A 53,883-nucleotide genomic window follows, 5' to 3' on the forward strand; every position below is an offset into this window, starting at 1 on the left:
GTGCGACATGTTCGTCTCCTGGGCGGCGGACCGTGCCGGGGTGCAGGACCACGTCGGCGAGTTCGCGCTGACCACGCGGCACGCCAAGTGGTTCAAGAAGCACCAGGCCTGGAGCGACAGGCCCGAGCCGGGCGCCGTGGTCTTCTTCGCCTGGTCGGGGTCCAAGAAAATCCGCGACATCGACCACGTCGGCGTGGTCGAGAAGGTCGTCGGCGGGAAGGTCCACACGATCGAGGGCAACGTCGACGGCGTGTGGCTGAAGCGGAAGGTACGCGACAAGAGCAAGATCGTCGGGTACGGCCTGCCGCGCAAGGTCAAGGTGACGCCGAAGGCGCCGGTGACGATCCAGCCCGTGGCGGCCGTGCACGCGAGCGTCCAGGGCGCGGCGGGGCCGGCCACCAGGAACATGGCGGCCACGCAGGGGCAGTCCCTCGACGTCGTGTGGTCGCCCGGCGACGCCGTCCTGCCGGCCGGTCTGCTGTTCGCGGTGGTCTCCACCGCCGTGACCGGGCTCCGGGTCAAGACCACGGCGGCGACGTCCCGCGGACGCCATCGCAGGCGCGGGTGACCTCCCTTATCGGTGCGGCGACGGCCCGCCGTACGGGGTCGCGGCGGCCTGACCCAGCAGGCCCTTCATCTCCCTGATCTCGGCCGACTGGCTGGAGACGATGGACGCCGCCATCCGCCGCGCCGGCTCGTAGACTCCGGCGCGCAGCTCGTCGCGCGCCATGGCGACGGCGCCCTCGTGGTGCCGGATCATCATCGTGAGGAAGGCCCGGTCGAAGGCCCGGCCGGACAGCCCTTCGAGTCGCCGCATGTCCTCGGCGGACATCATGCCGGGCATGGCGTGGTGCGCCGGTGCGGGGCTCTCGCCGGGCACCCGCTCACCCCAGGCCGTGAGCCAGCCGCTCATCGTCTGGATCTCGGGAGCCTGGGCGGCCTCGATCCGCCGGGCGAGCCGCGCGACCCGGGGGTCCGCCGCGCGGTTCTCGGCCAACCTCCCCATCTCCACCGCCTGACGATGATGCGGGATCATCATCCGGGCGAACATGACGTCCTGGTCGTTGTGGTCGGCCGCCGGCGCGGTGATGGCGGACACGGCGAGCGCGGCGGGCGGGGCCGGCGTCCCGGCCCGGGCGGCGGAGCCGTACGCGCCGGTCACGCCGACCAGCAGACCGGCCGCCAGCAGGGCCGCCGGCAGAACACGTCTCTTCATCGGACACCTCCGAGGAGACCCCTGCTGTCGGGACGTTCCCGGCCGGATGCCGGTCATTCCTCCGGCGGTTCTCGCCTGCTCCGCGCCCGGTGAGGCGGCCAGCGGGAGACGTTGACATGCAGCCAAAGGGCTGCATATATTTCGTGCAGCCAAATGGCTGCGTGTTCGGGATGGGGAAGATGGACGAGGTGTTCAAGGCGCTGGCCGACGCCAGTCGCCGCCGGTTGCTGGACAGCCTGAACGCCCGCAACGGCCAGACGCTGCGTGAGCTGTGCGCGGGGCTGGACATGGCGCGGCAGTCGGTCAGCAAGCACCTGGCGGTGCTCGAGGCGGCGAACCTCGTGACCACGGTGTGGCGTGGCCGGGAGAAGCTGCACTACCTCAACGCCGTGCCCGTCAACGCCATCGCGGACCGCTGGATGAGCAGGTTCGACCGCGAGCGGGCCCGTGCTCTTGCCGATCTCAAGAACGCATTGGAGCAGGAACCGATGGGCAACCCCGAGTTCGTCTACACCACCTACATCAGGACCACGCCCGAGCGGTTGTGGCAGGCCCTGACCGACCCCGCCTTCACCCGGCGCTACTGGGGCTTGTCCTTCGACACCGACTGGCGAGCGGGGGCGCCGATGACGTGGCATCAGGGCGGCGTAGCGATCGCCGATCCCGAGCAGGTCGTCATCGAATCCGAGCCCGGCCGCCGTCTCTCGTACACCTGGCACTCCTTCACGCCCGAGTGGGCCGAGGCGGTCGGTCTGGGGGAGGACGTGCTCGCCAGGCTGAAGACGGAGCGCAGGTCACGGGTGACGTTCGAGATCGAGCCGGTGGGGGAGACGGTCAAGCTGACCGTCGTCCACGACGGCTTCGATCCCGGCAGCACCGTGCGGGAGATGGTCGGCGAGGGCTGGCCTCAGGTGCTGTCCGCACTCAAGACCCTGCTGGAGACGGGCGAGCCCCTCCCAGCCGGGAGCGCATGACGCGTGGGCCGCGCCCCGCGCGGCCGGGCAGGGCGCGGGGCGCGGCCGGCAGGAATGCGGTGGATCAGCACTGGCCGTCGGCGAGCACCCAGTAGTCCGGGCCGGTCTGGCGCAGCGCGTGCGTGGTGAAGGTGTTCCACAGGCCCATCGCGTCGTTCGACCCCTTCGCGTAGGTGTAGCCGCCGGACTGGTACGCCCGACCGGCGGTGGTGTGGGCGTAGTTGCTGGCCCGTACGCACACGCCCGGCGGCGTGGCACTGGGTGTGACGCTGGGCGAGGGGCTGGGCGTGATGGTGGGCGTGGGGCTGGGGCTGGGCTGGGCCCCGCCGTCGAGGCCGAAGAAGCGGGCGTCGTGGTAGGCCGAGCAGATCGTGTCGAGGAAGTACGCTGCGGTGGCGCCGCACTGGTCGGCGGCGTTGCCCGGATCGACCGGCAGGCCGTGGCCCATGCCGCTGATCTCGTAGAGGCGTACGTCGTCGTCGCCGTACACCTTGAGCGTGGTGCCGCCGGTGAGCGACCGGGTGGAGGCGGGAGTCTGGGAGACGCCCCGCACGTTCGTCCACTGGTCGCGCAACTGGGCGCCGTTGGCGGGGACGACCGTGTAGTCGGACTGGCCCTGCCAGACGGCCACCCGCGGGTACCGCCCCGTGTAGCCGGGGTAGGCGTTCCGCACCAGGTCACCCCACTGCTGCGGGGTTCTGCTCGTCGGGCCGTACTGGCAGCCGGACGCCTCGGTCAGGCTGCTCGCGCAGCGGTAGGCCAGGCCGGCCGCGATCGATCCGGCGGCGAAGACGTCCGGGTATGTCGCCAGCATGACGGCGGACATCGCCCCGCCCGCCGACAATCCCGACACGTAGACCCGTGAGGGGTCGGTCCCGTACTCGGCGACCGCGTACGCCACCATGGCGCGGATGGACGCGGCCTCGCCCTGCCCCCTCGTGGTGTCGCCGGTCTGGAACCAGTTGAAGCAGCTCGACGAGTTGTTGGCGCTGGAGGTCTGCGGCAGCACCAGGGCGAAGCCCCACTGGTCGGCGTACGTGCGCCACCCGGAATTGGCGAAGTAGCCGCTCGCGTTCTGCGTGCAGCCGTGCAGGAGCACCACGAGCGGCCGGCCGCCGGGCAGGCCGTCCGGGCGGTAGGCGTACATCGCCAGGTTGCCGGGGTTGGACCCGAACGAGCCGACCTGCACCAGCGAGGCGGCCCGCGCGGGCGGGGCGGTCAGGGCCGTGCCGAGCAGGCCGGCCAGGACGAGCAGGAGGGTCGTGAGGGAGAGGGCCGCTCGCGGCGGCCGGGCGGGAAAGGACGTGACCATGGGGGGGCTCCTCGGGTGACCTGGCGCATCGATCCTTTCCGCGCACGCTAGAACTCCGGCGATCCTCCGGACATGTCCGCCGGACACATTTTTCGCGGCTCTGTCATGGCGCCGCCGCATGAGCGGACACAGGTCCGTTCAGCGGTCATGTCAGGGACGTGGCGCCGCCGACCGCCGCGTTACGACGATGTGAAGTTGGCATCTCGGACCACGCAGACCGCCGTCAGGCGGACAGCGAACCGTAAGCTGGGTCTAAAGTTGACTCGGCGAGTTCGAGCGGAAGAGGCGTTCATGGCACGAGGCGACACCGGACCTGACTTCATCGAGGCGCTCGCGCGCGGCCTCGATGTCATCAGGGCGTTCCAGCCGGCGCGCCCGGTGATGTCCCTGACCGAGGTGGCGGCGGCGACCGGCCTGGCCCGGCCCACCGCGCGGCGCATTCTGCTCACGCTGCAGGAGCTGGGGTACGCCCGCTCGGCGCAGGGCGGCTTCGCCCTTACCCCGCGGGTGCTCGAACTCGGCGTCTCCTACGTCCGTTCTATGGGCCTGTGGGAGGTGGCCCGGCCGCACCTGGAACAGCTGGTCGCCCAGACGCACGAGTCGTCGTCGATCGCGCAGCTCGACGGGTCCGACATCGTGTACGTCGCCCGGGTGGCCGTGCCGAAGATCGTCGCCCTGTCGGTGCAGATCGGGACGAGATTCCCCGCGATGCAGACGTCCCTGGGCAAGGTGCTGCTGGCCGCGCTGCCGCCGGACGAGCTGGAGCGGGTGCTGGCCGAGCCGAGCCGGTCGGGCATCGAGCCGCGATGGCGGCCCGGAGCGCAGGAGCGCGACGCCCTGCTGCGCGAGGTGCGGGCGAAGGGCTGGGCGCTGACCGACGAGCAGCTCGCCCTCGGGATCCGGTCGGTGGCCGCGCCGCTGCGCGACGGCTCCGGCAACGTCATCGCGGCCGTGAACGTCAACAGCCACGCCGCAGAGACCTCGCTGGAGAAGCTGACCGAGGAGCACCTGCCGCTGCTGCTGAAGACCGCCGGCGCGATCAGCGCCGACTGGGCGCTCTACGAGTCGGTCCCGCAGGTCACCGCCTCCTAGATAGCGGTCCCTGGGATCAGGACGATCCTGCCGGAGGCGGTGCCGGCCGCCTGACGTCGCCAGGCGTCCCCGGCCTCCTCCAGAGGGACCGCCTCGTGGGCGACGGCCAGCCGCCCGAGCGCCGCCTGCTCGGCGACGAAGACGATCGACGCGGCCCGCTGCTCGGGGGTCAGCTCGTTGTTGGTGTATCCCAGCAGCCGCAGCGACCTGCTGCGCAGCGTGGAGGAGTCGATCGGGCAGTTCTCGTCCGCCGAGGAGCCGAGGTTGACCCAGCGGCCTCCCTGACCCAGGGCACGGGCCGCGGCGGCCGCCGCCGGGCCGAAGAGCGGGTCGAGCACCAGATCGGCGGGCCCGTCGCAGGCCTCGGCGAAGCGCGCGGCCAGCGTGGCGACGTCGCCGGTGTCGAGCGTCACCACGGCGTCCGCGCCCGCCTGCCGGGCGCGTTCCCCGGCGGCGGGGGAGCGGGCCCCCGCGACGACCCTGCGGGCGCCTGCGATGCGCGCGAGCCGTACGGCGGCCTGCCCGACGACGCCGCCCGCGCCGAGCACCACCACCTGCTCGCCGGGGGCGAGCTCGCCGCGCCAGGTCAGCGCCATGTGCGCGGCGACGGCCGAGAGCCCGAGCGCGGCCACCGCGACCGGGTCGGCCTCCGCGGGCAGTTCGACGAGGTCGCGCGCGGGCACCGCCGCCACCTGCGCCATGCTGCCGTCGCCCGGGGCCATTCCGGCCGAGGTCGCGAACCACACCGGCCGCCCGTCCGCGACGCCGGCCCCCTGCACCCCCGGCACGTACGGCGTGCGCGGCCTGCCGAAGTAGGACGTGCCGGTCGCGCAGAGCAGGTCGAGCGGCGTGACGGGCGCGGCGACGACCTCGACCAGCGTCTCGTCTGGCCCGGCGACGGGCACGGGCAGGTCGGCCACCAGCGGCGGCCTGCCGGGTTCCACGATCTGTGCCGCCCGCATGTTCCACCTTTCGCCGAAGTACATCTCGCTGAAGCACATCGTCATCGGCGAGAGCCGCCGGGGTACGCCCCGCACGGCGTGCCCGGCGCCTCGCCGCCCGGCCCGCCTTCGGCGGCGGGCAGGTCCTGTCACGTCGCGATGTCGGGGTACGGCATCGTCATGTGGGCCAGCCGCCGGGCGTACTCGGTCTGGAAGCCCATCGGCTCGTGGTCGCGCTCGAACATCGCGATGAACAGCGTGAGCGTGAGGAACGGGTGCGCGCCCAGCTCGAACAACTTGGGGTAGTCGTGGCCCGTCAGGGCCTCGCGCTCGGCGTCCTCGAAGCGCAGCCAGGTCGACGCCTCCCCGCCGTGACAGTTCAGCAGCCGGTTGGCGTACTCGGCCTCCCACCACTCCACGGTGGCGCGGGGGTCCTCACGGTAGCGCTCGACCAGTTCCGGATCGCGGTCGACGGTGAACAGGAACTTGTTCAGCAGGTACTTGCTCACGCCACGCCTCCGTTGGGGTACCAGGTGAAGTAGGCCTCCATGGTGTGGAACAGGTCGTAGGTGTCGACGTAGTCGGCCTTGGCGCCCTCGCCGGCCACGCCCATCATCAGCATGAAGTCCATGAAGCCGTGGGTGGCGTTGCCGGGCAGGTGGAGGCTGTCGAGGGTGACCTCCGACAGACAGCCCTCGATGTCGCCGGAGGAGATCCACTCGACCGCCTTGCGGTCGAACTCGGGATCGGGCCCGTGCGGGCCGAACTGGCGCGGTCCGCCGAGCTCCAGCGACAGGTGCCCGGTGCCGATCACCGCCACCCGCTTGTCCGCCGGCCACGACTCCACCAGCTCGCGGATCGTACGGCCGAGCTGCACGAACCGATTCGGCCGCGGCAGCGGCGGGGCGAAGATGTTGGTGTAGATCGGCACGATCGGCAGGTCGTTCTGCGGCCGGAGCGTGATGATCGGGCAGGTGATCGAGTGGTCGATCCGCAGCTCGTTGGAGAAGGCCAGGTCGAAGCCCGCGTCCAGGCCCTCCCGCAGGATGTACGCCGACAGGTCCTCCTGGCCGGTGAAGAACATCCGGGGCAGGCCGAACTCGCGTTCCTCGTTGTACCAGTTCGCGTCGTAGAAGGGCGCCTTGCCGACGAGGAACTGCGGCATGTTGTCGAGCCAGAGCTGGTGGAAGTGGTCGGAACCGACCATGACCAGCACGTCGGGCCGCGCCTTCGTCAGGGTCTCGCGGAACGCCTCGACCTTGCGCACCCACTCGTCGGCGAACGGCGGGCGGTCCTCGCCGGTGGCCGTGCTGGCGCGGTAGTAGAACGGATGATGGGTGGACGCGATCACCGCGACCAGTTCAGCCATGCGAACCTCCAGTGGCGTCAGGGGCGTAGGGCTCGGGGTCGACGGACCGGTTGTTGAGGTCCACCGACAGGAAGATCTCGTTGGCCACCGGGCGGCGCAGCTCCTCGGCGAGCTGTCCGATCAGGCCGGCCGTACGGGCGAGCAGGGCGAAGCCGCGCAGCAGTTCGAGCGGCAGGCCGAGGTCGGCGAGCGCCGCGCCGCAGACGCCCGCGCCGTTGAGCGGCAGCTTCCTGCCCAGCACCTCGGGATGCACGCGGCCGATCGCGGCGAACAGCGACAGGTGCGGTCCGAACAGGTTCTCCTCGGCGGCGATCTCCAGCAGCCGGGGCGTGCGGGGGTCGCCCTCCTTGTGCACGTGGTGGCCGAGGCCGGGGATGAACCGCCTCGCCTGCCGCCGCGCCCGTACGGTCTCCAGGGCCAGCGCGTCCCAGCCGGCGTCGTCGGACGGCAGCGGCCCGTCGTGCGCCGCCAGCACCTCGTGCAGGAACCGGCCGCAGTCCTCGGTCACGCCGAGGAACCGCGACCCGCCGCCGAGCAGCCCGGCCGCGAGCGCGCCCTGGATCGAGTCGGGCGCGGACAGGTATGTCAGCCGGGTGACGATCGCGGTCGGGGTGAACCCGTGGTCGGCCAGCGCGGCGAGCACGGCCTCGAACACCCGGGTCTCGCCCGGCGTGGGCCGCCGCTGGGTGGCGAGCCAGAACGCGAGCTCACCGAACCCGACCTTCCCCATCACGTCCTCGGCGAGGTCGCAGCCGAGCAGGGTGATCGACTTCAGCGAGGACGCCCCCAAGGCTGTCGGATACTGCGCCGTGGGGTACGACGGCCGCTCGATCATCTCCGGACCGTCAGACATCGTCGTCCTCCTCCTGAGTCAGCCATTTGCGCAGATCGTCCCCGTGCTCGTCCAGCTCCGGCGGCGGCAGCCGGTAGGCGGCGGGGGTCGCGGAGAACCGGATCGGGTGGCGGGTGGTCGGGACCGCGCGGTCGCCCTCGCCCACCTCCACGATCGGGTCGAGCCCGAAGCGCTCGGCCATGGCGAACCCGCCGTCGATGGTGTTGATCGGCCCGCACGGCACCCCCGCCGCGACCAGCAGCTCGAACCACTCCAGTGCGCCGCGCATGGCGAGCCGTCCGACCAGGATGGGCCGCAGCTCCTCGCGGCGCGCGGTCCTGTCGGCCATCCGCGCGAAGCGCGGGTCGTCGGCGATCTCCGGGATGCCGAGCACCTCGCACAGCTTGCGGAACTGGCCGTCGTTGCCGGCCGCGACGATGATGTCGTTGTCGGCCGTGGGCAGCGGCTCGTAGGGGAACACGCTCGGGTGGGCGTTGCCCATGCGGTAGGGGACGACGCCGCCGGCGACGTACGCGGAGCTGTGGTTGACCAGGCCGGTCAGCGCCGAGGACAGCAGATTGACCTCGACGTGCTGGCCCTGCCCGGTCGCGTCGCGGTGGCGCAGGGCGGCGATGACGCCGATGGCGGCGTGGTTGCCCGCCATCACGTCGAAGACCGAGATCCCCGCGCGGTAGGGCGGCCCGTCGGGATCGCCGGTGAGGCTCATCAGGCCCGACATGGCCTGCACCATGAGGTCGTAGCCGGGCACGTCGCGGCCCGCGCCGGAGCCGAACCCGCTGATCGAGGCGTACACCACGCCGGGGTTGGCCGCGCTCACCGACGCGTAGTCAAGGCCGTACTTGGCGAGCCCGCCCGGCTTGAAGTTCTCCACCAGCACGTCGGCGCGGCGGGCCAGCTCCCGGGCCACCCGGGCGTCCTCCGCGTCCCGCAGGTCGAGTGCTATCGACCGCTTGCCCCGGTTGACTCCCAGGTAGTACGTCGACACGTCGCCGCGCACGGGCGGCATCCAGGTGCGGGTGTCGTCTCCCTTGGGCCCTTCGACCTTGACGACCTCGGCGCCCATGTCGGCCAGCAGCATCGTGGCGTACGGCCCGGCCAGGACCCGCGAGAAGTCGGCCACCAGCACGCCGGACAGCGGCCCGCCTCCCCGCTCGGGCGCGGTGTCGTCTGTCATCCGGCTCCCCTTCCTCGCTGTAACAGCAGTGTCCGCTGAACGGACATGAGTCCGTGACGCCGATTCTGGCACAGGCGGTCCGCTCGTCAAATGCACGACCGGCACTTCGTCGCAGGACGATGCGGGAAATCCATGGTTGACAGCAGGGGCGGTGCTCGGGAAAGTAACAGCGGAAGCAGCGCTGACCGTATAGCGGACAACTGTTCGCAGATCGCTGAGGCGCTCAGCCAGTGGGAGGGAGAGGAGTTCGACGATGAGCGAGCCGACCGATTTCGGGCCGGACCGGCCCGTGCTGCTGCGCGGCGGCACGGTGCTGCCGATGGACGACGGACACAGCGTGCTGCCCCGCACCGACGTCCTCGTCGTCGGCGACCGGATCGCGGAGGTGGGGCCTGACCTGCCCGTGCCGGACGGCGCCGTCGTCGTCGACGCCACCGACGGCATCGTCATGCCCGGCATGATCGACACTCACCGGCACATGTGGCAGACGGCGATGCGCGGCTACGGCGCCGACTGGACGCTGACGCAGTACTTCGTCTGGTACTACCTGGAGTACGGCAAGCTGTTCCGGCCGGAGGACGTGCACGCGGGCAACCTGCTGGCCGCGATCGAGGCGATCGACGCCGGCGTCACCACGGTCGTGGACTGGTCGCACGGGCTGCGGACCGTGGACCACGCCGACGCGGCGGTGGACGCGCTGCAGGCGGTGCCCGGCCGGTTCGTGCTGGCCTACGGCAACATCCAGGCGCCGCCGGCCGAGTGGACCGGCGCGCCGGAGTTCCGCGACTTCGTCCGGCGCCGCATCACGGGCGACGACCTGCTGGGCTTCCAGATCGCCTTCGACGTCACCGGCGATCCGGCCTTCCCCGAGAAGCCGGCCTTCGAGGTGGCCCGCGATCTCGGCGTCCCGGTCACGACCCACGCGGGTGTGTGGGGCGCGACCAGCGACGACGGCATCCGGCTCATGTACGAGCACGGCTTCATGACGCCCGAGACGGTCTACGTCCACGCCGCCTCGCTGTCGGCGGACTCCTACCACCGCATCGCCGCCACCGGCGGCTCGATCTCGGTCTCCACCGAGAGCGAGCAGAGCGCGGGCCAGGGCTACCCGCCCACCTGGGCCATCCGCGCGCACGACATCCCGGTCTCGCTGTCGATGGACACCAGCGTCTGGTGGAGCGGCGACCTGTTCTCGGCGATGCGCACGACGCTCGGCGCCGACCGCTCCCGGGAGCACATGGAGGCGCACGCCAAGGGGGAGACGGTCACCCACTGCAGCCTGCGCGCCGACCAGGTGGTGGACTGGGCGACGCGCGGCGGGGCCCGGGCCATCGGCCGCGAGCACGATCTCGGCGGCATCGAGGCCGGCAGGAAGGCCGACCTGGTCCTCATCAAGAACGACGCGTCGCCCGTGTCGTTCCCGCTGCTCAACCCGTACGGGCACGTCGCGTTCCAGGCGCAGCGCGGCGACGTGCACACGGTCCTCGTCAACGGCCGCGTGGTGAAGCACGAGCACCGCCTGGTCGGCGTGGACCTCGCCGCGGCCCGCCGCGAGGTGGAGCGGACCGTCGAGTACCTGCGCTCGACGCTGGGCGAGGAGGCATGGCAGAAGGGGATGAACCCCGACATCCCCGAGACGAAGATCCTCGACAACCCCTACACGTACACCGACTACCACAGCGCCGCGACGCACAGCCGCTGACGTGGCGCGACCGACGGAAACCCTGGGAGATTCATGATTGTTTGCAGGTATTTGTGAGATTTGGTCACCAGTGGGGTTAGTGTGGGCAACCACCCGCGGAAGCCGTGGAGCTTTCCCCTGAAACGACCGCTGGGAGTTGTCTCACATGCAAGGGCGCGTCCCGTCACAGGCGAGCCAGGATGATCGGTTCCGGCAGGAGATCCTCTCCAGCCAGGAGGAGCCGAGCACCACGACCAAGAACAGGAAGCCCGTCGTCATCGCCGCCGTGGCCCTGGTCGCCGTGCTGGCCGCCGGGGGAGCGGGCTTCGCGCTCCGCGGCGGCTCAGGCCCCGCGGACTCGCCCGCCGCGGGCGGCGCGGGGCAGTCGGCGGCTCCCGCCCAGGACGGCGGTTCCGCCGGTGACGACGCCGGTGCCGCCGCGGAGGGCGGACAGGACTCGGCGGGCTCGGCCGATCAGGGCGCGATCGGGTCCGGCGGGGACGGCTCCGGCGGAGCGCAGGCACCCGGCGGGAGCGGGGCGGACACCGCCTCTGGCTCCTCGGGCGGCGGCTCCTCCTCCGGCCGGAAGAGCGCCGGCGCGGACCGGGCCGGGACCGGCTCGTCGGGCAAGACGGGCGGCGCCTCGAAGGGCGGTAGTAAGGGCGGCGGCAGCCAGAACCAGGGTGAGGTGCCCTCGGGCGCCGACGGAGCCCCCGGGCTCATCCCCGGGGCCTGCGCCGCCTCCGGCTGCTGAATCCGCTGAGAGGGAGCCGCGTGACGCGGTAGGTCAGGAGGACGGGCCGGGCCAGCCGAGCGGGAAGGCGATGCGGGCGGGCGGTTCGCCCGCCGCGTCGTTGAACTCCCGCATGGCGACGATGAGGGCCTGCCGCTGGGACGCCGGCATCCGCGTGAGTATCGAGGCGATCTCCTCCTTGCGCCGCGCCGTGACCTCGTCCACGATCCGCCGTCCGTTGTCGGTCAGCCGCAGCAGCGTCTCGCGCCGGTTCTGCGGATTCACCTCGCGCTTCAGCAGGCCGGCGACGGCGAGGCGGCCCGCCATGCGCATGGCGGTCGACGGATTCACGCCCAGCTTCTCCGCCAGGGTCACCAGCTTGGTCTCGCCCTGTCCGACCACCATCAACATGCGGAACTGCGGCAGGGTGACCCTGTCCTCCGCGGCGGCGAGGGACCGCGCCGATATCGCGACGAGCACGCGCGAGGCGGTGAGCACGGCGGCGGTGACGGCGTCCAGGTCGTCGCCGGTCGGCTCCTCGTCCGCTTCCTTTGCCATAGGCACCGTTTTTACACGGTTCCTCTCGCGGCCATGTCATCGCACCGGCAAACGGCGTGCGGCGGGGCGGGCGTAGCCGTGCCGTGGGGGCGCCGCGGGGGCGGCCGCGCTCAGCCGAGTGCGGCCAGCAACTCGTTGCAGGCCTGGGCGCAGCGCCGGCACGCCTCGGCGCAGACCCGGCAGTGCTCGTGCACGTGGGCGTGCAGACCGCACTCGTCGCCGCAACTGCGGCACGCCTGCGCGCACGACTCAAGCTGGGCGCGGGTCAGGTTCGCGTCGTAGCCCGTGTGCCGCGACAGCACCCGGCCCGTCGTCGCGCAGATGTCGGCGCAGTCGAGGTTGGTGCGGATGCAGCGGACGAGTTCCGCCACCGCGTGCTCGCTCAGGCAGGCGTCCGCGCAGGCCGTACAGGTCTGCGCGCAGTCAAAGCAGGCCTCGATGCAGTTCGCGAGCACCTGTCTGTCCACACCGCCGAGGTCGGCGGGATAGGTCTCCAGCATCACTCCGGCGTGTCCCATGGGATCGCTCCTTCCGGTCTCGGGCGGGCGTCTCGGGCCATACCCCACGGCACGCTCGTAAACGGAGGTGATCCGGCCGGCCGGTGTGCTGATCGTCTTCCCGGGTAGTCGCAAGGGCACGGAAAATCATGGAGGGACCATGGGCTGGAGCTACCGAAAATCGATCAAGATGGGACCGTTCAGGCTCAACCTCTCGCGCGGCGGTGTCGGGCACAGCTTCGGCGGGCGCGCCTTCCGCGTCACGAGGACGGCGGACGGGCGCCGTACCCTCACCGTGAACCTGCCCGGCGGCTTCCACTGGAAGAAGACGCTCAACTAGGGCCGGTACGGCGGGCGCGACCCCCGGCGCGCGCCCGCCCGTGAGCGGCAACCAATCGGCCAGTGGCGATAGCGAGCGGTCGTGATGCGGCAGCAAGGCCGGTGAACTCAAGCGACAGGGACCACCTCCGCCGGAAAACCGTTTGAGCCTTCCTTTCGGTTCTCGTAGGGTGCCTGCGGCCCGTCGTAGTGAGGACAGAGGACACAAGCGCGTGACCCCGCCTGCTCTTTAGACCTGACACCTTCTTCCGCTCACCTTCAAGCCGACCCTCCCGTCGGCTCTGCCGGGCTGCCCTTGTGCGGCGCCCGGTCATACAGCGTTTGAGGCCGCGCGCAATCGGCCTTGTGTCAGGTCTAGAGAGATCATGTCTTCACAACCTCATACTGTGCTGCCCTGGGTCGTTCGTCGAACCAGGCTGCCTCTGCTGTCGTTGCGGTGCGTGGACTGTCGGTCGGAGTCGGCCACCACCGGCGAGGGCAGGTTCCGCGTCAACGCCAACGGCAGGCTGCTGGACGTGTGGCTGCTGGTCCGCTGCGTGTCCTGCGGTCGGACGAGCAAGCTCACCGTGTACGAGCGAGCGCCGGTCAGATCCTTCGATCTGGCCGAGCTCGACGGCTACCACGCCAACGATCCGGAGCTGGTGGCGTCCACGCTGTTGGATCCGCTGCTCGCCCGGCGTAACCGCTTCACTCTGGACTGGAGGGGGGCCTGGCGGCTGGACACCCCGTCGGCATGGCTCGACGAGGCGTGGCCGGTCCAGGTGGAGGTCGTCTTCGAGGATCCGGTGCCGGTGCGCCCGGAGCGGCTCATCGCGCAGGGGCTCGGTCTCAGCAGGAACGAGGTGCTGCGCCGGATCAAGTGCGACATTCCGCTGCGCCGTCCGACGAGTGCCGGGTTCACCTTCACCGTGATGGCCGGGGACTAGGGCCTGTCTCAAAGCCTGGTGAGCCAGTCGTCTATCGCGGTTATGAGAATGGCGGCTTGGTAGCGGACGGCGAGTTTGTCGTACCTGGTCGCGATGGCGCGGTGGCGTTTGAGCCGGTTGATGCCACATTCCACAGCATGACGGGCGCGGTAGTCGCGGGCGTCGAAGGTGAAGGGACGACCGCCGCGGCTGCCGCGCCGCAGGCGAGCGGCGATGCGATCGGCTGGTTCGGGGATGGTGCATCTGATCCCGCGCTGGCGCAGGTAGGCGCGGATCGCCCGGGAGGAGTAGGCCTTGTCGGCGCGGACGACCTCAGGCCGGGTACGGGGCCGGCCGGGCCCGAGCCGGGGGACGCGGATGCCGGCCATGACCGCCTGGAACTGTGGTGCATCGCCCCGCTGGCCGGCGGTCAGCACCAGCGACAGCAGCCGTTGGCCCTGCTCACAGGCCAGGTGCAGCTTGGTCGACAAGCCGCCGCGTGAGCGTCCCAGCGCGTGGTCGACCGGCTCGGTGCTCACCCCACCCGGCGGTTCGGCCTGCAGACGCGGATCGCGCCGCGCGCCTGCCGCGTGCTGATGGGCCCGCACGATGGTGGAGTCCACCCCGACCTGCCAGCCGATCAGTTCGGCGGCATCAGCCAGGGCCTGCAGCCGGGTGAGGATCTTCTGCCAGACACCGGCCCGCTGCCAGCGTCGAAACAGGGCGTACACCGCCTGCCAGGAGCCGTAGCACTCCGGCACGTCCCGCCAGGGAGCCCCGACCCGTACCCGCCACCGGATCCCGTCGATGAGCTGCCGCTTGGTCCACTTCGACGGCCGCCCTGGTCTGCTCGGCGCAGGCAGCAGCGGCTCCAGCCGGGCCCACTGCGCATCGGTCAGGTCGAACCGCCTCGTCACCGCTAAGGTGGCCAACGAGGTCTCCGGTGTTCAGGTTCTTCTTGGTCGATGAACCCTCTACCGGAGACCTCACTGCTTGTCCGGGCACGACACGCCGTCAGTCAGCGGACTTCGAAACAGGTCCTAATGGCGGGGGACTAGCGGGGATGTAGCCGCGGCGCGCGATCCCCTCAAGCATCCGTGCGAAACGCGCCTCGTCCAGGGGCGGCTCCAGCGGTCTGGAGTCGCCCACTGCGGCCACGGTGTGCAATGTCCGGCATGGTCACCAAGGTGCGCTCACCCTCTGCGATCCGGGCATAATGCAACGAATCTTCACATGGGAGACGCCAACGCATGAATATGCCATCGTCGCCACATGGAGCGGAGCGGACTGACGGATCAGCCGTCCAGATCGGCGCTCTCGTTCCGCTGACTCGGCCTGGCTGGGTCGAGGCAGGCCGGCACTTGCTCGCTGGACTCGAGCTGGCCGTTCGCGAAGTCAATGACGCCGGCGGGATCGTCGGAAGACCACTCGAGCTGGTGGTCCGAGACACCGCGGCTGATGCACAGAGGGCCGCGGCGGCCGTCGATGAATTGGCTCGCCTGGGCGTGGCCGCCTTGGCGGGGGAGTATCACAGCGTCGTCGCTCGTGCCGCCGCCGCCAGGGCCGACGCCCTCGGCCTGCCGTTCCTCTGCTCGTCAGCGGTTCTCGACGCGCTCACCGAACAGCCGACGGAATGGGTCGCGCGCCTCGCCCCGGCGCAGTCCCACGGCTGGCGGATCTACGCGGACTTCCTCCTCGGCGCGGGCCACAGGCGCATCGCCGTAGCAGCCGAGCCGAGTGTCTACTGGGCGTCTGGGGCCCGCATTCTGCGGGACTACCTCGCTCCGCGCGGCGGCACCGTCATCGAACTCGACATGCCCGCGCTCGCCCCCGCCGCCGTGTGCGACGAACTCGTCGGCAATCGCGCGACAGCCCTCCTTCTTCTGGTCGGCCACCCGGAGCCGGCAGTGTCGATCGTCAAGGCTGTCCGCCGCGACCGGCGCCTCTCCGAGATCATGCTTGGTGCTCCGGCCGGGCAACCGGAGTTCGCCGAATGGGCGACGTCGCTGGGCGACGACAGCGCCGCGATCCCGTTCTTGCGCTACCTGCCCGAGCGTCTCAGCCCCCTCGGTGCCCGAGTCGAGACGGCCCTGCGCGAGCGGCTGGCCGAAGCGCCCTCCTTCGTCGCCTTTGAGGGCTACGACACGGTCGCTGTCCTCGCCGATGTGCTGCGTTCTCACGGCGCGGACCGGGCGCGCACTGCCGAATCCTGGGCGCGCGTCGCAGTCGAAGGCACCCGCGGGCAGATCCGGTTCTCTCGCACGCCAGGCATCAGCGTTTGGCAATGGGCTTGGCCGCCAATCCACGTCGTTGATCGAGATCCGGTGGAACCCGATCGCCTACGGATCCTTCACGCCGGCTGAGAGAGCACGGAGGTCCGACTGAGCGGGGCCGAGGTCGGGCCGGGTGAAGGAACAGGTGCCGATCACGTCGATGTGCTGACGGACGAACGGCGACAGGCACGCCACATCCGCCTCGGCCGGCGGGTACCCCTCGGACTTCAGCTGATCGAGGGCCTTGTCCGCGTAGAGGGTGTTCCACGAGGTGACGCAGGTGAGCACCGGCCCAAGCGCGTCGAGCCGGTCCTGAGTAGGGGGGCGGCCGGAATCTGTCTCCTGCCGGCGGCCGCGTCACTCCTTCGGGTGCAGGGCCGACGGCTTGTGCACCGCCGTCCCGCCGCTCTTCTCGCTGCGCACGAGGAACTGCGGGTCCTCGGGTGAGGCGGCCACGGTGCGGCCCGCCTCCTCCGTGCGCTCGGTGATCTTCTTCTCGACCTTGCCGGTCGCGGTGCCGCCGTGGCTCTTCCAGGTGACCTCGTCGCCCACCGACGGCTCTTGCTTCTTGTCCTTCTCGCCCATGCGCCCGGCCCTACCCGAGGGAACACGACGTCCTCGCGGCAGGGCGCAGGCGTGCTTCCCTATCAGGCAAAATTCCGGTACGAACCGCGCGCGAGCCGGAGCCTGCGGGGGAATCTCCGTACTGTTGCCCGCGCGCCGGGATTACCCCGGTCCGCTCCCGCGCACGGTGGGGGCATGGGACGGATCGTGCGGCTGACGGCGGCCGTCACTCCCGAGGACGGTGGCCTGTACTGCGCACGGTGCGTCCAGGTCGAGGTGGCCTGCGAAGGGCACACGGTCGACGAGGCGCTCGACCGGCTCCGGGGCGCCCTGGAGCACTACTTCGAGCGCCGGCCCGTGCCGCACCCGTCCTCGCACCCGCCGATCGTGGTGCCGATCGAGGTCAGGCTGCCGGACTGAGCCCGTTCCGCTCCTCACCTGAGGGCCCTCCAGCCCGTGCGGCACGGCGTCATCCACCGGTGATCACGACCGCGGTGGCGTCCTCCGACGGCCTCCTCCGACGGCGTACCGAGGCCGCTTGCGGGCGCGACGGGATCTTTGCGGGTGAAGCGCCCGATCAACATGCTTGACCGGACATTGGTCGTCGGATGCGTGATCACTCCCCGGTGCGGCGCTTACCGTCGTGCTCGTACCATCCATGACCTCGGGGGAGTCTCATGCCTCTCTGCACAGCCGTACTGGCCGCCGCCCTGCTCTCCGGGCCGGCCGCCGTGCCGCCGGACCCGGCCCCGCCCGGGACGAGGGCCACCACGGACGACAACAACGCCGCGCGGCCGTCCACGGGCCGGCCGCAATTCGCGTCGCCGCCCGGCATGGCGACGCAGGCCGGGGAGTTTCCGTTCACCCTCCCCCAGGCGCCGCCATGGATGGCTCCCAGCGGGACGGACGGCAGGCGCAACGACACCACCGCCGCTCCCCGGTCGCCGGCCGGGGCGAGTGAGCCCGGAGCCGGCGGCGCGGACACCGGACGGCCCGCCGCGACGGCGGATGGCACGGCGAGCGACAGAGCGGACGGCAGGGCGGCCGGAGCGGAGACCGAGACCAGGTTCGTTCCGGTGATCGATCCCAAGACACGCGACGTCTTCATCCAGCCCGTCTTCGCTTCCGGCAAGCCCGAAGAGACGCCGCAGCCGTTCACCTTCCGCCCGGTGCAGGGGGTCCAGACGACCAGGTCCTATCCGCTGCCCAGGAACGAGCAGAAGACGGCGCACCAGAAGACGATCAACCGGCCCCGCCAGCATCAGCGGCCGCGCGACCGGTGAGCCCGCCCCAGACGGCCTGACGGAAGAGGCCCGTGTGACCGGCCCGTCTGATCGGCCCGCCACACCGGTCCTGAGCCGGTGTGGCGGGCTCTTCCGGTGTGCCGTCCGCAGGGGTCGCAAGGCGCGGGCGGTCGTGCGGGTGGCACGCCGGGCACCGCGTCCGGTCCCAGGACCGATCGGTGCGTCCGTTCCTTGTCTCATCACGCACCCGACCCGCCACCCAGCAACGACCTTTCCACGACTAAGGAAGCACGATCATGAATACCCGTCTGCTCGCCCTTGCCGCCCTGACCGCGGCGCTTTCGATGTCCGCGGCGTGCGGTAGCCAGGGCGGCGGCAATCCCGCGGCTCCGGTCGCGGCCAACGAGACCGCCACGGACATGGCCAGCGAGACCCCCAGCGCCGAGGCGAGCGAAAGCCCCTCCGCGTCGCCGTCGGTCACCGGGTCGCCCGTCGGAGCGGGCTGCTCTTCGCTCCCGGCCTCGGGCAAGGGCAGCCCCGCCGAACTGGCCAAGGTGCCGGTCGGCACCGCGCTCTCCGACATCCCGTCGCTGTCCACGCTTGCGCGCGTGGTGAAGAAGGCCGGGCTGGCCGAGACGCTCAACTCCGCCCAGGACATCACGGTGTTCGCGCCCACGAACGACGCGTTCAGCAAGATTCCGAAGAGCCAGCTCGAACAGCTGATGTCGAACCGCAAGTCGCTCAGGGGACTGCTGGCCTACCACGTGGTCAAGGGACGCAAGGCACCGGCGGACATGCACGGCGAGCTGACCTCCCTTGAGGGCCGCAAGCTCACCGTCTCGGGCTCCGACTCCAGCCTCAAGGTCAACGACGCCGCTGTGACCTGCGGGAACATCGCGACGAGCAATGCCACCGTCTACGAGGTCGACAAGGTCCTCATGCCGAAGTAACCGGCCGTCGTCCTGCGACAGCCTGAACGGGGGTGAGCCGCTCGCGGCTCGCCCCCGTGCCGTTTCCCCGAAGGTGCGCCCCGTGGTTCCCGGTCGTCCGAATCGTTGGGCTTCAACGCCGGACGGTGACCAGCCACCAGGCGCCCGTGAAGTGGACGCTGCCGTCCTTGGGTCCGCCGGCCTGGGCCATCGACCACGACTTTCCCCACACCCCACCTGGCCGGCCCACGCCCACCAAACTCTGGCCCTGCCCGGCCTGCTCGCCGCCCTCGGCGGGCCACCCGCGGGCGGCCCGCGCTCTCGCGAGAACACTTCTCAAACGCGCTCCGAGAAGTGCGTACGCCCTATGTGGGCCTATTTCGCCTTTTGTAGTCAATAACCCTTTTAATCAGACTGCGGAGTTTCTGTGAGCAGGGTGGCCTGTGGCCTATGTCCTGAAGCGGCTGATCCTCTTATTTGACCGGACACTGAGCATCGGGTCCGTGATCGCCCGGCATCGTGCGTTTACCTTCGTCCTTGTACCGTCCATCGGATTTCGGGGGAAATTCTCATGCCTCTCTGTACTGCCGTGCTCGCCGCGGCTCTCCTGTCCGGTCCCGCACCGGCGGACCCGGCTCCGCTGTCGGCCAAGGAGCCGATGTCGCCCGGCAAGCAGATCGCCGCAATGGCGATGAACCACCCGGAGGAGCCGGACTTCGTCGCGTCCAAGACCCTGGACATCCTGGACAAGGGCGCGAAGGTCGGCCCGTTCATGGCGGACGACGAGCCCGCCAGCCGGGCGAACGGCCCAATGGGGAACGGCCCGCAGAACTCGACGACCGGCAGGCAGGCGCCCGGCGGCGACACGGCCGACAGCCGGCAGGCCGGCGCGCAGCCGGCCGGCGGTCCCGCCGGGGGCAACCCGCTGGCCGGCGTCCCTGTGGTGGGCGGCAGGCCCGCCGGCGGCCCGATGAACGGGCAGCAGGCGAACGGCTCGCCGGGCTCCATGTTCACGATGCCCGCCACCGGCAAGAACAACGGCCAGCGCCAGCCGCAGGACATCTTCCTTCACCCCACGTCCAACCAGCCGACGTACACCAAGCTGTCCGGCAACGACTTCGCGGGCAAGCCGCCGAGCAAGCAGGCCGACGACGAGGACGCCGGCGCCTGGGCGCGGCCGCTCCAGGGCTGGGGCATGCCGAAGGCCGGCAAGGCGAAGCCCGCCGTCGCCAAGGCCAAGTCCAAGGCCCAGCCCAAGGCGCAGCCCAAGGCCGCCGCCGACGACTTCTGGAACATGCCGGGCTGGGACTGAGCGTCCGCGCCGTGGTTAGGTGACGCGGTGACGCGACGGAGGGGTGAGCCGGACCGGCTCACCCCTCATCCTTGTCCGCGGGCCCCTTGTCCGCGGGCCCCTTGTCCGCGGGCCCCTGGTCCACGGGCCCCGGCGGCGTGACGCAGGTCGACGACCTCCACCAGGTCGGCGAGATCGACGTGGGCCGCCACCTCCGCGACGGAGGCGCAGTAGCCGATGTGGTAGCCCAGGTGCCGTACGCGCAGCAGCCGGCGGCCCTCGATGACGACCGGGTCCACCTCGTGCCCCTCCGAGCTCACCCACCTGCGCATGCGGGAAGGGTAGGGAACGCGAGGTCATGGGCGAGTAAACGCGCCAGGGTCGACTCCGTGGACCAGTCAATGCGGACGTAAGACTGCAAACACGGCGAAAACCGGCGCTATCTCCGGGTATGAGGGCAACCGTCGGGACCGAGGGACCGGGCCGGGGTGATCGGCATGACGAGCGGGTGGACGTTCGAGGGACAGCCCAGCGCCATCGGCGGGGGTGCCATGACGCTCGTGGCCGGAGGATCGTTCTGCGTGTCGGCCCGCAACGGCGACATCCTGCCGGGGGCGGCGCAGGGGATCTACTACGCCGACACCCGGCTGCTGTCGCAGTGGGAACTGCGCGTCGACGACGGCCCGATCGAAGAGCTCCAGGTCCTCGCCGGCGAGCCGTACCACGCGACCTTCGTTGGCCGGGCGGCGCCGCGGCCGGGGCAGGCGGAGAGCACGCTGCTGGTCGTGCGCGACCGGTACGTCGGCGGCGGGCTGTCGGAGGACGTCACCATCCGCAACATGTCCCATGAGCCGGCCGGCTGCATGGTGACCCTCCACGTCGGCTCCGACGTGTGCGACCTGTTCGAGGTGAAGACCCATCGGGTGCACTGGGTGGCCGACGTGACGACCGCGGCGGAGGAGCGGTCGCTGCGGATGTTCTCGGTCAGCAAGGGCAGGGGGGTGCGGGTGGCCGCCAGGGCCGACGCCACCCCGGTGCTGCCGGTGCTCAACCCGCGCCTGATCGTCTTCCGCGTGGTGGTGCCGCCGCGCGGCGAGTGGACGGCCTGCGTGCAGGCCAACCCGATCATCGACGGGGTCGAGACCGAGCCGTGGTACTCCGAGAAGCGGCTGTCGCCCGCCCTGGCCCGGCGGGCGGGACAGTTGTTCGAGTGGGGCAAGCGCCTGCCCAAGGTGACGACGACCAACACCGCCCTGGCGGGAATCCTGCGCCAGTCCCACAACGACCTCGGCGCGCTGCGGCTGTTCGACCCCGAGCATCCCGAGCTGCCGCCCACCGTCGCGGCCGGGGCGCCCTGGTTCATGACGCTGTTCGGCCGCGACTCGCTGCTCACCTCGTGGATGGCGCTGCCGCTCGACCCCGAGCTGGCGCACGGCACGCTGAGCCGGCTGGCCGCCCTGCAGGGCACCAAGATCGACCCGCTGACCGAGGAGGAGCCCGGGAAGATCATGCACGAGCTGCGCTACGGCGCCCGGCAGGACGACACGTCGGCCGGCGGGCACGCCTACTACGGCTCGGTCGACGCCAGCCCGCTGTTCGTCATCCTCCTCGGCGAGCTGCGCCGCTGGGGCCTGCACCGGGCGGCGGTGGAGCGGCTGCTCCCGCACGCGGACGCCGCGCTGGAGTGGATCGAGCGGTACGGCATGCGTGACGGGTTCCTGTGGTATCAGCGGAAGACCGACCAGGGACTGCTCAACCAGGGCTGGAAGGACTCCTTCGACGGCATCAACTTCGCCGACGGCACGATCGCCAGGCCGCCCATCGCCCTGGCCGAGGTGCAGGGATACGTCTACGCCGCCTACATCGCCCGCCACTACTTCGCCCAGGAGGCGGGCGACACCGAGACCGAGCGGCGCTACCGGGAACGGGCCGCCGAGCTGCGCGCCCGGTTCAACGAACGGTTCTGGCTGCCCGACCGCGGCTACTTCGCCGTCGGGCTCGACCACGACGGCCGCCCGATCGACGCGCTCGCCTCCAACATGGGTCACTGCATGTGGTCGGGGATCGTCGACCGCGACAAGGCCGCGGCCGTGGCCGAGCACCTGCTGTCACCCCGGATGTTCACCGGCTTCGGGATCCGCACCCTCGCCTCCGACATGGGCGCCTACAACCCGATGAGCTACCACAACGGGTCCGTCTGGCCGCACGACAGCGCGCTCGTGGCGGCCGGGCTCATGCGCTACGGATTCGTGGAGGAGGCCAAGCGCGTCGCCACCGGCCTGCTCGACGCCGCGCAGGCCTTCGGCGACCGGCTGCCCGAGCTCTTCTGCGGGTTCGACCGCGGGGAGTTCAACGTGCCCGTGCCGTACCCGACCTCGTGCTCCCCGCAGGCCTGGGCCTCGGCCACCCCGATCCAGCTCGTACGGCTCCTGCTCCGCGTCGACCCGTGGGTGCCGTACCGCAAGGTGTGGATCGCGCCGGTGCTGCCCAAGGGGTTCGGGGAGCTGCGCATCTCCGGCTTTCCGATCGCGGGCGCGCGGGTCGATCTGGAGGCCCGGGAGGACAGCGGCGAGGTGTACGTGAGCGGCCTGCCCGAGGAGGTTCGCCTCATCACCGAGCCGCGCCCGCCGGCGAGCGCCGGCGTCGGCACCCGGCCGATCGACTCAGGCATAGTGGAGCCATGGCGGACGATCTGAACTACTACTCGACGCTCATCGCGGTCGCCGACGACTGCCCGGTGACCGCCGCGGAGGTGCCCAGGGCCCGGAGCGGCAAGCCCACCGTCGCCGTCCTCCAGTACGAGCTGATCTCCGGCGCGCCGTACGGCCTGACGCAGGAGGACGTGCTGTTCGAGAGCTGGCTGCGCCGCCAGGACCTGCCGGAGGAGCTGCCCGGCGAGCGGCGCGCGGAGCTCAGGAAAAAGTTCTTCTCCCGTTCGCAGGCGTGCCTGAGGTCGTCGCCGCTGGCGAAGAGGTACGGCTGGGGGCTGCTGTTCGACCGGGACGGCCGGATCGCGCTGTGCCCGATGGAGTCGGAGGAGTACCGGCGCCTGGTGGAGGGCGCGTCCCGCGGCGCGCAGGCCGGGGAGAACGGCGGCGTGCGGGTGCTCAAGGCAATGCGCTCCCGTCGCTCCTGACGTCGCGATGCTCGCGCCGCTCCTGACGCCGCCCGTTGCCACGCGGACGCCACGCCGTCCCCGGTTTGCCGCGATTGGCCGGGGGTAGGCCCCCAGCGGAGTTCAGCCGGGCGCGGCCGGGGAGGGCGGGCGTCATGAGCGAGGTCGAACTCAGCGTGCGGATCCCGATCGGCGAGGTCGTGCTCGACGCCGACGTCGCGGTCCCCCGGGAGGCCCGGGGAGCGGTGCTGTTCGCCCACGGCAGCGGCAGCGGCCGGCACAGCCCGCGCAACCGGTACGTCGCCAGGGAGCTGCAGCGGGCCGGGCTGGCCACCGTCCTGGCCGATCTGCTCACGGTGGAGGAGGAGCGCGTCGACGCGGTCACCGGCCACCTGCGCTTCGACATCGGCCTGCTCGCCGACCGGGTGGGCGCGCTGGCCGACCGGCTGCCCGAGGACGAGGTCGTCGGCGGCCTGCCCGTCGGCCTGTTCGGCGCGAGCACGGGCGCCGCCGCCGCGCTCGTCGCCGCGGCCACGCGGCCCGGCGGTGTCAGGACGGTGGTGTCCAGGGGCGGCAGACCCGACCTCGCCGCGGGCGCGCTCCGCTCGGTGCGCCAGCCGACGCTGCTGATCGTGGGGGAGCGCGACTCCGTCGTCCTCGACCTCAACAGGGAGGCGATGCGGGCGATCAGCGCGCCGGTCCGGCTGGAGATCGTCCCCCGCGCCACGCACCTGTTCGAGGAGCCGGGAGCGCTGGAGACGGTCGCGCGGCTCGCCCGCGACTGGTTCCTGCACCACCTGGCGGGTGGAGCGGCTCCCACCTGAGCTGCCCCGCTACGATCTGACCTCATGGAACAGCGCGCGTTGGGCAGGACGGGCAGGCAGGTCGGCGTCGTCGGGCTGGGAGCGTGGCAGCTCGGGGCCGACTGGGGCGAGGTGAGCGAGGCCGACGCGCTGGCCACGCTCAACGCCGCGGTCGACGCCGGGACCACCTTCATCGACACGGCCGACGTGTACGGCGACGGCCGCAGCGAGAAGATCATCGGGAAGCTGCTCAAGGAGCGGTCCGGCCTCACCGTGGCCACGAAGATGGGCCGCAGGGTGCAGCAGACGCCCGACGTCTACACGCTGGACAACTTCCGCGCCTGGACCGACCGCTCCCGCGCCAACCTGGGCGTCGACACGCTCGACCTGGTGCAGCTCCACTGCCCGCCGAGCGCCGTCTTCGAGACCGACGAGGTCTTCGACGCGCTCGACACGCTGGTCGCCGAGGGCCGCACCGCCGCGTACGGCGTGAGCGTGGAGACGGTGGCCGAGGCCCTGACCGCGATCGCGCGCCCCGGCGTGGCCACCGTGCAGATCATCCTCAACGCCTTCCGGCTGAAGCCGCTGGACGAGGTCCTGCCCGCCGCGGAGAAGGCCGGAGTCGGCATCATCGCCCGGGTCCCGCTGGCGAGCGGCCTGCTGTCGGGCAAGTACGGCCCGCAGACGGTCTTCGCCGAGGACGACCACCGCAACTTCAACCGCCAGGGTGAGGCGTTCGACGTCGGCGAGACCTTCTCCGGCGTCGAGTACGGCGTGGGCCTCCAGGCGGTCGAGCGGCTGCGCGCCCTCGTGCCGGAGGGCATGACGATGGCGCAGTTCGCGCTGCGCTGGATCGTCGACCAGCCCGGGGTCAGCGTCGTGATCCCCGGCGCCCGCAACCGCGGGCAGGCCGAGGCCAACGCGGCGGCGGCGCAGTTCCCGCCGCTGCCGGCCGAGACCAACGACGCGGTCCGCGAGGTCTACGACGACCTGATCCGCCCGCAGGTGCACCACCGCTGGTGACGGCCCGGCCGGTGCGGTGCCGGCGAGCCGCCCCCGGCCACCCGGCGCACCCTCAGCCGCGCCCGCCCGGGGTGGAGCGCATCCAATCAGGGGGATTCGGCCGAATCACCCTACGTGGAGACGTGGGAGACCACAGAGAAGAGGGCGGCGAAGAGGGCGGCGAAGAGGGCGGCCGAGGCTGACGGCCCGCTTCCCCGGCGGCGCGGCTCGCGCCCGGAGGGGCCGCGACCCGGCCGGTCGTGCCCGACCAGCGTCCACCTGCCCGGGGCGTGGCCGGCTGGGCCGCCGGGCGGCGCGTGGCCGAACGCGATCGGCGTGGTCGCGCTGGCCGCGATGGTGTCCGCCCAGATCGCGACGGGACTGCGGCCCCATGACCTGCGCCTCACCACCGCGGTCGTGGTCCTGCTCGCGGTGAGCGCACTCGCCTTCGCGGCGGCGGCGTACACCCCGCGCACGGCGGCGGGCGCGTTCGCTGCGGCGGTGGCGGTGGGTTACGCCGCAGAGTGGATCGGCACGAGGACGGGCCTGCCCTTCGGCGACTACCGCTACACCGACGCCCTGTGGCCGCGGCCCGGCGGCGTCCCGCTGATCGTCGCCCTCGCCTGGGGCGGCATGGGCTTGGCCGCCCACGCCGTCGCCCGCCGCGTGGCGCCGCGCGGCCGGTGGGCGCCGATCCTCGCCGGAGCCCTGGCGCTCACCGCGTGGGACCTGTTCCTCGACCCGCAGATGCTCAGGCTCGGACTGTGGGTCTGGGCGGAACCGGGGCCTTACCGCGGTGTGCCGCTCGCCAACTTCGCCGGCTGGCTGCTGGTCGCTCTCCTGGTCATGGTGCTTCTCGACCGCCTCACAGGTCGTGCCGCGGCGGGACACAGCCGGTCCGGAGGGGCGGCGGGGACGACCGGGCTCGTCGTCCTCTACACGGTCATGGCGGTGATGGAGACCGTCGGCTTCGCCGTGGTCTTCCGGCCGCCCGATCCGTTCGTGGCCGCCGCCGGAGGGCTCGCGATGGGCGCCTTCGCCCTGCTCGCCTGGAGGCGCGCATGGCGGAGGTGATCGTGGTCGGGGGCGGCGTCGGCGGCATGGTGGCCGCCCTGCTGCTCGCGCGGGACGGGCACGACGTGCGGATCTACGAGCGGCTGCCCCGGCTCGGCGGCAAGCTGGCCGAGCACAGGCGGGACGGCTTCACGTTCTCCATCGGCCCCTCGCTGCTCACCCTGCCCGCCCTCTTCCTGGACCTCGGCGTCCCGCTCGACCTGCTCGAACTCGACGAGCTGTGCCGGTATCGCTTCGCGGACGGCTCGACGCTGTCCACCTGCCGCGATCCGGAGCGTACGGCCGAGGCGGTGGACCGGCTCGCGCCGGGCGAGGGCCGCAACTGGCGGGCCTTCCATCGCTGGGCCGAGCGCTGCCTGGACGCCTCCGCGCGCACCTTCTTCGCGGGACCGATGTCCGGGCCCGTCGTCGAGCCGCCGTTCCGGCGGGCGGGCCGACGGCCCGGCGATCGGCCGGGCGCACCGGCGGGCGGCCCTCTCCCGCGCCCCCGGCTGGGCGGTCTGCTCGCGGTGGCGCCGGGACGCACCCTGGACGCGCTGGCGGGCCGGTTCTTCCGGGACGCCCGCCTGCGTCAGTACGTCGACCGCTACGCCACCTATGCCGGTTCGAACCCCTACCGGGCGCCCGCAGCCCTGGGCTGCGTCCCCGCTATCGAGCACGGTGACGGCGGGTGGTACGTGCGGGGCGGGCTGCCCCGCCTCGCCGACGCGCTGGCCGTGTCGCTCGGCAAGGCGGGCGTCGAGATCCATCTGGAGACCGAGATCACCGAGGTCATCGCCGACGCGGAGCGGGTCGGCGGCGTCCGCACGGCCCTCGGCGAGGCGGTCGGGGCCGACATCGTGATCGTCAACGCCGACGCGGCCTCCTTGTACGGGCGGCTCCTGCCCGACCGCGTCCGGCTGCGCCGGATCGCCCGGCTGGGCCTGTCGTCGTCCGCCTTCCTGATGCTCGCCGCCGTGGAGGGACGGACCGAGGGCCTGCCGCACCACACGGTCGTGTTCTCCGCCGACTACCGGCGCGAGTTCGGCGACATCTTCGACCGGCGGCGGCCGCCTGAGGACCCGACGGTCTACATCGGCTGCCCGGCGGTGGTCGACGCCACCCAGGCTCCCGCGGGCGCGGAGAGCTGGAGCATGCTGGTGAACGTCCCCGCCGGCGACCCCGCGCGCTGGCCGACGCCGCCCGAGGCGTACGCGGAGCTCGTCCTCGACCGGCTGGCGAGCCGGGGGCACGACCTGTCCGGACGGCTGCGCTTCCTCGACCTGCTGACCCCGGCCGACCTGCGCGACCGGTACGGCGCGTGGGGCGGGGCGATCTACGGCGGCGCGTACGGCGGCCCGTTCGCCCCCTTCCGCCGTCCCGGCAACCGGGGGCCGCGACGCGGCCTCTATCTCGTCGGCGGGTCCGCGCATCCGGGAGGCGGGCTGCCGCTGGTGGCGATGGGCGGGCGGATCGTGGCCGCGTTGGTGCGCCGGGACCTCCCCCGTTCCGCGCGGCGCCCGGGGGAGGCGAGACGGTGAGGGCCAGGACGACCAAGAACGGGAGGGCCGGGCGCCCGCGGGCCGGGACGGCCGCACGGGTGCTCGCGGCAGCCCAGGCCGTCGCGGCCGTCGTCGTGCTGGTGCGGCTCGCCCGCGGTCGCCGGCGCCTCCCTCCGCTCACCGCGCCCCTGCCCGGCGGCGGTGAAGGCGGCGGCCCGGCGGCGTGGATCGGCTGGGGCGGGAGCCCGGGAGGCGGAAGTCCGGATATCTCGGTGGTCATCCCGGCCAGGGACGAGGAGCGGCGACTCGGCCCCTGCCTGCGGGGGGTGCTGGCCGACCCCGCCGTCACCGAGGTGATCGTGGTGGACGACGAGTCCTCCGACGGCACCGCGCGGCTCGCCGCCGCGCACGGGACGACGGTGGTGCGCGGACGCCCGCTGCCGGACGGCTGGGTGGGCAAGCAGTGGGCGCTGCACCAGGGGCTGCGGGAGGCCCGCGGCGAGATCGTGGTCACCCTGGACGCCGACACCCGGCCACGGCCCGGCCTGTTCGGCGCGCTGGCCGGCGCCCTCGGGGACCACGACCTGGTCAGCGCGGGCCCGCGTTTCGTCTGCGGCGGCCTCGCCGAGCAGGCGCTGCACGCGTCGTTCCTCGCCACGCTGGTGTACCGCTTCGGCCCGATCGGGCTCCCGGCGCCGCCGCCGCCCCACCGGGTGGTGGCCAACGGCCAGTGCCTGGCCTTCCGGCGGGAGGCGATGCGGCGGGCCGACGGCTTCGCCCGGGTGCGCGGCCACATGACCGACGACGTCGCCCTCGCCAGGGCCCTGGCCGCCGACGGGTGGAGGGTCGGCTTCCTCGACGCGGGGGCCCTGCTGGAGGTCGACATGCACGAGTCGGCGGCCGAGGTGTGGCGGGAGTGGGGGCGTTCGCTGCCGCTGCGCGACGTCACCCGCCCCGCCTGGCAGGCGGCGGATCTCGCCGTCGTCTGGCTCGCCGCCGCGTTGCCGGCGCTCCGCCTGGCCGCCGGGCGGCCGACCCGGCTCGACCTGACGCTGCTCGCCGCACGGGTGCTGCTCACCACCGCGCTGCGGCGCAGCTACGCCCGGCCGGGCCTGGGCGTGGCGCTGTCGTTCCTGCTCGACCCCGCCACGGCCGTACGCCTGACGCAGGCGACGCTGCGGCCCGTCAGGACCTGGCGGAGCCGCACCTACCGCACCGACCCCGTAACCGACCCCGCAGCCGCCCCCGCGGCCTTCGCCGATGCCGTCACGTGCGGCGCGCGGCCAGCGCCGCCTGACCGAAACGCAGCCCGATGAGGCACATCAGCGCGCCGGTCGCGGCGACATGGCCGATCGGCGCGAACGGCAGTTGCAGCAGCGGGATCGCGAAGACCCCGGCCCTGGCCCCGATCGCGAACGACCGCGTGAGCAGGAACGTCACCGCCAGAAGGACGAGCGCGAACGCGAACGCGGGCGGGCAGATCACCGCGATGCCGCCGGCGAAGGTCAGCACCGACCGCCCGCCGCGGAACCCGGCGAAGATCGGCCAGGCATGCCCGATCATCGCGGCCCCCACCGCCAGGTACGCGGCCGGGGCGCTCGGGCCGGTGACCACGCCGAGCCCGGTCGTGTGCGCGCCGCCGGCCAGCAGCCCGAGCAGCCCGGCGAGCACGCCCTTCGCCATGTCCCCGGCGAAGACCGGCGCGGCCGCCCGGCGGCCGAGCCGTCCGCGCACGTTCCAGAAGCCGGGGTTGCGGTCGCCGACCTCCCGGGGATCGACGCCCCGCTGCCCCGCGACCAGCACCGCGACCGGGATCGAGCCGAGAAGGTAGCCGCCGATGAGCGCCACCGGCACGCAGACGAGCGGCGGGAGCGTCGTCACGTTCCACCTCCAGAGATACGCCGACCGGGGGGCGATGCGTCATATGGCCTTCGACCGCCCGGTGCTGCGCCGCACCGGGGGGCTGCTGTTCTGGCGGCTGCTCGGCACGGGCCGGGGGCCGTCGACGACCCTCGGCGCCGACCTGCGCCGCTGGGCGCTGCTCGCCGTCTGGCGGGACGAGCGGGCGCTGGAGGAGTTCCTGGCCCGCTCGCCGATCCCCGCCAGGTGGCGGCGCGAGGCGATCGAGACCTGGCACGTGCGGCTCGCGCCGATCGCCTCGCGCGGACGCTGGAACGGCGTCGAGCCGTTCACCCCCATCATCCGCGGCCTGCACAGCGGGCCGGTGGCGGTGCTGACCCGGGCGTCGATCCGGCCGTCGCGGCTCCCGGCGTTCTACCGGTCCGTGCCCGCCGTCGACCGGTCGCTGCGCGCCCAGGAGGGCTGCCTCGCCTCCGTCGGGCTGGGGGAGTGGCCGCTGGCCAGGCAGGCCACCTTCTCCCTGTGGCGCGACGCCGCCGCCGTACGCGCGTTCGCCTACGCCGGACTGGCACACCGCGAGGTCGTCGAGCGGGTCCGCGCCCACGACTGGTACTCCGAGGAGCTGTTCGCCCGGTTCATCCCCTATGCGAGCGCAGGCACCTGGGACGGCGCCGACCCCCTGACCCGTCCCCGAGCCGCCCCGTGAGCCACTCTGTGAGCCGGGCCCGGTCGTAGGGGAGATCACCGCCCGGGGTGGATGGCGAGTCGGTCGCCGAGGCGGGCCACGACCTCGCCCTCGGCCAGGTCGCGGGCCACCACGCAGGCCCTGGCGATGGTCCCGGCCCGGGAGGAGCCGTGCGCCACGACGACGGTGCGGGTGAGCCCGAGCAGGGCCGCGCCGCCGTGCGTCTCGGGGTCGTAGCGTCGCGCCACCCGGCCGAGGTCGATGGGCCCGGCCACCCCCTCCGCCGCCGCGAGGGCGAGCGTGGCGCGCACGGTCCCCTCCACGTTCTTCAGCACGACGTTGCCGGTGAAGCCGTCGGTGACGATCACGTCGACGGCCCCGGTGAGCACGTCGCAGCCCTCCACGTTGCCGTGGAAACGCAGCGGCATGCCGCGCAGCAGGGTCTCGGCCCGGCGGGTCAGCCGGTTCCCCTTGCCGGGCTCCGCGCCGATCGAGAGCAGCCCGACGCGGGGGTCGGCCACGCCCAGCACGAGCTGCGCGTACGACGCCCCGAGCAGCGCGAACTGGGCGATCATCTCGGGCGTCGGGTCCACGGTCGCGCCGGCGTCGATCAGCACGGTGGCCCCGCCCGCCGTCGTCGGCAGCGCCACGGCCAGCGCGGGGCGCAGCACGGCGGGCGCGGTGCCCAGCCGGTCGACCGCACAGGCGACCACGGCCCCGGTGGACCCCGCCGACACGAAGGCCGCACCCGCTCCCTCTCGCATGAGATCGAAGCCGACGGCCACGCTGGAGCAGACCATGCGGACCGCACCCGCGCCCCGCTCGGTCATCGGCACGACGTCGGCGGCGTGCGCGACGTCGATCTCGCCCGCCGCCCCGAGCCGTGCCAGTTCCCCGCGTACGACCCCGGCCTGGCCGACGAGGACGACCGGCACGCTGTGCTCCCGCCACGCCTCGACCGCGCCCCGCACGATCTCCGCGGGCCCGTGGTCCCCGCCCATGGCGTCCACCACGACCGGCAGGGACATCACGTCCCGCTCGCGGGCGGGAATCCTCGGCCCGGGAACCGGACCGGCGCCCGGCGCGGTGTCCTGTCCGGGATCCATGTCAGGCCACTTCCACGCGGCGCTCGGCCCGCGCGGCGGCACGCGCGGCGAGCAGGTGCCGGGCGAAGATCGCGACCCTGCGCCACCGGGAGACCCTGACCCGCCTGGCCAGCACGTCGTGCCCGGCCGCCTCGATCTCGTCCAGGATGCCGCCGTACAGCTCGTACGCCGCCCTGATGCACGGCCGGGACGACGGCGCGAGCAGCGCGATCCCGTCGCGGGCCCGCCGATAGTGATCGCGGGCGCGGTCGCACTCGTAGGCCACCAGCTCCCGCACGGCCGGCGTGGCGCACGGCGCGGCGAGGTCCTCCTCGGTCACGCCGAACTTGTCGAGGTCGGACAGCGGCAGGTAGACGCGGCCCCGCGTCAGGTCCTCGCGTACGTCGCGGATGAAGTTCGTGAGCTGGAAGGCCAACCCGAGCTGGCGGGCGGGCTCGCGGGCCCGTCCCTCCTCGCCCGGCAGGGCCTCCAGCACGGGCAGCATCATCGTCCCGATGGCCGCCGCCGAGCCCTCCATGTATCCCAGCAGGTCGTCGTAGGTCGCGTACCGGTCCACGGTGAGGTCGGTGCGCATGGACGCGAAGAACGCCCGCACGTCGGCCTGGTCGATCCCGAACGCCCGTACCGTGTGCGTGAACGCGGGGAGCACCGGATCGCTGACGCGGTCGCCGTCCAGCGCGGCGGCGAGCCGGGAGGACAGGCGCTCCAGCGCCGCGGCCCGGTCGCCGGTCGGCACGAGCGAGTCGACGATCTCGTCGGCGTAGCGGGCGAAACCGTACAACGCGTGGACGTGCGGCCGTTTCCAGGCGGGCAGCAGGCGGGTGGCCAGGTAGTACGAGCGGCCGTAGCTCGCGTGCAGCCTGCGGCACCGCTCGTAGCATGCCGTCAGCGTCGCGACCGGCGCCCGGGATGGCGTGCTCATGGGGTGCTCTCCAGGATGCGTTCGGCGGCCAGACGGCCGGAGATCAGTACGGGCGGCACCCCGACCCCGGGAGCCGTGTACATGCCGGCGAAGTGGAGGCCGGGGACCCGCCGGGCCGCGCCGGACGGGCGGAACCACGCGGTCTGGGTGAATCGGGCGTCGAGCGCGAAGGGCGTGCCGGCCGAGTGGCCGCGCCGCCGCCAGGCAGGAGGATCGAACACCAGCCGGGGCGTGCCGGACAGATCGCCGTACCCGAGGCCGGCGAGCCGCCCCACCATGCGGTCCACGAGACGGGGGGTGAGGGTGGCCCAGTCGGCGCCGCCCCGCATGTTCGCGGTGGGCTCCAGCACGCTGAGCACGGCGGGCCCGCCGTCCGCCGGCCCGTGGTTGTGTGGCCCGTGGTTGTGTGGCCCGTGGTTGTATGGACAGGTCACCAGCAGGCTCGGGTCCGGCTGCGGCCTGCCCGCCTCCAGTTCCGCGAACGTCGCCTCCCACTCCCGCCCGAAGTGCAGGGTGTGATGGGACTGCCCCTCCGGGCGCCGGTCGAGCGCGAAGTGCGCCACCAGGCAGGAGGGGGAGAAACGGGGGCGCCGCAGCCGCCAGTCGGCCGCCTCCTCCGGCAGCAGGCCGTCGCCGCCCCGCCTGCCGTGCGCCCGGACCAGGTCGCAGGCCACCACGGCGTGCCGCGCGGCGAGCCGTTCGCCGGTGTCGAGGCGGACGGCGACGACCCCCGCCCCGTCGGTCTCGATCCGTGTGGCCCGCACGCCGTATCGGAAGACCGCCCCGGCCTTCTCCGCGGCGGCCGCCATGGCCCGGGGGACGGCGTGCATGCCGCCCGCCCGCGGGAAGTAGACCCCGCCGACCGTGTCCATGTGGGCGATCACCGCGTACACGCCGAGGGCGCGGTGCGGCGACAGGCCGACGTACAGCGCCTGGAAGGTGTGCGCCCTGATCAGCCGCTCGTCGGTGAGGTGACGCCGCACGAGCCCGTCCAGCCGGCGGAAGCCGCCGAGCGCGGCCAGCCGCGCCAGCGCGTACGGCCGGGCCAGCGACCGCAGCCGGGTCATGTCCCTGTCGATGAACGTGCTCCACTCGGCCTCGAACATCTCTCCCAGCAACCGCCGGAACCGCCGGTAGCGCCCGGCCTCTGCGGGCCCGCACAGCGCCCGCACCTGCTCGGCCATCGCGTCGGCCCCCGCCACCACGTCGAGCCGTGATCCGTCGTGGAAGGTCAGCCGGTAGTACGGATCGAGCCGGCGCAGCGGCAGCCAGCGCTCCAGGTCCTGCCCGGCGGCGGCGAAGGTGTCGGCCAGCACCCCCGCCATGGTCAGCACCGAGGGCCCCGTGTCGAAGCGGTGGGAGCCCAGGGTCGCCGTGCCGCAGCAGCCGCCCGGCACGTCGGCGGCCTCGACGACCGTCACCTCACGGCCCGCCCCGGCCAGGCGCATCGCGGCGGACAGGCCGCCCAGCCCGGCGCCGATCACCACGACCGGCCCACCCGCGGTCATCGGCCGGCCCCGCCGGCGGACCCGTCCTCTGCGCCGCCGCTCGGCCGGCGACGCGGGAAGCCCGCCGCTTCAACGGTGAGTGGAGTCACGGGCACTGCTCCTTCGATCGTTACGGTGATCGGCGGCGCCGTCAGTAGAGTTTTCGCGCCCGCCCGCTCCGGCGGTTGCATCCGCGCCGGGTTCCCGGGCCGAAGCAAGGTCAGGGGCGGCCACGAGTGCCGTGCCCAGCGCTCGCCAGGTCCGCTGTGCGGCGCGCGGGCCGGCGGCTGGGAGGCTGGCCATATGGAGGCGTACGGGTTGCGGGAGGACGGCGAGCGGCCGCGATGACCGGCCGGACGGACACGGGGTGAGCAGGTGACGCGCGAGGGCGGATCGGCCGCCGAGGAGGAGCCGGGCTACGGCATCGGGGCCGTCTCCCGGCGGCTCGGCGTGCCCGCGTCCACGCTGCGCACGTGGAACCTCAGGTACGGGATCGGCCCGAGCAGGCGCAGCCCCGGCGGGCATCGCCGTTACGACGATGCGGACCTGCGCCGCCTCGAGGAGATGAACCGGCTGATCCGGGCCGGGATGCCGCCGGCCGACGCGGCCAGGCAGGCGCTGCGGCGCGGGCGCGCAGCTGGAGAGCGGGCGGCGTTCCCGGGCGGGGAGGGGGCCGCCGCGCCGCCGGAGCCGTCCGGGCGGCTGGAGTCCGCCGTGCCGTTCGAGTCTCCCCGGCCGTTCGAGTCCCCCAGGCTGTCGGAATCCGCGGTGCCGCCCACCGCCGCCGTACGGCCGGCCGCGGAACCCGGATCGCTGTCGGCGGTCATGCTGGCCCGCGCGGTGGCGGCGCTGGACGCCACGACCGTGAACGCGGGACTGGACGCGGCGCTGGCCGCGCACGGCGTGGTGTGGACGTGGGAGCGGCTCGTGCTGCCGGTGTTCGCGGCCGTCAGCCGCAGGCAGCAGGACACCGGTGCCGGGATCGACGTCGAGCACCTGTTCTCCGACCGGCTCCAGGCCGCACTGGCGCGGTTCTCCGCGCGTGCGCCCTCGCCCGTGCATCCCCGTCCGGTCCTGCTGGCCGGTGCGGAGGAGGAGCAGCACGCGCTGCCGATCCACGCGCTGGCCGCCGCGCTCGGCATGCTCGGGGTGGAGACCCGCGTGCTCGGGGCCCGCACGCCGTACCCCGCGCTGGCGGGCGCCATGCGCCGCCTCGGCCCCGCGGTGGTGTTCGTGTGGTCGCAGATCCGGGAGACGGGCGATCCGGCCCCGCTGGCCGGCCTGCCGAGGCTCCGCCCCGCCTGCCGCGTCGTGGTCGGCGGCCTCGGCTGGTGGGACGGCCTGCCCACGCATGTCGTCCGGGTGAACACGTTTCGTGACGCCATCTCGGCGGTAATGACAACTCTGCGGTGATTCGCGCTATTTGATGCTTTTCTGCCTCATTGGTTCGACTGGTTCGTTTGTCGTGTCCTCGCGCGGGGAGCTACGAAGAAGTTTTGAATAAGTTTCCTGTCCAAGGGGGGCCGATGGAGGAGACTCTGGAGTTCCGCCTGGCCACGGGGGACACGGGAGCGCTGGGGGAGTGCTACCGGGTGCATTCCCCGGCCGTGCGCTCCTACCTGCGCAGGCTCGTACCGCCCGAGGACGTGGAGGACGTCCTGCAGGTCGTCTTCACCGAGGTGTGGCGCTTCCGGCGCCGCTTCGACCCGGCCCGCAGCCTGTCGGCCTGGCTGTTCGGCATCGCCCGCAACCGCGCGGTGGACCACTTGCGGGCGCGTACACCGGCGACGGTGCCGCTGGAGGCGGTCCCCGACCCGGCTGGACACGACGGCCGGCTGGACGGCGACGAGTTCGCCGACCGCGACCGGATCCGCCGCGCGCTGGCCTCGCTGCCGCAGGTGCAGCGCCAGGCGATCGAGCTGGCCTACTACGGGGACCTGACCCAGCGGGAGATCGCCGAGCACCTGCGGGTCCCGCTCGGCACGGTCAAGGCGCGTACGGCGCGCGGCCTGCACCGCCTGTCCACCCTGCTGCGCCCGGCGGCCTGACCCCGTATCCCGGCGCGCTGCGCCTGCGCCATCACGTCCCCGCATGAGCGCGGACCATGGGGAAGAAAAAGGACGCATGAGGCGCACATCGAGGAAGACGCTGCTGCGCACGGCCCTCGCCGTGACCGCCACCGCCGCGGTCGGCGGCCTGTCCACCTACGCCCGCTCCGGCTGGTACGGCCGGCTGCGCAAGCCCTCCTGGCAGCCGCCGCCGCAGGCGTTCGGCCTGGTCTGGACGCCGTTGTACGCGACGATCGCCTACGCCTCCGCCCGGGCGCTGTCGCACGCGGACGACGGCTCACGGCCTGCCCTGCGGCGGGCGCTCGCGGCGAACCTGGCGCTCAACGCGGCCTGGCCACCGCTGTTCTTCAAAGCCCGCAACCCCCGCCTCGCGCTCGCGGAGATCCTCGCGCTCAACGTGTCGAACGCGCTGCTGACCCGCCGCCTCCTCCGCCAGGACCGTACGGCCGGGCTCCTGCTGCTGCCGTACGCCGGGTGGACGGTCTTCGCCACCGCCCTCAACGCCGCCATCGCCCGACACAACCCGAAAGCCCGACACAACCCGAAAGCCCGACACAACCCGGAAGCCCAGCGCAATCCGAAGGCCTGAGGGTCAGCCGACCGCGCGGCGGAAGCGCTCGCCGAGCCCGGCCAGCCGTTCGACCGGCTCGTTGGCGAACACGAGCCGCAGGTAGTGCGTCCCCGAAGGGCCCCACCCGTCCATGGGCGTGGCGGCGACCCTGCCGCGCTCGAACAGCAGCCGGGACAGCTCGGCGGGCGTCAGCCCGAGCGGGCGGGTGTCGACCAGGGCGGACCAGCCGCCGTGCGGCGGGACGACCGGATAGCCGGCCAGTTCGCGCAGGACGGTGTCCCGGCGGCGCCCCCACACCGCGGTGGCCGCCGCCACGTCCGCCTCGGCGTCCGGCGCGTCCAGGGCGGCCGCCACCGCCTCCTGGGCGATCCCCACCTGGCAGACGACGTTGGTGAGGCCGACCAGGCGGATGTCGGCGAGGACGGCGGCCGGGCCCACCACCCAGCCGACCCGCCAGCCGATGAGCCGCAGCTCCTTGGACGCCGAGCCGACCGTGATCGTGCGGCCGGCCAGGTCGTCGCGGGCGGCGGGATGGCTCGGGGGCCGGCCGTCGAAGCGGATGCGCTCCATCGCGGCGTCGTAGATCAGCCAGGCGTCGTGCCGCTCGCAGGCGGCGGCGAGCGCCGCCCAGTGCCGGTCGTCGAGCACAAGACCGGTCGGCATGAGCGGGCTCATCATCAGCACCGCGGCGGTCCGCCCGGTGACCGCCGCGGCCAGTTCCTCCGGGTCGAGCGTCCAGCCTTCGGCCGTGGCCCTGGCGGGCACGAAGCGGGGGACGCCGCCCGCCAGCCGCACCCGGTTGACCAGCCCCGCGTAGACGGGGTCGCACAGCACGACCTCCCGTCCCGGCTCGACCGTGGCGAGCAGCGTGTTCAGCACGCCGTTGAGCCCGCCCGCGACGCTGACGCACTCGGTGCCGGGGTCGTACGACCGCCCGGCCACGCGGCTCACATGCGCGGCGGCGGCCGCACGCAGGGAGCGGCGGCCCTGGAACGGCAGATAGCTGTTGGCCGCGTCGTCGTCGAGGGCGGCCCGGGTCGCCTCGATCGCGACGGCGGGCGGCCGGAGGTCGGTGTCCAGGTTCTCCAGCCGCAGCAGCTCCGGATCGTCCGCCGCGTCGGCGGCGTCGCCGACGACGTCGACCCCGATGCCGGGGATGTCGCGGAGCCGGGACACGGTCATGGGAACTCCGTTCGTTATGTTGATACCTTCATACCACTATGCTGATACGCGTGAACATGGCGCAAGTGGTCGGCGACAACGTCCACCGGCTGCGGAACGCGGCCGGCATCTCCCTGGCGGACCTGGCGGCGGCGGGCGGGATCAGCAAGACGACCCTGCACGGCATCGAGCAGGGCGCGGGCAACCCCACCCTCGGCACGCTGTGGGCCCTCGCGACCGCGCTCAAGGTCTCACTGGGCGAGCTGATAGAACCGCCGGCTCCCGTCGTGGAGGTCGTGCGTGCGGGCGACGAGCGGCCCGCGGTGACCGGCGACGCCGTGGGCGCCCGCCTGCTGCACCGCATCCGGCTGCGCGGCACCGTGGAGGTCTACGCGATCGAGGTGGCCGCGAACGGGCAGGAGTCGCGGGCTCACCTGCCCGGAGTCGAGGAGTGCCTGGTCCTCACGGGCGGCCGGATCACGGCGGGGCCCGCCGACGCGCCGGTGGACCTGTCGGAGGGCGACTCGCTGCGGTTCGAGGCCTCCCGGCCCCACGTCTACCGGGGCCACGACGAGCGCAACCACGCCGTGCTGCTCATGCTCCACCCCCACCCGCCCGGAACCTGACCTGTCCCCGCTCTCCCGTTCCACTACCGTCTGCTCCTGGAGGCGGCGAGAGGAGAACCAGGTGAACGGCGAGCACCTGCCGGAGGATGTCGTTCTGGAGATGGTGGCCAGGCACGTGTCCGGAGCGATGGGCAGGCCCTGGCAGGTCGAGGGCCGCCTGGCCAAGGGGCCCGGAACCGTGGCCGTCGCGCTCGGGAGGGACCACACGGGCCATCCCGGTCACCTCGACCTGGACTTCGTGCTCAACGTCGACCGGCGCGCCGACACCACGATCTCCGACTGCGTCGCGGGATACGGCGCAACGACGGAGGAGGCCGTGGACCGCGCGATCCAGATCTGGCTCGGCACGACGGGCAGCGCCGTGCTCGAACTGCTCACGCAGAGCGGCGGCTTCGCCGCTCACTTTCCCCCCAGCGACCCCGAGGGGTTCCCCGGCTGGCACGTCATCCACGGCGGCATCACCGGCTGGGGTACCGGGGCCGGTCACGAGGCCGTGCAAACCTGGGCCACGGGCAACGTGCTTCTGCCACACCTGGCGCCGGTGCTGGGTGGCGGGTTCGCACGCGATGAGCCTGATCGGCGTCAAGGCGTTCTTCGGCGGCGGCCACGGCTCGGACGGCCCGTCCGAGACCGCCGAGGTCCGCGTCGACGGCCTCCTCCATGAGGCGGCCTCACGGGTGCTGGCCGGTCTCGGCTGGCCCCGGCCTGCCGACGGGCTGTCCTACGCCCGGACGTTCATGCTGTTCGTGCATCGCGAGGACGCCTGACGTCGATCTCCGTCCGGCAGCGGTCGCTCTACCGCACACCGGCCGCGCTGCCGGGCTGACCTCGTCAGAGGCCGTTCACTGGGCGGCGGCGTCGAGTTCGCGGGAACGTCCGGCCTCGGCGGCCCTCTGGTACTCGAAGGCCGAGAGGATCGTGTCGAGGATCTCGCCGAACTGCCGCACCTGGCCGGGGGTGAGGGGGTCGAACAGCACCCGGCGGACCTCCTCGACGTGGCCCGGCGCCGCCTCCACGAGAGCGGCGAAGCCCTCGTCGGTGAGCTCGGTGACGGTCGTGCGCCGGTCCTCCGCCCGCTTGAGCCGCCGCACCCAGCCCTTCTCCTCCAGCCGGGAGACGGCGTGGGACAGGCGGCTGACCGAATACTGGAGGATTGCGGACAGCTCCGTCATCGTCATGGTCCGGCCGGGCGACTCGGAGAGGACCACCAGGATCATGTAGTAGGCGTGCGGCATGCCCGAGTCGCGCTGCAACTGCCGTTCGAGAGCCTCCTGCAGCAGCTGGCTCGTCCGCAGGTAGGCACGCCAGGTGCGCTGCTCCTCCTCGTCGAGCCATCGGGTGCCGGACATGGCGCCAAGACTACCGGTCGGTGGGCACGCTGATTTGTGGGCGAAAGACCCTGGTTCGGCCGCCGCTGCTGGGAAAGTGTCAGGGGCATGGACGCATACGGGAACATCGACGCCTACTGGCGGGCCGCGAACTATCTGTCCGTCGGCCAGATCTACCTGATGGACAACCCGCTGCTGACCGAGCCGCTCAGCCCCGAGCACGTCAAGCCGCGGCTGCTCGGCCACTGGGGCACGACGCCCGGGCTCAACTTCTGCTTCGCGCACCTCAACCGGATCATCCGGGAGCGCGCCCAGGACATGATCTACATCGCCGGCCCCGGCCACGGCGGCCCGGCGGCGGTCGCCCACGCGTGGCTCGAAGGCACCTACACCGAGCGCTACCCCCACGTCACCCAGGACGCCGAGGGCATGCGCAGGCTCTTCCGCCAGTTCTCCTTCCCCGGCGGCATCCCCAGCCACGTCGCCCCCGAGACTCCTGGCTCCATCCACGAGGGCGGCGAGCTCGGCTACGCCCTGTCCCACGCGTACGGCGCGGCCTTCGACAACCCCGGCCTGGTGGTGGCCTGCATCGTCGGCGACGGCGAGGCCGAGACCGGCCCGCTCGCCACCGGCTGGCATTCCAACAAGTTCCTCAACCGGGACACCGACGGGGTGGTCCTGCCGATCCTGCACCTGAACGGCTACAAGATCGCCAATCCCACCGTGCTGGCCAGGATCCCGGAGGACGAGCTAATCAAGCTCTTCGAGGGGTACGGCTACCGCCCGCACCTCGTCTCCGGCCACGAGCCGGCGGAGATGCACGAGCTCATGGCCGCGACCCTCGACACCGTCTTCGACCAGATGGCCGACGGCGGCCCGCTGCCGATGATCATCCTGCGCTCGCCGAAGGGCTGGACCGGGCCGCGCGAGGTCGACGGGCTCCCGGTCGAGGGCACCTGGCGTGCCCACCAGGTGCCGCTGACCGACGTGCGGGACCGGCCCGACCGGCTGGAGGCCCTGGAGGAGTGGATGCGCTCCTACCGGCCTGAAGAGCTGTTCGACGCCGACGGACGGCCGGTCGAGACGATCACGCGGACCGTCCCGGACGGGCCGCTGCGGATGAGCGCCAGCCCGCACGCCAACGGCGGGGAACTGCTGCGCCCGCTCGTGCTGCCCGACTTCCGCGACTACGCGGTCGAGGTCAAGACCCCGGCGACGGCCTCCAGCGAGCCGACCCGCGTGCTGGGGACGTTCCTGCGGGACGTGATCGCGGCCAACCCGACGAACTTCCGGCTGCTCGGCCCGGACGAGACCGCCTCCAACCGGCTGCAGGCCGTGTACGAGGCGACCGGCAAGGAGTGGGAGGCCGCCCTGCTGCCGACCGACGAGAACCTCGGCCCCGGGGGCAGGGTCATGGAGGTGCTCAGCGAGCACCAGTGCCAGGGCTGGCTGGAGGGCTACCTGCTGACCGGCCGCCACGGGCTGTTCAACTGCTACGAGGCGTTCATCCACATCGTGGACGCGATGTTCAACCAGCACGCCAAATGGCTGGAGTCCTCCCGCAAGATCCCCTGGCGGCGGCCGGTCGCCTCGCTGAACTACCTGCTGTCGTCCCACGTCTGGCGCCAGGACCACAACGGCTTCAGCCACCAGGACCCCGGCTTCCTCGACGTCGTCGTCAACAAGAAGGCCGAGGTCGTCCGCGTCTACCTGCCGCCGGACGCCAACACCCTGCTGTCGGTCGCCGACCACTGCCTGCGCTCGCGCGACTACGTAAACGTCGTCGTGGCGGGCAAGCAGCCCGTGCTCGACCTGATGAGCATGGACGAGGCGATCGTCCACTGCACCCGGGGGCTGGGCATCCTCGACTGGGCCTCCACCGACCAGGGCACCGACCCCGACGTCGTGCTCGCCTGCGCCGGTGACGTGCCCACGCTGGAGACCCTGGCCGCCGCCGCGCTGCTCCGCGAGCACCTGCCCGAGCTGCGGATCCGGCTGATCAACGTGGTCGACCTCATGCGGCTGCAGCCGGCCTCCGAACACCCACACGGCCTGCGCGACGCCGAGTTCGACGCGCTGTTCACGACGGACCGGCCGATCATCTTCAACTTCCACGGCTACCCGTGGCTGATCCATCGCCTGACCTACCGGCGCACCGGGCACGAGAACCTGCACGTGCGCGGCTACAAGGAGGAGGGCACCACGACCACGCCGTTCGACATGGCGATGCTCAACGACATCGACCGCTTCCACCTGGTGATGGACGTGATCGACCGGGTGCCCGGGCTGGGCAGCAGGGCGGCCCACCTGCGCCAGCGCATGGCCGACGCCCGGCTGCGCGCCCGCGCCCACACCCGCGAGTACGGCGAGGACCCCGCCGAGATCCGCGACTGGACGTGGCCTTACTGATTCCGGGGGGCGAGTCGGGCGGAGGGCGCGGCGCATCCCCGCCATTCGGGGGCGACGGCACCGGTAGCATCGGATGGAATCGGAGCCGCCGCCTCGCGCGTACGCGGTCACCGAGATCCACGCATCGACCTGTCCTAAGGAGCCACCGTGTCCGCCGCCCTTGAGATACGCATCACCCTCGCCGGAGCCGAGCGCGTGGTGGCGGCGGGTACGACGGCCGGGGAGGCGCTCGGCGCCGACGGCAGGTCGGTGATCGCCGCCCGGATCAACGGCGACCTGCGCGACCTGGCCGCCGAGGTCGCCGAGGGCGACGTGGTCGAGCCGGTCGCGATCGACAGCCCCGACGGCCGGGCCATCCTGCGCCACTCCACCGCGCACGTCATGGCCCAGGCCGTCCAAGAGATCTTCCCCGAGGCCAAGCTCGGCATCGGCCCTCCGGTCGAGAACGGCTTCTACTACGACTTCGACGTCCGCGAGCCGTTCACCCCCGACGACCTCAAGCGCATCGAGAAGCGCATGCGCGAGATCGTCAAGCAGGGGCAGACCTTCCGGCGCCGCCCGGTCGACGACGACGACGCCCGCGAGGAGCTGGCCGCCGAGCCGTACAAGCTGGAGCTCATCGGGCTCAAGGGCGGCGCGGAGTCCACCGAGGGCGCGAGCGTCGAGGTCGGCGGCGGCCAGCTCACCATCTACGACAACCTCGACCCGAAGACGGGCGAGCTGTGCTGGAAGGACCTGTGCCGGGGGCCCCACCTGCCGAGCACCCGGGTCATCCCGGCCTTCAAGCTCATGCGGTCAGGCGGCGCCTACTGGCGGGGCAGCGAGAAGAACCCGCAGCTCCAGCGCATTTACGGCACCGCGTGGGAGTCCCGCGAGAAGCAGGACGAGTACCTCCACTTCCTGGAGGAGGCCGAGAAGCGCGACCACCGCAAGCTGGGCGCCGAGCTCGACCTGTTCTCGTTCCCCGACGAGCTCGGCTCGGGCCTGCCGGTGTTCCACCCGAAGGGCGGCGTGATCCGCCGGGTCATGGAGGACTACTCGCGCCGCAGGCACGAGGAGGCGGGCTACTCCTTCGTCAACACCCCGCACATCACGAAGGACAACCTGTACAAGATCTCCGGCCACCTCGACTGGTACGCCGACGGCATGTTCCCTCCCATGGAGCTGGAGGGCGCGCGCTACTACCTCAAGCCGATGAACTGCCCGATGCACAACCTGATCTTCGGGGCGCGCGGGCGGTCCTACCGCGAACTGCCGCTGCGGCTGTTCGAGTTCGGCACGGTCTACCGCTACGAGAAGTCCGGCGTGGTGCACGGCCTCACCCGCGTACGCGGTCTGACCCAGGACGACGCGCACATCTACTGCACCCGTGAGCAGATGCGCGACGAGCTCACCTCGCTGCTGCGGTTCGTGCTCGACCTGCTGCGCGACTACGGCCTGGAGGACTTCTACCTGGAGCTGTCCACCAAGGACCCGGAGAAGTACGTCGGCACCGACGAGACGTGGGAGGAGGCCACCCAGACCCTGCGGGAGGTGGCCGAGTCCGAGAAGCTGGAGCTGGTCCTCGACCCGGGCGGTGCCGCCTTCTACGGCCCCAAGATCTCCGTGCAGGCCCGGGACGCCATCGGCCGGTCCTGGCAGATGTCGACCATCCAGCTCGACTTCAACCTGCCCGAGCGCTTCGGGCTGGAGTATCAGGCTCCCGACGGCACCCGGCAGCGGCCGGTCATGATCCACCGGGCGCTGTTCGGGTCGATCGAGCGGTTCTTCGGCGTGCTGGTCGAGCACTACGCGGGCGCTTTCCCGGCGTGGCTCGCCCCGGTGCAGGTCGTCGGCATCCCGATCGCCGACGCCCATGTGCCCTACCTGCAGGACGTCGCCAAGCGGCTGCGCGCGGAGGGCATCCGGGTCGAGGTCGACGAGAGCGACGACCGCATGCAGAAGAAGATCCGCAACGCCCAGAAGGCGAAGGTGCCGTACATGCTGCTGGCGGGTGACGACGACATCGCCGCCGGCGCTGTCTCCTTCCGCTACCGCAACGGCGAGCAGAAGAACGGCGTGCCGATCGACCAGGCGATCGACGAGATCGTCGACGCCGTCCGCCGCCGCGTCCAGGTCTGACCGCCCACCACGTCGAACGCGGGCGCCCCTCGGGGCTCCCGCGTTCTCGCGTCTCCGGGCCACCGAGCGCGACGAACCCCCAAGGAATCCTTGACGCGCTGGGGCGGACCGGGCCCGCTCAGAATGCCTGAGTGGCCTCGGCGGGGGAGTCCTGACCGGGGAGGCGGACGTCGTCGACGGTCACGTTGACCTCGACCACGCGCATGCCGAGCATCCGGCTCACCGACCGGGCGACGTTGACCTTGACCTCGGTGGCGACGTCCATCACCACGTGGCCGTACACGATGACGAGGGTCACGTCGACCGATACCTGCTGATCCTGGATCCTGGCCTGCACGCCCTGGGTCGCCCGCTTGGTCCCCACGCCGATGCGGTCGCGTACGGATTCGAAGGCGCGCTCCAAGTCGCCGCCGAGGTCGGCGACGCCGGGGATCTCCAGGGCGGCCAGCGCGGCGACCTTCTCCACCACCTCGTCGGCCACCTTGATACGGCCCTTGAGGACGTTCGCGGTCGGCGCGTCGTGCCTCGGCGTCGCCGCCAGGGGTTCCGGCTCCGCCGGGTCGTCGAGGCTCCCCTCGGCGTACGCGTCGGTCTGCTCTTCCACTCGCTCCTCGACGGCGGCGGCCTCGCTCATGTGACGGCTCCTCGGGGGGTGGGGGCGTCCGGCAGGTGCATTCTGCCCGATGACCGGGCAGGCCGTCCGGCGTCCGCGCATATCGGTGGGTCGTCGGTCGTCCCCTGGCGCAACCCGCCCGGTGAGAGGAGATCCGCGAGGTCATATGCTGCTGCACAGTGCTGTCCCGCGCATCGGGCGGCGCCTCGGGACAACGGGAGCGGAGGAGATCGCGGACGTGGATTCAGAGCCGATCGAGCAGGCGGGCGCCGGGATTCCCGACAGCTTCCAGCGCCTGTGGACCCCGCACCGGATGGCCTACATCAAGGGCGAGAACAAGCCCAGCGGGGCCGGCGAGGATGACGGCTGCCCGTTCTGCGAGATTCCCAAGCTCACCGACGAGGACGGGCTGATCGTGGCCCGGGGATCGGCCGTGTTCGCCGTGCTCAACCTCTACCCGTACAACTCCGGGCACCTGATGGTCTGCCCCTACCGGCACGTGTCCGACTACGCCGACCTGGACGGGCCCGAGACGGCCGAGCTGGCCGAGTTCACCAAGCGCGCGACGCAGGCGCTGCGCAAGGCGAGCGGGGCGCAGGGCTTCAACGTCGGCATGAACCTGGGCGGAGTGGCTGGCGCGGGCATCGCCGCCCATCTCCACCAGCACGTCGTGCCCCGGTGGGGCGGCGACACCAACTTCATGCCGGTGGTCGGGCGCACCAAGGTGCTGCCGCAGTTGCTGCGCGACACGCGCGACCTGCTCGCCGACGCCTGGCCCGCCGCCTCCTGACCGCTCCTCGGCCAGGAGCCCGGTTTCCGCACGCCGGAGCCTCGGCTGTCAGGCCGCCGCCGGGCCCGGCGATCCGGCCGCCGGGACCGGCTCGCCGTGCTGCAGCGCGCGGATGCCCGCGCTGAGGACGAGCGGCACGGCCAGGGCCAGGGCCATCGACAGCACCGCGGCCCCCGAGTCGTTGACGAGCATGCCGATCAGGCCGCTCACGAGCGCGCCGAGCAGGCCCGCCCTGAGCATGGGCGCCCGTTCGAACGCGATCGGCAGGACGCCGGCGCTCGCCGCCCCCGGCCGCAGCAGCGCGAAGACGAGGAACGCGAAGGCGGCGAGCACCACCGGCATCAGGTTGGGACTGAGCAGCGTGGAGAGCATCGCCCCGAGCTTGCGGGAGATCACCGGCAGGAACGTGCCGTCGGCCACCTGACCCACGAAGCGGCCGAGGTGTGTCTGGCCGGCCGGCGGACGCAGGTAGTCGAGGTAGGCGATCGCCATCACCAGCACGCCGCCCGCGGCGCAGAAGGCGCCCAGCTTGACGATCGACACCCGCTTGCCGGCCACGATCAGCGCGGTGACCGCGATGCCCGGCACGAAGGCGATGACGCCGCCGAAGTCGCTGCCCACGCCCGGCCAGCCGTCGAGCAGCATGGCGAAGGCCCCGAGCACGGCGACCAGGGCCACCGCGACGGTCTTGCGGCCCGCTCTGACCAGCCGGTCTGCGGCGGCCGTGGTGACGAGCAGCACGGCCGTGGCGAGCAACGCGAAGGGGATGTTCCCCAGGCCGTAGTAGCGGGCGCCGACCACGCCCGTGTAACCCATCAGGCTGTTGAGCTGCAGGGGCGTGCCGGTCAGCAGGTCGCCGAGCAGCACGGCGGCGGTCACCGCCGCGATCACGGTCAGCGGCCCGAGCACGCCGCGCCGCCATGGTCCCGCGAGGGCCGCCACGGTCACCGCCGCGGCGATCGCCGCGATCGAGGCGAAGAGCGTGACCGCGGGCTGTGCCGTACGGGCCCAGGGGGTGAGGTTGACGAGGTAGGTCGAGACGGGGATCGAGGCGAGCGCCACGGCGGCGGCCCGTATGGCGGGCAGCCCGTCGCGGCGGCGCAGCAGCAGGAACGCGGTGACGTAGAAGACCACCTGGAGCACGGCGAGCGTGGTGAAGAAGACGCCTGTCGTGTCACGGATCGTCTGCCCGGCGACGTCGGCCGTCCGCAGGGCCGTGGCGCGCTCGTCCAGGGTTCCGCCCGTCGCGTGCGTCTCGACCGGCACGCCGACGACGGCCGGGGGAGCGGCCACCCCGGTCCTGGCCAGGATCGTGGCGGTGAGATCCGGAAGGATGATCATGTCGTCCCGGTGCGTGGACCGGGCGCCGAGCGTCCGCGCCGGTCCGCTGCCGGGGCCGTGCAGCATGGCGGTCCTGAGGTGGGGGACGGAACCGTGGTCGGAGAGCCCGGCGACCAGCACCGTCGCCGGTCCGAGCCGCGGCAGGAACGACCCGAGCTTCGCGTCGGCCGCCCGCGCCGCGGACCGCCGCGCGTCGGCGGACAGGCGCTCGGGCACGTCGCTCAGACGGTCGCCAGAGACGTAGGGCGCGACGAGGTCGGGGATCTCCACGGCGATCACGTCGCCGCGCGACCACTGCGTGACCTCGGCGGGGGAGGGGGCGTAGACGTCCACCCGGCCCTCGCGGTCGGCCAGCGCGAGCGCGGCTCCGGGGCCGACGGCCATCGTCGTCCGCCCGGCCCCGTGCAGGGCCTGCCCGAGCGCGCCCGCGTCGCGCTGCTCCCGCACCTCCCACAGCCAGGAGAACCCGGGGACCACCGCCCCCTCGCCGTGGGCCTCGGGCGTGGGGGCCATGCCGCACGCTCCCCCCACCGCCGACCGCACCCCGGCCGAAACGGTGAGCCAGGCGTCGTACGGGCAGGTGTCCTTGCGCACGGCCCGCACCGACAGGGAGCCGAGGGCGGAGTCGCCGGCGAGCCGCCAGAGGTTCGGGGTGTCGGCCGGGGTGACGTCGCTCCACATCAGGCCGGGGATTCCGACGAGCACGATCCGTTCCCCGGCCGCCGTCCCGCTCTCACCCGGCCCGGCCTCGAACGCCGCGGCCGCCGCGGGAGCGGAGGCCACGACCGACACGCCGAACACGACGGCGACGACCGCGCGCTTCACCCACGTGCCTCTCACCGGCGACCCCCAAGCCCCCGTACGTGATCTTGAGAAAACTCGCGACCACGCTATCGGACCCGTCGACGGCCGCGCAGCAGATCGGCAGGGAGTCGCCGGCGGGCGCGACGAGGGATGACGCCGCCCCGGGCCGGGGTCAGGCCGCCCGGGTGGCCGGGCTCTCGTTGCCGAGGCGGTCGACGGCGGTGACGTAGTAGGCGCCGGGGCCGCCGGCGGCGTACGACAGGGCGCCGGAGGCGGGCACGACGGCCACCAGGTTGCGCGCGTCCGCCGTGGCGCAGGAGGCGTCCTTGCCCGTCACCCGGTAGATCCCGTACGACTGGGCGCCCGGCTGGGCCTGCCACGTCAGGGTCCCGCCGGCGGCCTTCACCCCGCGCGGGGCGGCGGGCGCGGACCCCTGCCTGAGCACCGGCGGCAGCGCCGGGCGGGCGTAGTGAGTCTTCACGATCCGGTCGAGCACGCCCAGCGGGTTCTTCACCAGTTGCGCGGCGCTGAAGTAGACGTCGCCGGAGATCTCCGGATACCTGCGGTTCAACGTCAGGTGGGCCGGCAGCTCGCCCGCCTTGGTCCAGGCCGGGGTGTCGGCGGCGCCCACCCGGTAGAGCGCCTGCCCGATGTAGAGGTCGACGTCGGTGCCCTTCACCGCGTCGGCCCACCACTTGGCGAGCACGGAGTAGTCGGCCGCGGCGAACCCGCGGGGCCAGTAGAGCTGGGGCATCACGTAGTCGACCGAGCCCGCCTTGATCCACGCCCTGGCGTCCGCGTAGATCGAGTCGTAGGCCGACATGCCCTTGGTGGCCGAGCCCGCCGGGTCCTCGGTCTTGTTGCGCCAGATACCGAACGGGCTGATCCCGAAGGCGGCGTACGGCTTGGCCGTGTGGACCGCCTGCGAGACCTGGGCGACCAGCTGGTTCACGTTGCGCCGCCGCCAGTCGGCCAGCGTCAGGCCCTTGCCGTACTTCTTGTACGCGTCCTGGTCGGCGAACCGCGTGCCCTGGCCGGGGTAGGGGTAGAAGTAGTCGTCGAAGTGGACGCCGTCGACGTCGTAGCGCTTGACGACGTCCGTCACGACCTTGGTCACCCAGTCGCGGACCTGCGGCAGGCCGGGGTTGTAGTACAGCTTGCCCTCGTGCTTGACGGTCCAGTCGGGGTGCAGGCGCGCCGGGTGCCCGTCGGGCAGCTTCGCGGAGGCCGAGTCGGCCGCCCGGTAGGGGTTGAACCACGCGTGGAACTGCAGGCCGCGCTTGTGGGCCTCGTCCACCAGGAACGGCAGCGGGTCCCAGCCCGGGTCCTTGCCCGCCGCGCCGGTGAGCCACTGGGACCACGGCTCCAGCGACGAGCGGTAGATCGCGTCCGAGGCGGGCCGCACCTGGAAGAACACCGCGTTCAGACGCCGCTTGACCGCGTTGTCGAGAATTTTCACATATTCGGCCTTCTGCCGGTCGGGCGACAGCCCCGGCTTCGACGGCCAGTCGAGGTTGTGCACGGTGGCGATCCAGACGCCGCGAAGCTGGCGCTTGGGGTATTGCACGCTGGTGGCGCAGGTGTCCGCCGCCGTGAGCGTCTCCGCCTCGACCTGCTGCCGCGCCGCCTTCGTCACCGTCGTACGGCCGGCCTTCTCGGCGCCGACCTGCTCGGCCTGGGCGCCGGGGCCGAACGTGTAGGCGGCTCCGACGGCGACGGCGGCGATGACGGTGGTGGCGATCAACGGGCGGATGACCTGTCCCCGCTCGGTCACGTGGCTACCCCTCCGATTTGCCAGTAAGTCCGGCCATAAGTCTTACATCGGCAAAAGAGCGGTTTAGCCAGAAAAACGAAATGAATTTGTGATGCGGATGTGACGCGGGGCATCCTCTGGGGCTCCCCTTACCCCAGTCACGCGAAACCCGGCACTGGCTATGGTGCCGGTGAACTGCGAAAACCCCGGCGGTCGGGAGGCGGGCCGCCGGGGTCTCCGATCGGACTAGTGCTCGTCCGCCGCGGCCACCTTGCCGGCGAGGTGGGCGGGCAGGGGCTCGTACCGCAGGAAGGAACGGCTGAACGTGCCCGCCCCGTGGGACAGCGAGCGCAGGTCGATCGCGTACCGCGTGACCTCGAGCTGCGGCACCTCGGCGCGCACCAGAGTGCGGCCGGTGCCGACCGGCTCGGTGCCGAGCACCCTGCCCCGACGGGAGGACAGGTCGGACATCACGGCTCCGACGTACTCGTCCGACACGAGCACCGACACCTCGTCCACCGGTTCGAGCAGGTGCGTCGACACCTTGGACGCGGCGTCCTTGAGCGCGAGCTGACCGGCGATCTGGAAGGCCATGTCGGAGGAGTCGACCGAGTGGGCCTTGCCGTCGTAGAGCGTGACGCGCACGTCGACCATCGGATAGCCGGCGACGACCCCCCGTTCCATCTGCGCCCGCACGCCCTTCTCCACGGACGGGATGAACTGCCTCGGCACCACGCCGCCCACGATCTTGTCGACGAACTCGAACCCGCCGCCCGACGGCAGCGGCTCGACCTCGATGTGGCAGATCGCGTACTGCCCGTGGCCGCCGGTCTGCTTGACGTTGCGCCCCATGCCCTGCGCCTTGCCGGCGAACGTCTCCCGCAGCGGCACGCGCAGGTCGATCTTCTCGACCTCGACCCCGTGCCGCTTGGCCAGGCGGTCGAGCAGGACGTCGGAGTGCGCCTCTCCCATGCACCACAGCACGAGCTGGCGGGTCTCGGCGTTGTTCTCCAGCCGCAGGGTCGGGTCCTCCGCGACCAAGCGGCCCAGGGCCTGGCTGAGCTTGTCCTCGTCGGCCTTCGACTTCGCCGTGATCGCGACCGGCAGCAGCGGCTCCGGCATGGTCCACGCCTCGACCAGCAGCGGGTCATCCTTGTCCGAGAGCGTGTCGCCCGTCTCGGTCCGCGACAGCTTGGCGACCGCGCAGATGTCCCCGGCGACGCACTTGCCCACGGTCCGCTGCGATTTGCCGAGCGGCGACGACAGCGTGCCCACCCGTTCGTCGACGTCGTGGTCCTCGTGCCCCCGTTCCGCCAGGCCGTGGCCGGAGACGTGCACCGTCATGTCCGGCCGCAGCGTGCCCGAGAAGACCCGCACCAGGCTGATCCGCCCGACGTACGGGTCGCTCGTGGTCTTCACGACCTCGGCCACGAGCGGGCCGTCCGGGTCGGCGGTGATTTCTCTGCACGGCTTGCCGTCGATCGAGGTGATCTTCGGCAGCGGGTGCTCCAGGGGCGATGGGAAGCCCTGCGTGACGATCTCCAGCAGCTCCAGCATGCCGACGCCGGGCGCCGTGGCGAGGACCGGGTAGAAGCCGGCCCGCGCGACCGCCTTCTCCAGGTCGTCGATGAGCACCTTGGTGTCGATCGTCTCCCCGGAGAGGTAGCGGTCCATCAGGGACTCGTCCTCGCTCTCCTGGATGATCCCCTCGATGAGGTCGCCGCGGTACTGCTCGATGAGCGCGAGCTGGTCGGCGTCCGGCTCCCGCTCGGTCCTGCGCCCGCCGCCGTAGTCGAACAACCGCTGCGACAGCAGGCCGAGCAGCCCGGTGCCGTCCACCGGCAGGTAGAGCGGCGCCACGCCGTCGCCGAACGCGTCCTGGCAGGTGGCGAGGACCTCGTCGAAGTTGGCGCGCTGGTGGTCGATCTTGGTGATGACCACGGCGCGGGGCATCCCGACGAGCGCGCACTCCTCCCAGAGCATGCGGGTGAGCCCGTCCACGCCCTCGGCCGCCGAGACGACGAACAGCGCCGCGTCGGCCGCGCGCAGCCCGGCCCGCAGGTCGCCGACGAAGTCCGCGTACCCCGGGGTGTCCAGAAAATTGATCTTGATGCCGTTGTGGACGACGGGGGCGACCGACAGGTTGACAGAACGCTGCTGGCGCACCTCCACCTCGTCGAAGTCGCTGACCGTGGTGCCGTCCTCGACCCGGCCGGGACGCTGGACGGTGCCCGTCTCCACGAGCAGTGCCTCCACCAGCGTGGTCTTCCCGGCCCCGGAATGGCCGACCAGCACGACATTGCGCACCATGTCCGGCCGATCGGCCGCGGGTGCCCTGCCCGCGGCCCCTGTTGTCGCGCCGGTTGATCTTTCGGCCACGTCGCCTCCCGAATCTCTGAGCGGTCGGGATGGGCACGTGGCACGCACCCCGCGCCGGCCGCTCGTGCCGTCGCTGTTCCCGCGCCCGGGGGCCGCCCTCAAGGTCGTGGCTGACGAATCAAGCCCTGCTGCGCGTGGGGCGGCGTTCGTCGGACACTCCCTGGCCAGGCCGCACGAACAAGAAGGGTTCACCTCCGCGTCATCTCGGCGCGGCCCTGCGGGCGCGTGCTCTTCACCCTTTACCCATGTGGCGCATATCACAAGACTTTTCGGCCGAATGTGCTTGCGAGGTGCGGCGGCGCTGGATGGCCTACGATCGGACCGCGATGTTGAACATCCTGCGCCCCGCCGTCACCCGAGTCATGACCCCGCTGGGGCGAGCCCTCGCCCGCTGGGGGATCTCGCCCGATGTGATCACCACGATCGGCACGCTCGGGGTGGTGGCCTCGGCCCTCGCCTTCTACCCGCTCGGGCATCTGTTCGCGGGAACGCTCGTCATCACGTTCTTCGTGCTCGCCGACCTCCTGGACGGCGTGCTGGCCCGGATGACGGGCAAGGGGAGCACGTGGGGCGCCTTCCTGGACTCCACGCTCGACCGTCTCGGCGACGCCTCGATCTTCTCGGGGCTGATCCTCTACTTCGTCCTCAAGGACGACCCCGAGATCGTCCTCGCGACCGTCGCGCTCTTCTGTCTCGTCGCGGGAGCATTGGTCTCCTACGCCAAGGCCAGGGCCGAGGGCCTCGGCATGACCGCGAACGTCGGCATCGCCGAACGGGGGGAGCGTCTCGTGGTCGTGCTCGTCGCTGCCGGCCTGTCCGGACTCGGCGTGCCGTACGTCCTGGCGGCCGGGCTCTGGCTGCTCGCCGCCGCCAGCGCCGTCACAGTGGTCCAGCGGATGGTGCACGTCTACAGACAGGCGGTGGTCAGATGAAGGGCACGGCCGGCCCACCCCCCGGGCGGCCCTCGCGACCCGGCCAGGCGCCCCTCGCCGACCGGCTGGTCGCGGCGGCGTACACCGTCGGCTGGGCCGTGGTCCGATACGTGCCGGAACGGCTGGCCGCCTGGTTCTTCCGGGTCCTCGCCGACCGGCTCTGGCGCAGGCGGGGCAAGTCCGTACGCCGCCTGGAGGCGAACCTGGCCCGCGTCGTCGGCGGCGACCCCGGCGACCACGCCGTACGCGACCTGAGCCGGGCCGGCATGCGGTCCTACTTCCGGTACTGGATGGAGTCGTTCCGCTTCACCGCCTACACCCGCGAGCGCATCCTCGACGGCACCCGGAGCACCGGGGGCGAGCACATCTTCGACAACCTCGCCCGGGGCAGGGGAGTGGTGGTCGCGCTGCCCCACATGGGCAACTACGACCTCGCCGGGGCCTGGCTGGTCCACATGGGCCACCGCTTCACCACCGTCGCCGAGCGGCTGAAGCCGGAGTCGCTGTTCGAACGCTTCGTGGCCTACCGCGAGCAGCTCGGCATGGAGGTGCTGCCGCTGACCGCCAAAGACGGCGGCAGCGCGATGGCGTTCGGCACGCTCGCCAGGCGGCTGCGCGAGGGCAGGCCGGTCTGCCTGCCCGCCGAGCGCGATCTGACCGCGTCCGGCGTCGAGGTCGAGTTCTTCGGCGCCAGGACGCGCATGGTCGCGGGACCCGCCGTGCTGGCGATCCAGACGGGCGCCGCGCTGCTGCCCGCCGTGCTGTGGTTCGACGGGGACGGCTGGGGCATCCGCATCTACGAGGAGATCCCGATCCCGACCGAGGGGACGCGGGAGGAGAAGGTCCGGGTGATGACCCAGGCCGTGGCGGCGGTGTTCGAGAAGGGCATCGCCGAGCATCCGGAGGACTGGCACATGCTCCAGCGCCTGTGGCTCGACGACCTGGAGCCACGCGCCGGGGCCGGGTCGTGAACGTCGGCATCGTCTGCCCGTACACCTGGGAGGTCCCAGGGGGCGTGCAGGCGCACATCAGGGACCTCGCCGAGGCGCTCATCGACGACGGGCACAAGGTGTCCGTCATCGCCCCCGCGGCCGACGACGCCGAGCTGCCGGCGTACGTGACCCCGGCGGGCCGCGCCGTGCCCGTGCCGTACAACGGGTCGGTCGCCCGCCTGGCGTTCGGGTTCCTGTCGGCGAACCGGGTGCGCAAGTGGATCAGGGAGGGCGGGTTCGACGTGCTGCACGTGCACGAGCCCGCCGTGCCGTCCCTCGGCGTGCTCGCCTGCTGGGTCGCCCGCGGGCCCATCGTGGCGACGTTCCACGCGTCGTACGAGCGGTCGCGGGCGATGTCGGTGGCCGCGCCGATGCTGCAGAGCGCGCTTGAGAAGATCACGGGCAGGATCGCGGTCTCCGACGCCGCACGCAAGACGCTCGTGGAGCACCTCGGCGGCGACGCGGTGCTGATCCCCAACGGCGTCACGGTGCGCAGGTACGCCGAGGGCGAGCC

Annotated in this window: 55 protein-coding genes and 1 pseudogene (2 of these 56 running past the window's edge); 32 read left to right on the forward strand and 24 right to left on the reverse strand. The window is 72.3% G+C overall.

Annotation, left to right across the window (positions count from 1 at the left end; translation table 11 throughout):
• Positions 1-568: the 3' portion of a CHAP domain-containing protein gene (locus ACQEVJ_RS15365; protein WP_433101401.1), read on the forward strand. The gene continues 215 nt to the left of window position 1, outside the view; only the last 568 of its 783 coding nucleotides appear in the window; its start codon lies off the left edge, out of view; its stop codon occupies positions 566-568.
• Positions 569-574: 6 nt separating this feature from the next.
• Here ACQEVJ_RS15365 and ACQEVJ_RS15370 read toward each other — a convergent pair whose 3' ends face one another.
• The gene (locus tag ACQEVJ_RS15370; RefSeq protein ID WP_433101403.1) at positions 575-1,216 is read right to left on the reverse strand and encodes a DUF305 domain-containing protein; all 642 of its coding nucleotides are present in this window, start codon (positions 1,214-1,216) and stop codon (positions 575-577) included.
• Between the two features lie 179 nt (positions 1,217-1,395).
• Here ACQEVJ_RS15370 and ACQEVJ_RS15375 point away from each other — a divergent pair, with 179 nt between their 5' ends.
• Positions 1,396-2,190, forward strand: coding sequence for an ArsR/SmtB family transcription factor (locus ACQEVJ_RS15375; RefSeq protein ID WP_433101405.1), 795 nt, complete (start codon positions 1,396-1,398; stop codon positions 2,188-2,190).
• A 64-nt stretch (positions 2,191-2,254) separates the two neighbouring features.
• Here ACQEVJ_RS15375 and ACQEVJ_RS15380 read toward each other — a convergent pair whose 3' ends face one another.
• Positions 2,255-3,502, reverse strand: coding sequence for an extracellular catalytic domain type 1 short-chain-length polyhydroxyalkanoate depolymerase (locus ACQEVJ_RS15380; protein WP_433101407.1), 1,248 nt, complete (start codon positions 3,500-3,502; stop codon positions 2,255-2,257).
• A 291-nt stretch (positions 3,503-3,793) separates the two neighbouring features.
• On the opposite strand from ACQEVJ_RS15380, the gene ACQEVJ_RS15385 reads away from it, so the two are divergent.
• Positions 3,794-4,594, forward strand: coding sequence for an IclR family transcriptional regulator domain-containing protein (locus ACQEVJ_RS15385; protein ID WP_433101409.1), 801 nt, complete (start codon positions 3,794-3,796; stop codon positions 4,592-4,594).
• Here the strand turns inward: ACQEVJ_RS15385 and ACQEVJ_RS15390 are convergent.
• The 5 genes from ACQEVJ_RS15390 to ACQEVJ_RS15410 all read right to left on the reverse strand — a co-directional run bounded on the left by ACQEVJ_RS15390 (position 4,591) and on the right by ACQEVJ_RS15410 (position 8,931).
• On the reverse strand, positions 4,591-5,556 hold the full coding sequence (locus ACQEVJ_RS15390) for a quinone oxidoreductase family protein (RefSeq protein WP_433101411.1): 966 nt from the start codon (positions 5,554-5,556) through the stop codon (positions 4,591-4,593). The genes ACQEVJ_RS15385 and ACQEVJ_RS15390 overlap by 4 nt on opposite strands.
• A gap of 128 nt (positions 5,557-5,684) precedes the next feature.
• Positions 5,685-6,044, reverse strand: coding sequence for a hypothetical protein (locus ACQEVJ_RS15395; protein WP_433101413.1), 360 nt, complete (start codon positions 6,042-6,044; stop codon positions 5,685-5,687).
• Positions 6,041-6,904 carry an extradiol ring-cleavage dioxygenase gene (locus tag ACQEVJ_RS15400; protein ID WP_433101415.1) on the reverse strand — a complete coding sequence of 288 codons (864 nt, stop codon included), beginning with the start codon at positions 6,902-6,904 and terminating at the stop codon, positions 6,041-6,043. Before ACQEVJ_RS15400 ends, ACQEVJ_RS15395 begins: the two co-directional genes overlap by 4 nt.
• Complete coding sequence (locus ACQEVJ_RS15405; protein ID WP_433101417.1) at positions 6,897-7,757, reverse strand: citryl-CoA lyase; 861 nt, start codon at positions 7,755-7,757, stop codon at positions 6,897-6,899. Before ACQEVJ_RS15405 ends, ACQEVJ_RS15400 begins: the two co-directional genes overlap by 8 nt.
• The gene (locus ACQEVJ_RS15410; protein WP_433101419.1) at positions 7,750-8,931 is read right to left on the reverse strand and encodes a CaiB/BaiF CoA transferase family protein; all 1,182 of its coding nucleotides are present in this window, start codon (positions 8,929-8,931) and stop codon (positions 7,750-7,752) included. The genes ACQEVJ_RS15405 and ACQEVJ_RS15410 overlap by 8 nt, the downstream gene beginning before the upstream one ends.
• 253 nt (positions 8,932-9,184) lie before the next feature.
• On the opposite strand from ACQEVJ_RS15410, the gene ACQEVJ_RS15415 reads away from it, so the two are divergent.
• Positions 9,185-10,633: an amidohydrolase family protein gene (locus ACQEVJ_RS15415; RefSeq protein ID WP_433101421.1), complete on the forward strand. Its 1,449-nt coding sequence runs from the start codon at positions 9,185-9,187 to the stop codon at positions 10,631-10,633.
• Between the two features lie 145 nt (positions 10,634-10,778).
• Entirely contained in the window at positions 10,779-11,366 is a 588-nt protein-coding gene (locus tag ACQEVJ_RS15420; RefSeq protein WP_433101423.1) for a hypothetical protein, read from the forward strand.
• A gap of 33 nt (positions 11,367-11,399) precedes the next feature.
• Here ACQEVJ_RS15420 and ACQEVJ_RS15425 read toward each other — a convergent pair whose 3' ends face one another.
• Positions 11,400-11,903, reverse strand: a complete 504-nt coding sequence (locus ACQEVJ_RS15425) for a MarR family winged helix-turn-helix transcriptional regulator (RefSeq protein ID WP_433101425.1) — start codon at positions 11,901-11,903, stop codon at positions 11,400-11,402.
• A gap of 110 nt (positions 11,904-12,013) precedes the next feature.
• Positions 12,014-12,421: a four-helix bundle copper-binding protein gene (locus ACQEVJ_RS15430; RefSeq protein WP_433101427.1), complete on the reverse strand. Its 408-nt coding sequence runs from the start codon at positions 12,419-12,421 to the stop codon at positions 12,014-12,016.
• Positions 12,422-12,560: 139 nt separating this feature from the next.
• Between ACQEVJ_RS15430 and ACQEVJ_RS15435 the strand changes: the two genes are divergently transcribed.
• Both ACQEVJ_RS15435 and ACQEVJ_RS15440 read left to right on the forward strand, forming a co-directional pair.
• On the forward strand, positions 12,561-12,740 hold the full coding sequence (locus tag ACQEVJ_RS15435) for a DUF4236 domain-containing protein (RefSeq protein ID WP_433101429.1): 180 nt from the start codon (positions 12,561-12,563) through the stop codon (positions 12,738-12,740).
• Positions 12,741-13,179: 439 nt separating this feature from the next.
• The gene (locus ACQEVJ_RS15440) at positions 13,180-13,665 is read left to right on the forward strand and encodes a DUF1062 domain-containing protein (RefSeq protein WP_433101431.1); all 486 of its coding nucleotides are present in this window, start codon (positions 13,180-13,182) and stop codon (positions 13,663-13,665) included.
• 8 nt (positions 13,666-13,673) lie between these two features.
• On the opposite strand, the gene ACQEVJ_RS15445 is transcribed toward ACQEVJ_RS15440, so the two are convergent.
• The gene (locus tag ACQEVJ_RS15445) at positions 13,674-14,576 is read right to left on the reverse strand and encodes an IS5 family transposase (protein ID WP_433101433.1); all 903 of its coding nucleotides are present in this window, start codon (positions 14,574-14,576) and stop codon (positions 13,674-13,676) included.
• Between the two features lie 324 nt (positions 14,577-14,900).
• Between ACQEVJ_RS15445 and ACQEVJ_RS15450 the strand changes: the two genes are divergently transcribed.
• The gene (locus ACQEVJ_RS15450) at positions 14,901-16,007 is read left to right on the forward strand and encodes an ABC transporter substrate-binding protein (protein WP_433112745.1); all 1,107 of its coding nucleotides are present in this window, start codon (positions 14,901-14,903) and stop codon (positions 16,005-16,007) included.
• Here ACQEVJ_RS15450 and ACQEVJ_RS15455 read toward each other — a convergent pair.
• Both ACQEVJ_RS15455 and ACQEVJ_RS15460 read right to left on the reverse strand, forming a co-directional pair.
• Positions 15,984-16,226 (reverse strand): annotated as a pseudogene (locus tag ACQEVJ_RS15455) (Tn3 family transposase); the annotation flags it as partial. The gene ACQEVJ_RS15450 and the pseudogene ACQEVJ_RS15455 sit on opposite strands and share 24 nt — an antisense overlap.
• 48 nt (positions 16,227-16,274) lie before the next feature.
• Positions 16,275-16,502: a DUF2945 domain-containing protein gene (locus tag ACQEVJ_RS15460; protein ID WP_433101435.1), complete on the reverse strand. Its 228-nt coding sequence runs from the start codon at positions 16,500-16,502 to the stop codon at positions 16,275-16,277.
• A 174-nt stretch (positions 16,503-16,676) separates the two neighbouring features.
• Here ACQEVJ_RS15460 and ACQEVJ_RS15465 point away from each other — a divergent pair, with 174 nt between their 5' ends.
• The 3 genes from ACQEVJ_RS15465 to ACQEVJ_RS15475 all read left to right on the forward strand — a co-directional run bounded on the left by ACQEVJ_RS15465 (position 16,677) and on the right by ACQEVJ_RS15475 (position 18,675).
• On the forward strand, positions 16,677-16,901 hold the full coding sequence (locus ACQEVJ_RS15465; protein WP_433101437.1) for a type II toxin-antitoxin system HicB family antitoxin: 225 nt from the start codon (positions 16,677-16,679) through the stop codon (positions 16,899-16,901).
• Between the two features lie 257 nt (positions 16,902-17,158).
• Positions 17,159-17,764, forward strand: a complete 606-nt coding sequence (locus ACQEVJ_RS15470; protein ID WP_433101439.1) for a hypothetical protein — start codon at positions 17,159-17,161, stop codon at positions 17,762-17,764.
• 257 nt (positions 17,765-18,021) lie between these two features.
• Positions 18,022-18,675: a fasciclin domain-containing protein gene (locus ACQEVJ_RS15475; protein WP_433101441.1), complete on the forward strand. Its 654-nt coding sequence runs from the start codon at positions 18,022-18,024 to the stop codon at positions 18,673-18,675.
• 112 nt (positions 18,676-18,787) lie between these two features.
• On the opposite strand, the gene ACQEVJ_RS15480 is transcribed toward ACQEVJ_RS15475, so the two are convergent.
• Positions 18,788-18,994: a hypothetical protein gene (locus ACQEVJ_RS15480; RefSeq protein WP_433101443.1), complete on the reverse strand. Its 207-nt coding sequence runs from the start codon at positions 18,992-18,994 to the stop codon at positions 18,788-18,790.
• A gap of 231 nt (positions 18,995-19,225) precedes the next feature.
• Here ACQEVJ_RS15480 and ACQEVJ_RS15485 point away from each other — a divergent pair, with 231 nt between their 5' ends.
• Entirely contained in the window at positions 19,226-19,966 is a 741-nt protein-coding gene (locus ACQEVJ_RS15485) for a hypothetical protein (RefSeq protein ID WP_433101445.1), read from the forward strand.
• Between the two features lie 65 nt (positions 19,967-20,031).
• Here ACQEVJ_RS15485 and ACQEVJ_RS15490 read toward each other — a convergent pair whose 3' ends face one another.
• Positions 20,032-20,277: a hypothetical protein gene (locus ACQEVJ_RS15490; RefSeq protein WP_433101447.1), complete on the reverse strand. Its 246-nt coding sequence runs from the start codon at positions 20,275-20,277 to the stop codon at positions 20,032-20,034.
• 165 nt (positions 20,278-20,442) lie between these two features.
• Here ACQEVJ_RS15490 and ACQEVJ_RS15495 point away from each other — a divergent pair, with 165 nt between their 5' ends.
• The 7 genes from ACQEVJ_RS15495 (at position 20,443) to ACQEVJ_RS15525 (ending at position 28,736) form a co-directional block, all read left to right on the forward strand.
• A complete protein-coding gene (locus ACQEVJ_RS15495; RefSeq protein WP_433101449.1) occupies positions 20,443-22,641 on the forward strand; it encodes an amylo-alpha-1,6-glucosidase in 2,199 nt (732 codons plus the stop codon).
• Entirely contained in the window at positions 22,626-23,081 is a 456-nt protein-coding gene (locus ACQEVJ_RS15500; protein ID WP_433101451.1) for a DUF6157 family protein, read from the forward strand. The genes ACQEVJ_RS15495 and ACQEVJ_RS15500 overlap by 16 nt, the downstream gene beginning before the upstream one ends.
• Before the next feature lie 134 nt (positions 23,082-23,215).
• Positions 23,216-23,884, forward strand: coding sequence for a dienelactone hydrolase family protein (locus ACQEVJ_RS15505; RefSeq protein ID WP_433101453.1), 669 nt, complete (start codon positions 23,216-23,218; stop codon positions 23,882-23,884).
• Between the two features lie 24 nt (positions 23,885-23,908).
• Positions 23,909-24,886: an aldo/keto reductase gene (locus ACQEVJ_RS15510; RefSeq protein WP_433101455.1), complete on the forward strand. Its 978-nt coding sequence runs from the start codon at positions 23,909-23,911 to the stop codon at positions 24,884-24,886.
• 114 nt (positions 24,887-25,000) lie between these two features.
• Positions 25,001-25,939, forward strand: coding sequence for a carotenoid biosynthesis protein (locus ACQEVJ_RS15515; protein WP_433101457.1), 939 nt, complete (start codon positions 25,001-25,003; stop codon positions 25,937-25,939).
• Positions 25,927-27,459, forward strand: a complete 1,533-nt coding sequence (locus ACQEVJ_RS15520) for a phytoene desaturase family protein (RefSeq protein WP_433101459.1) — start codon at positions 25,927-25,929, stop codon at positions 27,457-27,459. The genes ACQEVJ_RS15515 and ACQEVJ_RS15520 overlap by 13 nt, the downstream gene beginning before the upstream one ends.
• Positions 27,456-28,736 (forward strand): glycosyltransferase, encoded by a 1,281-nt coding sequence (locus ACQEVJ_RS15525; RefSeq protein ID WP_433101461.1) that lies wholly within the window; start codon positions 27,456-27,458, stop codon positions 28,734-28,736. Before ACQEVJ_RS15520 ends, ACQEVJ_RS15525 begins: the two co-directional genes overlap by 4 nt.
• Here ACQEVJ_RS15525 and ACQEVJ_RS15530 read toward each other — a convergent pair.
• Positions 28,687-29,301 (reverse strand): glycerol-3-phosphate acyltransferase, encoded by a 615-nt coding sequence (locus tag ACQEVJ_RS15530; protein WP_433101463.1) that lies wholly within the window; start codon positions 29,299-29,301, stop codon positions 28,687-28,689. The genes ACQEVJ_RS15525 and ACQEVJ_RS15530 overlap by 50 nt on opposite strands.
• Between ACQEVJ_RS15530 and ACQEVJ_RS15535 the strand changes: the two genes are divergently transcribed.
• A complete protein-coding gene (locus ACQEVJ_RS15535; RefSeq protein ID WP_433101465.1) occupies positions 29,258-29,986 on the forward strand; it encodes a spheroidene monooxygenase in 729 nt (242 codons plus the stop codon). The two genes, ACQEVJ_RS15530 and ACQEVJ_RS15535, sit on opposite strands and share 44 nt — an antisense overlap.
• A 35-nt stretch (positions 29,987-30,021) precedes the next feature.
• On the opposite strand, the gene plsX is transcribed toward ACQEVJ_RS15535, so the two are convergent.
• The 3 genes from plsX to ACQEVJ_RS15550 are packed head-to-tail and all read right to left on the reverse strand — an operon-like array spanning position 30,022 to position 33,501.
• Positions 30,022-31,071 carry a phosphate acyltransferase PlsX gene (gene plsX, locus ACQEVJ_RS15540; protein ID WP_433101467.1) on the reverse strand — a complete coding sequence of 350 codons (1,050 nt, stop codon included), beginning with the start codon at positions 31,069-31,071 and terminating at the stop codon, positions 30,022-30,024.
• Between the two features lies 1 nt (position 31,072).
• Positions 31,073-31,993, reverse strand: coding sequence for a phytoene/squalene synthase family protein (locus tag ACQEVJ_RS15545; protein WP_433101469.1), 921 nt, complete (start codon positions 31,991-31,993; stop codon positions 31,073-31,075).
• Positions 31,990-33,501, reverse strand: coding sequence for a phytoene desaturase family protein (locus ACQEVJ_RS15550; RefSeq protein WP_433101471.1), 1,512 nt, complete (start codon positions 33,499-33,501; stop codon positions 31,990-31,992). The genes ACQEVJ_RS15545 and ACQEVJ_RS15550 overlap by 4 nt, the downstream gene beginning before the upstream one ends.
• A 354-nt stretch (positions 33,502-33,855) precedes the next feature.
• On the opposite strand from ACQEVJ_RS15550, the gene ACQEVJ_RS15555 reads away from it, so the two are divergent.
• The 3 genes from ACQEVJ_RS15555 to ACQEVJ_RS15565 all read left to right on the forward strand — a co-directional run bounded on the left by ACQEVJ_RS15555 (position 33,856) and on the right by ACQEVJ_RS15565 (position 36,138).
• Positions 33,856-34,893, forward strand: a complete 1,038-nt coding sequence (locus tag ACQEVJ_RS15555; protein ID WP_433101473.1) for a MerR family transcriptional regulator — start codon at positions 33,856-33,858, stop codon at positions 34,891-34,893.
• A 113-nt stretch (positions 34,894-35,006) separates the two neighbouring features.
• Positions 35,007-35,528, forward strand: coding sequence for an RNA polymerase sigma factor (locus ACQEVJ_RS15560; protein WP_433101475.1), 522 nt, complete (start codon positions 35,007-35,009; stop codon positions 35,526-35,528).
• A gap of 76 nt (positions 35,529-35,604) precedes the next feature.
• Positions 35,605-36,138 carry a TspO/MBR family protein gene (locus tag ACQEVJ_RS15565; RefSeq protein ID WP_433101477.1) on the forward strand — a complete coding sequence of 178 codons (534 nt, stop codon included), beginning with the start codon at positions 35,605-35,607 and terminating at the stop codon, positions 36,136-36,138.
• A gap of 3 nt (positions 36,139-36,141) precedes the next feature.
• On the opposite strand, the gene ACQEVJ_RS15570 is transcribed toward ACQEVJ_RS15565, so the two are convergent.
• On the reverse strand, positions 36,142-37,302 hold the full coding sequence (locus tag ACQEVJ_RS15570; protein WP_433101479.1) for a pyridoxal phosphate-dependent aminotransferase: 1,161 nt from the start codon (positions 37,300-37,302) through the stop codon (positions 36,142-36,144).
• Between the two features lie 56 nt (positions 37,303-37,358).
• Here ACQEVJ_RS15570 and ACQEVJ_RS15575 point away from each other — a divergent pair, with 56 nt between their 5' ends.
• The 3 genes from ACQEVJ_RS15575 (at position 37,359) to ACQEVJ_RS15585 (ending at position 38,674) form a co-directional block, all read left to right on the forward strand.
• The gene (locus tag ACQEVJ_RS15575) at positions 37,359-37,907 is read left to right on the forward strand and encodes a helix-turn-helix domain-containing protein (RefSeq protein WP_433112748.1); all 549 of its coding nucleotides are present in this window, start codon (positions 37,359-37,361) and stop codon (positions 37,905-37,907) included.
• A gap of 61 nt (positions 37,908-37,968) precedes the next feature.
• Entirely contained in the window at positions 37,969-38,571 is a 603-nt protein-coding gene (locus ACQEVJ_RS15580; protein ID WP_433101481.1) for a DUF6348 family protein, read from the forward strand.
• On the forward strand, positions 38,474-38,674 hold the full coding sequence (locus ACQEVJ_RS15585) for a DUF6348 family protein (RefSeq protein WP_433101483.1): 201 nt from the start codon (positions 38,474-38,476) through the stop codon (positions 38,672-38,674). Before ACQEVJ_RS15580 ends, ACQEVJ_RS15585 begins: the two co-directional genes overlap by 98 nt.
• Positions 38,675-38,749: 75 nt before the next feature.
• Here the strand turns inward: ACQEVJ_RS15585 and ACQEVJ_RS15590 are convergent, their stop codons facing one another.
• A complete protein-coding gene (locus tag ACQEVJ_RS15590; protein ID WP_433101485.1) occupies positions 38,750-39,256 on the reverse strand; it encodes a MarR family winged helix-turn-helix transcriptional regulator in 507 nt (168 codons plus the stop codon).
• 87 nt (positions 39,257-39,343) lie between these two features.
• Between ACQEVJ_RS15590 and ACQEVJ_RS15595 the strand changes: the two genes are divergently transcribed.
• Positions 39,344-41,644: a phosphoketolase family protein gene (locus ACQEVJ_RS15595; protein ID WP_433101487.1), complete on the forward strand. Its 2,301-nt coding sequence runs from the start codon at positions 39,344-39,346 to the stop codon at positions 41,642-41,644.
• A gap of 147 nt (positions 41,645-41,791) precedes the next feature.
• Positions 41,792-43,765: a threonine--tRNA ligase gene (thrS, locus tag ACQEVJ_RS15600; RefSeq protein ID WP_433101489.1), complete on the forward strand. Its 1,974-nt coding sequence runs from the start codon at positions 41,792-41,794 to the stop codon at positions 43,763-43,765.
• Between the two features lie 118 nt (positions 43,766-43,883).
• Here thrS and ACQEVJ_RS15605 read toward each other — a convergent pair whose 3' ends face one another.
• Complete coding sequence (locus tag ACQEVJ_RS15605) at positions 43,884-44,399, reverse strand: Asp23/Gls24 family envelope stress response protein (protein WP_433101491.1); 516 nt, start codon at positions 44,397-44,399, stop codon at positions 43,884-43,886.
• 217 nt (positions 44,400-44,616) lie between these two features.
• On the opposite strand from ACQEVJ_RS15605, the gene ACQEVJ_RS15610 reads away from it, so the two are divergent.
• On the forward strand, positions 44,617-45,168 hold the full coding sequence (locus ACQEVJ_RS15610; RefSeq protein WP_433101493.1) for an HIT family protein: 552 nt from the start codon (positions 44,617-44,619) through the stop codon (positions 45,166-45,168).
• A gap of 48 nt (positions 45,169-45,216) precedes the next feature.
• On the opposite strand, the gene ACQEVJ_RS15615 is transcribed toward ACQEVJ_RS15610, so the two are convergent.
• The 3 genes from ACQEVJ_RS15615 to ACQEVJ_RS15625 form a co-directional block, all read right to left on the reverse strand.
• Positions 45,217-47,349 carry a hypothetical protein gene (locus ACQEVJ_RS15615; RefSeq protein WP_433101495.1) on the reverse strand — a complete coding sequence of 711 codons (2,133 nt, stop codon included), beginning with the start codon at positions 47,347-47,349 and terminating at the stop codon, positions 45,217-45,219.
• Between the two features lie 136 nt (positions 47,350-47,485).
• The gene (locus ACQEVJ_RS15620) at positions 47,486-49,087 is read right to left on the reverse strand and encodes a glycoside hydrolase family 10 protein (protein WP_433101497.1); all 1,602 of its coding nucleotides are present in this window, start codon (positions 49,085-49,087) and stop codon (positions 47,486-47,488) included.
• Between the two features lie 225 nt (positions 49,088-49,312).
• On the reverse strand, positions 49,313-51,445 hold the full coding sequence (locus tag ACQEVJ_RS15625; RefSeq protein WP_433101499.1) for an elongation factor G-like protein EF-G2: 2,133 nt from the start codon (positions 51,443-51,445) through the stop codon (positions 49,313-49,315).
• A gap of 326 nt (positions 51,446-51,771) precedes the next feature.
• Here ACQEVJ_RS15625 and pgsA point away from each other — a divergent pair, with 326 nt between their 5' ends.
• The 3 genes in view from pgsA to ACQEVJ_RS15640 are tightly spaced (each overlapping or abutting the next) and all read left to right on the forward strand, a layout consistent with a single transcriptional unit that may run on beyond the window.
• A complete protein-coding gene (gene pgsA, locus ACQEVJ_RS15630) occupies positions 51,772-52,377 on the forward strand; it encodes a phosphatidylinositol phosphate synthase (RefSeq protein ID WP_433112751.1) in 606 nt (201 codons plus the stop codon).
• Positions 52,374-53,348 (forward strand): phosphatidylinositol mannoside acyltransferase, encoded by a 975-nt coding sequence (locus ACQEVJ_RS15635; protein WP_433101501.1) that lies wholly within the window; start codon positions 52,374-52,376, stop codon positions 53,346-53,348. Before pgsA ends, ACQEVJ_RS15635 begins: the two co-directional genes overlap by 4 nt.
• Positions 53,345-53,883: the 5' portion of a glycosyltransferase family 4 protein gene (locus tag ACQEVJ_RS15640; RefSeq protein WP_433101503.1), read on the forward strand. Its footprint extends 595 nt past the window's final position; the window shows 539 of its 1,134 coding nt (coding positions 1-539); its start codon is at positions 53,345-53,347; its stop codon lies off the right edge, out of view. Before ACQEVJ_RS15635 ends, ACQEVJ_RS15640 begins: the two co-directional genes overlap by 4 nt.

This window comes from Microbispora sp. CA-102843 (assembly GCF_050936215.1).
In the GTDB taxonomy this organism is placed as follows: domain Bacteria; phylum Actinomycetota; class Actinomycetes; order Streptosporangiales; family Streptosporangiaceae; genus Microbispora.

Bases quoted from the DNA above. Each gene is read 5' to 3' on its own strand.
- ACQEVJ_RS15370 (WP_433101403.1), bottom strand. From the start codon at position 1,216: ATGAAGAGACGTGTTCTGCCGGCGGCCCTGCTGGCGGCCGGTCTGCTG.
- ACQEVJ_RS15375 (WP_433101405.1), top strand. From the start codon at position 1,396: ATGGACGAGGTGTTCAAGGCGCTGGCCGACGCCAGTCGCCGCCGGTTG.
- ACQEVJ_RS15380 (WP_433101407.1), bottom strand. From the start codon at position 3,502: ATGGTCACGTCCTTTCCCGCCCGGCCGCCGCGAGCGGCCCTCTCCCTC.
- ACQEVJ_RS15385 (WP_433101409.1), top strand. From the start codon at position 3,794: ATGGCACGAGGCGACACCGGACCTGACTTCATCGAGGCGCTCGCGCGC.
- ACQEVJ_RS15390 (WP_433101411.1), bottom strand. From the start codon at position 5,556: ATGCGGGCGGCACAGATCGTGGAACCCGGCAGGCCGCCGCTGGTGGCC.
- ACQEVJ_RS15400 (WP_433101415.1), bottom strand. From the start codon at position 6,904: ATGGCTGAACTGGTCGCGGTGATCGCGTCCACCCATCATCCGTTCTAC.
- ACQEVJ_RS15405 (WP_433101417.1), bottom strand. From the start codon at position 7,757: ATGTCTGACGGTCCGGAGATGATCGAGCGGCCGTCGTACCCCACGGCG.
- ACQEVJ_RS15410 (WP_433101419.1), bottom strand. From the start codon at position 8,931: ATGACAGACGACACCGCGCCCGAGCGGGGAGGCGGGCCGCTGTCCGGC.
- ACQEVJ_RS15415 (WP_433101421.1), top strand. From the start codon at position 9,185: ATGAGCGAGCCGACCGATTTCGGGCCGGACCGGCCCGTGCTGCTGCGC.
- ACQEVJ_RS15420 (WP_433101423.1), top strand. From the start codon at position 10,779: ATGCAAGGGCGCGTCCCGTCACAGGCGAGCCAGGATGATCGGTTCCGG.
- ACQEVJ_RS15425 (WP_433101425.1), bottom strand. From the start codon at position 11,903: ATGGCAAAGGAAGCGGACGAGGAGCCGACCGGCGACGACCTGGACGCC.
- ACQEVJ_RS15430 (WP_433101427.1), bottom strand. From the start codon at position 12,421: ATGGGACACGCCGGAGTGATGCTGGAGACCTATCCCGCCGACCTCGGC.
- ACQEVJ_RS15435 (WP_433101429.1), top strand. From the start codon at position 12,561: ATGGGCTGGAGCTACCGAAAATCGATCAAGATGGGACCGTTCAGGCTC.
- ACQEVJ_RS15450 (WP_433112745.1), top strand. From the start codon at position 14,901: ATGCCATCGTCGCCACATGGAGCGGAGCGGACTGACGGATCAGCCGTC.
- ACQEVJ_RS15460 (WP_433101435.1), bottom strand. From the start codon at position 16,502: ATGGGCGAGAAGGACAAGAAGCAAGAGCCGTCGGTGGGCGACGAGGTC.
- ACQEVJ_RS15465 (WP_433101437.1), top strand. From the start codon at position 16,677: ATGGGACGGATCGTGCGGCTGACGGCGGCCGTCACTCCCGAGGACGGT.
- ACQEVJ_RS15470 (WP_433101439.1), top strand. From the start codon at position 17,159: ATGCCTCTCTGCACAGCCGTACTGGCCGCCGCCCTGCTCTCCGGGCCG.
- ACQEVJ_RS15475 (WP_433101441.1), top strand. From the start codon at position 18,022: ATGAATACCCGTCTGCTCGCCCTTGCCGCCCTGACCGCGGCGCTTTCG.
- ACQEVJ_RS15485 (WP_433101445.1), top strand. From the start codon at position 19,226: ATGCCTCTCTGTACTGCCGTGCTCGCCGCGGCTCTCCTGTCCGGTCCC.
- ACQEVJ_RS15490 (WP_433101447.1), bottom strand. From the start codon at position 20,277: ATGCGCAGGTGGGTGAGCTCGGAGGGGCACGAGGTGGACCCGGTCGTC.
- ACQEVJ_RS15495 (WP_433101449.1), top strand. From the start codon at position 20,443: ATGACGAGCGGGTGGACGTTCGAGGGACAGCCCAGCGCCATCGGCGGG.
- ACQEVJ_RS15500 (WP_433101451.1), top strand. From the start codon at position 22,626: ATGGCGGACGATCTGAACTACTACTCGACGCTCATCGCGGTCGCCGAC.
- ACQEVJ_RS15505 (WP_433101453.1), top strand. From the start codon at position 23,216: ATGAGCGAGGTCGAACTCAGCGTGCGGATCCCGATCGGCGAGGTCGTG.
- ACQEVJ_RS15510 (WP_433101455.1), top strand. From the start codon at position 23,909: ATGGAACAGCGCGCGTTGGGCAGGACGGGCAGGCAGGTCGGCGTCGTC.
- ACQEVJ_RS15520 (WP_433101459.1), top strand. From the start codon at position 25,927: ATGGCGGAGGTGATCGTGGTCGGGGGCGGCGTCGGCGGCATGGTGGCC.
- ACQEVJ_RS15535 (WP_433101465.1), top strand. From the start codon at position 29,258: ATGAGCGCCACCGGCACGCAGACGAGCGGCGGGAGCGTCGTCACGTTC.
- plsX (WP_433101467.1), bottom strand. From the start codon at position 31,071: ATGGATCCCGGACAGGACACCGCGCCGGGCGCCGGTCCGGTTCCCGGG.
- ACQEVJ_RS15545 (WP_433101469.1), bottom strand. From the start codon at position 31,993: ATGAGCACGCCATCCCGGGCGCCGGTCGCGACGCTGACGGCATGCTAC.
- ACQEVJ_RS15550 (WP_433101471.1), bottom strand. From the start codon at position 33,501: ATGACCGCGGGTGGGCCGGTCGTGGTGATCGGCGCCGGGCTGGGCGGC.
- ACQEVJ_RS15560 (WP_433101475.1), top strand. From the start codon at position 35,007: ATGGAGGAGACTCTGGAGTTCCGCCTGGCCACGGGGGACACGGGAGCG.
- ACQEVJ_RS15565 (WP_433101477.1), top strand. From the start codon at position 35,605: ATGAGGCGCACATCGAGGAAGACGCTGCTGCGCACGGCCCTCGCCGTG.
- ACQEVJ_RS15570 (WP_433101479.1), bottom strand. From the start codon at position 37,302: ATGACCGTGTCCCGGCTCCGCGACATCCCCGGCATCGGGGTCGACGTC.
- ACQEVJ_RS15575 (WP_433112748.1), top strand. From the start codon at position 37,359: ATGGCGCAAGTGGTCGGCGACAACGTCCACCGGCTGCGGAACGCGGCC.
- ACQEVJ_RS15585 (WP_433101483.1), top strand. From the start codon at position 38,474: ATGAGCCTGATCGGCGTCAAGGCGTTCTTCGGCGGCGGCCACGGCTCG.
- ACQEVJ_RS15590 (WP_433101485.1), bottom strand. From the start codon at position 39,256: ATGTCCGGCACCCGATGGCTCGACGAGGAGGAGCAGCGCACCTGGCGT.
- ACQEVJ_RS15595 (WP_433101487.1), top strand. From the start codon at position 39,344: ATGGACGCATACGGGAACATCGACGCCTACTGGCGGGCCGCGAACTAT.
- ACQEVJ_RS15605 (WP_433101491.1), bottom strand. From the start codon at position 44,399: ATGAGCGAGGCCGCCGCCGTCGAGGAGCGAGTGGAAGAGCAGACCGAC.
- pgsA (WP_433112751.1), top strand. From the start codon at position 51,772: ATGTTGAACATCCTGCGCCCCGCCGTCACCCGAGTCATGACCCCGCTG.
- ACQEVJ_RS15635 (WP_433101501.1), top strand. From the start codon at position 52,374: ATGAAGGGCACGGCCGGCCCACCCCCCGGGCGGCCCTCGCGACCCGGC.